Below are 57,671 nucleotides of genomic sequence, written 5' to 3'. Positions count from 1 at the left end.
TAAAGCTTTAGTAGAATCAATTACTACAGATTTACTAGAAAAATATTTACAGTTAAATACCGTCCCTATAATAGCCGGTTTTCAAGGAATTAACAAATCCAATAGATTAACTACTTTGGGCAGAGGAGGATCTGATACTACTGCCGCCTTAATCGCTGCAGCTATGAAAGCCGATAGATGTGATATTTATACCGATGTAGAGGGAATATTTACTGCTGATCCAAGAATTATTCCCAATGCCAAGAAGATAAAAGAAATAGATTTTTTAGAAATGTTAGAACTAGCATCAAGTGGAGCAAAAGTACTACACCCTAGAGCCGGAGAGTTAGTAATGCGGTATAAAATAGATATGCGTGTTCTGTCAACATTTTCACCGGATACAGAAGGTACGTTAATCACTTCAAAGGATAAAAATATGGAGAATGGGATTATTAACAGCATTACTTCTAATAAAAATTTATTTAAAATATCTGTAAAGAGCATTTCTTTAAGTTTTTTGCAAGTTGCAAATATGATTACACAAAATAATAATCATATTGAGTTTATGCAAGAGATAAAAAATAATGAAGAATATAGTTTTATTACAAATTTAACCGATAAAAATAATTTACAAGCTTTACTGACTAATTTAAAAGATGATAAGCAGATACAAGATTTTACTTTTGATACCGAAATTGCTACAATCTCTCTTATTGGTTATGGGATTAAAAATGATTGTAAATTACTTGAAACGATATTATCAAAGTTAACGAACGATAATATAAATGTTCACATGATACAATTATCAGAAGTTAAAATTACCTTATTCATAAATGATCAAGATGCAGAAAAAACAATTTTTAATTTATATAATCTCTTAGATTCTGCATCTGAAATTTAATTTAACATGGCTCCTACTACAGAAAAATTTTATAATTTGTGACAAAAAAAGTTAAAATAGATTAATTTCAATTTCATATATAAGACCTAAATACTTAATTCAATAGCTTAAATTTATTATTTTCATTATAATTATCTTCTATTTACTATCTATTAGTTATATATTAATAAATAAGTCTAAGAGACTATCTATGAAGTTATTTTAACTCTCAATTTTTAGGAGTAAATTTTACAGGAAAAAATAATGAGCGAAGATATAAGGTCAAAAGAAAGATTTAATCAGATTAACGATATATCAGAAACAAATAAAGATGATCCAGAAGAAATTAGAAATAATTTCAAAAAATTTGTACTGAATATATTAGAAACAGACAATATAACCCCGTATAAGTTAAGTGAAAAAACAGGTACTCATGAAACAGCGTGGAAAAATTTTCTAGATGGTCGTACAAAAATGCCTGATATGGGAGCAATTGTTGCTCTTGCAGATTATAAAAATGTTCCACTAGATGAAGTAATAGGCAGAGATATAAATAAAGCAAAAAAGACAACGGTAGAAATAAAACAAACTCCGGAGATATCGGCATCTATAGCTAAACTACCAAAAGATATACTTCAAGAAGCCATGTTGATAGGAGAAAAAACTAGAGGATTTATTCATAAACCAACAAATAAAAAGACAAAATCTTTTGCTGAACAAGTTAAAAGCTCTAATAAACCGAAAGGAAGGTCTATCTAAATAAAAATATGTTTTTCAATATTGAGCCTAATATAAAACTTAAAACCTTACTTGATATTCTAAAATGGAAAATAACTTCAAAACGACCAAAATGGCCGACAGCACTGCCGCTTACTTCCACTGATATTCCACCACAAAAAATAACTAGAAATAAAAATACACAGCTAAATCTCGATCGCTTCAGACAAGATGAATTTAAGGACGAGTCTGCACAGTGTACATTAGTACGTGACTACAGACGAGTTCCACGAAATTCATTAGTATCAAGCAATCGAGATGACGCTGTACGAGTAGCCTACGTAGAGCATGTAACCTTTTGAATTCAAATAGACGGTTTAAATATCTTAACCGATCCGGTATGGTCGGAGCAGGTTAGTCCTTTTACTTTTGCAGGACCAAAGAGAGTGGTAAAACCCGGTATTAATTTTACCGATTTACCTAAAATAGATGTTATATTAATAAGCCATAATCACTATGACCATTTAGACATCAGAACAATTAAAGATTTATGGGTACGAGATAAGCCTAAGATTATTACACCGCTAATGAATGACGTAATAAATCAAAAAACATATTACCGATGCAGAAATTGTTACCTTAGGGTGGGGAGAGTCATATAAAGAACAAGAAATACAGCTAAATTCAAAAAGTTTCCAAGAAGATGAAATTAAAGACGATGTAGAATTTTCTTTAGAACCGACACAGCATTGGTCGGCTAGAGGAATATTTGATAAAAATAAAGCATTATGGGGAACTTTGATCATTAAAACTAAGATAGGAGATATTTGTTTTATAGGTGATGCGGGTTATAACGATACTCTTTTTAAAGAGATCGGAAAAAAACATAATATTTTAACAAGCATTATTCCGATAGGGGCTTATGAACCAAGATGGTTTATGAAACCTGTGCATATGCATCCTGAAGAAGCCATATTTACTCATTTGGACTTATGCGCTAAATATTTTCTATAGCTAGTCATTTTGACGTCTTTCAATTAGCTGATGAAGCATTTAATGCCGCTCCTTTGGAACTCCGACAAGCTATGAAAAAACATAATATTGATGAAAATAAGTTGATTATCCCTGAAATAGGTGAATTTTTCCTATTTGATAAAAACGATTTATAGTTTATGAACTTAAATTAAATGTGTTTTGTCTACCCATACTATATGTTTTACTGGATCCCGTGAATAAATCACGGGATGACAGAGAGGAATAATAAGCCACACCAACCACCCCTGAACGACACAAAATTCAGTTTATAATGGAGATAAAAGCATATTTATTACTGAATGAAAATTGCCAATTTCTGATTTATCACGAGAAGAGAAAATAGAGCTACTAAATGGTTGTGCTTGGGGCATTGCATTAGTCCATAATATTCTACCACTTTTTGCTTCTACTACTCCTATAGACATAAATATATTATCTGCATTACTTACTGAACAACCCAAAGCACTCATTAAAAAGTCACGTGTACGAGCTCCATTAGTCTTTATTATTTGCACATAATTAAGTAATACAAATATATCAGCTCCTGTTTTTTCTCCTAACATTATAACAGGTTCACCTATATTTTGAGTCATTGAGAAAGCTTTTTCTTCAGGCCATATATATAAAGCAGTATAAGTATTATTATAGGAGCTACGGAAACGAGATACTAAATCATCAAGCTTTTGTGTTCTAATATCTTTGTTGTGCAATAGCTTAACTCTTAAACCATTCTTCTGCATTGCTAAAGAAATTTCTTGCTTCAACAATTCTTCCAAATGATCTTCATAGTTATATTTACGTTCTTTACAATTACCAATATCTAACGTATATACTTCCGTTTGCATCGGTAAAACTAATATTTCCTTGTATACATAAGATAATAAAAATTATAGATTTATGAAAAATTTTATGCATAACATTTAAAGTTAAAAAAAATACAAATAAAGATACTTACATTCATTATTTTCGTCAAGATTTATTTTTTACCTATTACGGTTAAATAACATGGTCATAGAATAAGCAAGTACGGCAAACATGCAAAGATATAAAATCGGGAATAGGTTAAAATCAAATGATTTTATTACCTTTGCACAAATATAATTAGCAGTACCGGACATTAACATTGAACCGATATTATGTCCTAAACTTATAACACGATAGCGTTCTTTAACTACAAAAGACTTAATAACTATACTATGAGCAAGAGCATTAAAAGGTGCAACTGATGCAGCTAACATTAAACTAGCTGCAAGCCCTAAATTAGTCATTTGATATTTTACTGCTATCACAAAAAATACACTTGCTGTAATAGTACATATAAATGCGATTTTTAATACTGAATTAACTCCTAAGCGATCAGCAATAAAACCGGCAATCGGCATGCAAACAGCAAAACATATTACTATTAAGACCGAAAAAGCACTCATAATAATACCGACTGAAGGTAATACGATCGGTAAATATTGCTTCATAAAGATGATCGCAATTTGATATGTTACTCCAAAACCTCCGGCTAAAAATATTAACCGTGCAATATTTTTCCATTGCTTTTTAATTATAGAGCTAAGTTTTTCAATAGAATCTTGGCTATAGTGTGCTTTTTTAAACTCCGGTGTTTCATCAAATTTTCGGCGATAATAAAGAGTTATTAATGCAAGTGGTAAACTTAGTAAAAACGGAATACGCCAACCCCACTCCGGCAAAATATGAGAATTAAAGAAATTAGTTGCACCGATTCCGCATAATAAACCTATTACTCCTGTACATCTAGTTATTGCCGAGGCAGTAAATCGGTATTTTGCTCCTAAATGTTCAATAACATAAATCGCTGCACCGTCATATTCCCCTCCAATAAAAATACCTTGCATGAAGCGACATAAAACTAAAATTATTGTACTCCAAACTCCTATCGAGGAATAATCGGGCAATAAACCTATTATTAAGGTAGGGATTACAATACCGATAATCGTAAAACTTAAGGCTTTTTTTCGACCGTATATATCCCCTATACGTCCAAAAATATAAGCACCCATAGGCTTTGATAAATATGCTGCTGCATAAACGGCAAAAACATTTACAAGCTTTGTTAATAGATCAGTATTGGCTGAAAAGAATTTATCAGCGATAATTGCCGCTGAAAAACCATATAAACTATAGTCGTAATATTCAATAATAGTGCCTAAAAAAGCACCGAGAACTTTATTGCGTGATTTTGTTTGTTTCATTTTAAAGGTATACTGTGAGTAAACGAAAAGTAGGTAGACTAATTTGGAAAAAAGCAAGGCGTCTTGAAGCTGATAATAGTACGTGAGGATTATCAGCAAAAGACAACGTAGCCAATTTTTCAAATTAAACGAGTATACATGACCGCTTTGGCCGTTACTTAAAATCCTTCAAAGACCTTTATGTAAAGGTGGACTTCATATATCTAAACTGAATTAGTATTAGACAGGGACGATGTCCTAAAAGTTAGTGGTAGTCCTAAGTTAATATTAAGCTCACGAACCAAGCAGCCAAGAGCTAATATATCACTTTCCCATTTTACGTGCAAGGTTTTCTAGGTAACCTGCTATAGTAGTTAAGGTTTCTGCGAATTTTTCTTCGTCTGGATGATTTTTTTGAAGACCGTTTTTATTAAGTTTTTCTGTTAGACTAGCTATTTCAGCTTGCGCATTAAGTGATGCCATAACTAATAATAGCTCAAAAGAGGCTGTGGGACTACCAAGTTTAATTTCCGCTATTTTATCATTCAATTTATTCGCTAAAGATAGTAATTCTTCCTCATCTCCATTATTACAATATAATTGAAAACTCTTGTTATTTAATGTTACCGTAACAATTGACATAATTATTTTTGCTGTTTTTTTATTTCTTCCAGTTCATTAATATAAATGTTAATTTGATCTAGCATTGTTATATAATTATCTTTTAATACTTTATTTTCGTTTTGTAATTTTTGAACTTCATTTTGATTATTTACAAGCATACTCAACAAATCATCGAGTTTATGTTCTACTTCTTCCATTAATTTCTTTAGACTGCTTACATAACTTGCTTCTAAAGGTAATTTGTACGTCGATCCTGTACTCGCATCCTCACGTACGTCTATGTACACTGCGGTGCCACATTCCGTGTCTCCTTCAAATGCCTCTTTATTAGCTTCGTTCTGTAAGCAGTCTAATATTTCATTATTCATTTTCGTTTAAGCGTTAATTATGAATGGATGACTTACAATAATAATTGATAACATTATAATAGATATAAGTACTAATTGTTTTTTACGTTTATAATTTATTAATACCGTAGCTCTTTTATTATTTAATAATTTTTCGGTTTCGTTCTGTTTAGTAGCTTCTATCTGCTCTGCATTTCTATCTTTTACATTAAGATAATCCAAGTATAATTTTAAGTAACCTCTTACGTATACTTCTCCCGGTAAAACATCAAAATCACCCTCTTCTAAAGCTACTAAATATTTTTTTCTAATTTTTAAATCACTAGATACCTGATTTAAAGTTTTACCTAAATCTAACCTAATTTGCCTAAGCATTGACGACATAATTTACTCAAGTTTTTGTAAGAATATTTCAAATTTCTTGTTTGCTAAAATAATTATATTTAAGTCTATAGTTTCTTGAGCTTTAATTTCTTTAATAAAATCAAGCAAATTTCTAACTAAGTTGTTATTATTATCAATCCATAAATCTAAATCAATAGTTGTTTTAGATTTATTAATTATTTTTATTAATAATCTACGTTGTTTGTCATATAAATCATCTTTTAGCGATTGAATACCTAAGCGACGCCAAAATGAATCGTTCAATTGCCTATCACAAGCTTTACGTAACCAATCAAGACTAAACATATCACTTATAACAAAATAAGCTTTTGCTATCTCTTTATTATTCCCTGAAGTCTGTTTTGTTACATATATAATGTCAAATACTGAAATTAAATTGTCAAATGTAGCGATAGTAGCAGCCAATGATTCCTCTACCCCGCTAGTGGTATAATAATTTAATTTTTCTTCAAATCTTATTTTAGTTTCTCCGACTAATAAAGTATCTACCGTTTTTCTTAAGTTTTGTGCAGGAACTCTAAACTCTTCTATAGTTTCACTAATATTAATAGGATGTTTTAAATTTTTAATAAACCACGAAATACCTCGACGCATTAATTTCGTTATTTCGGTAAACATGTCGATTTTTACATTGTAATCAATATTAGTAGGTAGCTTACTTATCGTTTCCCATATATCATCAAGATCAAAAATTTCACAAATAATGGTATATGACCTTATTATATCACAAAGAGGAGCCCCAATCTCACGCTTTACAATACTAATAAGCGGCCCTCCAAGCTGATTCATTATTTTATTTATAGTAACGGTTTTAATAATCTCATGTTTAAGTGGATGAGATAAAATTTCATTACGAAACTTTTTTTGCATCATTTCAGGAAAATAATCTATAAGATATGCATCAAAATATTTATCATGGGAAAAAGTAGAATTAATTAACTCATGATAAGCAGATCTCTTACTATATGATAGCAATATGCAAAGCTCAGGACGAGTTAATACTTCACCGCTAATAGCTCTGCTATTCAATTCTTCTGCACTAGGCAAGAATTCATTTTCCCGCTCTAATACTTTTTCTTCTTCTAAAATATCTATAAATTGACTAAGTATATTAACAGTTAAAGTAGGAGATAGTTGCATAATTGTTATTGCTTCGGTTTGCTTATAATTATCAAGTAATACTAACTCTTCAACTTGCTTTGTCATATCGTTTAGAAGTTTATTACGTTCTTCTAAAGTAATTTTGCCTGAGGTTATCGCACTACTTAAAGCAATCTTGATATTTACCTCATGATCGGAGCAATCAACACCTGCTGAATTATCAATAAAGTCAGCATTTATGCGCCCGCCTTTTTTAGCATATTCAACTCTACCTCTCTGTGATACCCCAACATTACCGCCTTCTGCTATAACTTTTGCTCTAATTTCTTCACCGTCACATCTAAGATTATCATTTGCTTTATCACCGATTTCTAAATTATTTTCCGTTTTAGCTTTGATATAAGTACCTATTCCGCCATTCCACAATAAATCAACATCTGCTTTTAAAATAGCTTTAATTAATTCTTCCGGTGATAATTCATTATCATTTATATCAAGTAATTTTTTAATTTCCGGCGATAATTTTATTAATTTACTACTGCGTTCAAATACTTTGCCTCCTTTAGAAATAAGTTTAGAATCATAATCAGACCAATTAGAACCCTTTAAATTAAATAAACGCAAACGCTCATTAAAACTTGATAAAGGATCAGGAGTAGGATCAATAAATATATGTTTATGATTAAAGGCAGCAACTAACTTAATAGCCTCTGATCTGAGCATACCGTTACCGAACACATCTCCCGACATATCTCCTATACCTACGACGGTAATAGGGTCTTTTTGGACATCTAACCCTAAAGTTTTAAAGTGATTAGTTACGGAAATCCAAGCTCCTTTGGAAGTAATAGCCATTTTTTTATGATCGTAACCTGCAGAACCACCGGAAGCAAAAGCATCATCAAGCCAGTAATTATATTCTCTTGCCACACTATTAGCATAATCCGAAAATGAGGCTGTACCTTTATCGGCAGCAACCACTAAATAAGGATCTTCTTTATCATAAATAATAACGTCTTTTGGATGTACTACTTTACCGTCAATGATATTATCAGTTATGTCTAATAAACCTCTAAGGAAATTCTTATAGCATTCTACCACTTTTTCCATATATTCATCACGAGTAAGCCCTTCCTCAGTAAAATGAACATAAAAGCCGCCTTTAGAACCGACAGGGACAATAACGGAATTCTTAGTCATTTGTGCTTTCATAAGCCCAAGGACCTCAAGCCTATAATCTTCTGCTCTATCCGACCATCTAAGACCTCCGCGTGATACGGGACCACCTCTTAAATGAACAGCTTCAAAATTTCTAGAATAAACAAATGCTTCGGCAAACGGAACAGGTTTAGGTAAATCCGGTACTTTTGAAGAATCAAACTTAAATGAAAAAATATGTTTATGTGGTTGATAGTAATTTGTTCTAGTAATAGCATTAACTATACCAAGCATATTACGTAGTACTTTATCTTCACTACTCATCTCAACGGTTACTAAGTAATTATTTAGTTTATCTTTAATTACATCACAATTATTATCCGAATGTTTAGGATTAAATTTTATATCAAATAGATTTACCAACATTTTTGTATATTCGGGATGTTTAAGTAACGTTAACTGTACATAGCCTTTACCGTAACTAAATCCCGTTTGATGTAAATATCTTGTTAAAGCTTTGACGAGTTTAACTTGCTTCCAATTAAAACCGGCAAGCACTATTAATTTACTTAAAGAATCATTAGCAAGCATCCCAAGTGCCATTTTGTCTAAAGCTTCTTCAACATTTATTTTTAATTCGGTAATATTATCCTTTACAGATACAATAGAAGTTAAGATAAAATTATATATCCAGCTTTCTTTGATTTCGCGAGCCTCCTTAATTGCAAAAGTTTGTTCATCAATTGCTTTAAAACCTAAATTTTCTATTGGCGGCAATATGTTAGAAAGTGCAAGTTTTACTTTTGGACTATATATTTTTAAGTAAAATTCCGTTTCATTTACAGAAACTAGATTAAACATACATTTTTGTGACTTACTTGCTTCCGTTAGATATTCAATATCTACTAAAGCTATTTCCGGAGAAAATTTTTGCCGATAATCTGCCGAAAAAACATTATCAAAAAGCTTTAAATTAATACCTGCTTGATATTCGCCGAATTTTTTAGAAAACTTAAAATAAAAATCTTCACTCCAACGTGTAGAGATACGATCTAAATCTTGCTGTATTATTTCTGCTTCAAAATTTATTTTATGTTCCCCTTGTGCTTCAAGCGTTACAAAAAGATAAGAAAAATTACCGGCTACTTCGGTGATATAGTTGGATAAAATTTTACTACCGAATTTTTCTGCTAAATAACAATCTATCATATTATGCATTTCAGCCGTTAAACGTTCTCGTGGCAGAAAAATTATGATATTAAGAAAAGAACTAGACCAATCATATTGAATAAATAATTTAAGCTTCTTACTCATCATACTTGAGAGCATATGTAAACACATACAATATAAATCGCCTTGATCAATTTGTATTAAAGCTTCTCTCGGTAACGACTCCATTAAAATTCTTAACTTATCGGCATTATAACCAGATAATGCAAAACCGGCTTTCTCAATTACAAAATTAAATTTTTGTCGTAGGATTGGAATATTACTTATTGAATGGTAATACATATTTGAATTATATATACCGAAAATTATACTTCCCGAAATATATTCACCCGAAGAGTCAAATTTTTTCACTAAGATATAGTCGATTAAATTATCTGAATGGATAAGCGACGCACTATTTATTTTACCGAGTATTATTAATTGATTTTGATATAAAGGATTAGCAGAACATTTTATAATATCATCAATCTCGTCTTTTACTTCTTGCCATATTTTTGCTGCTCCTATTTCATTGCTTAATTTTAAAGATTTTACTTCAAAATCAAGAGTCCCTAATAAAACCAAATTATCGTTTTGTAACCAATTTAAGAATTCTTTAGCCTCTTTAAAATTTAATTTATAATTATCAATTATATTTTTAGATAAATCTTGTAATTTTGTGAGTAATTGCGGTAAATGTCTATAGCTTTGCTCTAACTTTTCTAATCTTTCATTTATAGCCTCGGTTAAAAATGTAGTAGTTTTATCGTCAAAATTTCCTAAAATGGTTAAATGTAGTATTGATTCTGATTTTTCATCCGACACAGAATTTTCTAATATTTTTTCTAATTCTCCTTTACTATTTCGGACACAGTTTATTACCGGATGGAGTAAAAACTTAGTTTGCAAATTCATGTTTTTAAGCAGACATATGATAAAATCAACAATATGCGGCTTATTATCAAGTAATATCAAGACATTTATTACCGGATCATTTTCGATAACTGCCTTTGTTATTGCTATTTTTCTTGCTCTTGCTATCCTGTGCTTAAAAAACTTAAAGGCTTCATCTGCAAAATTTTGGAATAATTTTGCTCTATTCTCAAAATCATAATCTATCGGAATATAATTTAAAAACTTTTGAACAAAATCTATATATATGGCACTTGACTCACGTTCCTTGCTAAGTTCTAGAATTTTAGTTTTATAATTCGGGATTTGACAATTTAAACGGCTAAAGTTTAAAGAGGTTGTTTTTGGGGTCATGATTTTCTTAAGTAATAATAATATGATTATTTCTGTTGTTATTATATTATATAAAATAACTTAAGCAAGAGGCATAGAAAATAAGTGGAAACGATATTTGCACAAAGCTCTGCATTCGGTAAAGCAGGCGTAGCAGTTTTTAGGATTTCTGGTCCTAAAAGTTTAGAAGTTTTACAGCTACTTACCGGTAGAAAGGACTTTAAATCGAGATTAATGTATTATCAACAAATTACAGTCCCTGAAACTAAGGAGCTAATCGATAATGTTATGGTTGTTTATTTTAAGTCACCTGGTAGCTTTACCGGGGAAGACGTAGTTGAAATTCACACGCATGGCAGTAAAGCTATATCTATAATGCTGACAAATGCATTATTAAATATAGCTGGTATTCGTTTGGCAGAAGCAGGAGAGTTTACCAAAAGAGCTTTTTTAAATAACAAATTTGATTTAACAGCAGCAGAGGGGATAGCCGATTTAATTAATGCCGAAACTATAATGCAGCATAAGCAAGCAATTAGACAAGCAAGCGGCAAACTTGAAGCATTATATAATAATTGGCGTAGTCAGCTTTTAAAAATTATCTCTCTGCTTGAAGCTTATATAGATTTCCCGGATGAAGATATACCTGATACCGTCCTTAATGAAGTTACTAATACTCATACAATTCTTGTAAATACAATATCGGAATATCTTAATGATAACAGAAAAGGAGAATTACTACGAAGTGGTCTTAAGCTTGCAATTATCGGTCCGCCAAACGTTGGTAAGTCTAGCTTACTAAACTTCTTAATGCAGAGAGATATAGCGATTGTCTCAAATATTGCAGGAACTACTAGAGATATAATTGAGGGACATTTAGACATTGGCGGCTATCCTATTATTTTACAGGATACAGCAGGTATAAGAGAAGAAAGTAGTGACATTATCGAGCAGGAAGGTATAAAACGAGCTATAAATTCAGCTAAAACAGCAGATATTAAAATTATAATGTTTGATGCCGAAAAATTAGACTCCTCTATAAATGAAGATATTATTAATTTAATTGATGAAAATACTATCACAATAATTAATAAAATCGATTTAATCGAAGCTAGTAAAATCTTTTCTATTGAAAATAAATATAAATGCTTAAGAGTTTCAGTAAAAAATAATATTGCTCTTTCAAGTATATTAAAAAATATTGAAAATATTGCCGAAAACATGGCAGGATTTACCGAAACTCCTTATATAACAAATCAGCGTCACCGTAACTATTTACAACAAGCTCTCTCACATTTAACGGCTTTTAGCTTAGATAATGATTTAGTTCTAGCAACTGAAGATATTAGAATGACAGCACGCTGCATCGGTGCAATTACGGGTGTTATCAACGTAGAAGAAATACTAGGCGAGATCTTTAAAAATTTCTGCATAGGTAAGTAATATTGTATAGCTCGTTCTATGTCATCCCCGCAAGGTATCATTGCATGGACACCAAATCATCATTGCGAGCGACTGTAAGGAGCGTGGCAACCTCATGAAACAGTAGATTTCTTGCATAAACTCCTTCTAAAGATAATTTGTACGTCAATCCGGTACTCGCATCCGTTTCCTGTAAATTCCTTTTATAAGATAGGTTATGCAAGAAGTCTAGTACAAAATGATTGCCACGTCGAGGCTTTATCTCTCCTCACAATGACGAAAAAACGAAACATTACAGCATAACAATCATCTTTCTCAAATCTTTCCATATATTAATTTATTTTAACTTTATCTTGACAAAAACATTAACATACTTTAGAAACCACGTTTTATTAATTAAAGAAGTAACATTATGGTATCTATATTAAATATAAATTTTAAATGCGTTATGCCTATATTTAGCAATGAAATAGTAAGCCGTTTACCGGGTAATGTAAGCCACATCATTCATAAATTAAGCAATACTATATTTTCATCAGTATATAGTACTGTTGAAGGAGCTTTTAAAAAAGGTTATATAGTGGATAATACACAGTGTAATTGGAAAAACATTGAACAATCTTTCAATGAGTCCCCAAATGATTTTTCAATACTACACCAAGAGTGCAACAATGGTTTAAATATTCCAATAAATAATATTTTTATCGATGCTGAAAATAATCCTCATATACTTTTACAACAAGCCGTAACACCTCATCAAAACGGTACGGTTAGTATTCTTAGTCAACTTTATAAAGTAACGAATGATTATATATTCTCTCAAGGCAATATTACCGAAACTAGCGGAGCTGATTTCTTAGGTTTAAATGAATGCACTAAAGAAGAAGCTATGAGTGCTTTACAAAACTATAACGCTTATAAAGAAACTTTAATCCCTCGTGAATCGTTTATAAATACTCTTAAAAATACTCTAAATCACTTAGGTCTCTCTTTAGATAATGTCTCTCCTACAGAAATAGGTAAAGATATTTTAGATCAACTCGGTAAAGCTTACACTGACCCTACTACAGAAAGACCTAACGATGATACAAATGACGGTGGATATAGCGGTGTTTATATAGCTGGAGTAGCATTAGGAACATTAGCTGTAGGTACGATCTTAGGGTATTGCATTAAATATGGATGGGATTGGTATAAGGGAAGAAATATAAAAAATGAAAATTTAGATTTAGTAATGCAGAATAAAGAATTAAAATTTGTAGAACTACTATATGAAAATTTTAAGAAGAATGCAGTTATATTCGATGAAGTTATAAAAATAAATAATTTACATGATATTATAAAACTAGCAAAATCTATTAAGGGATATGAATTCTCAATACTACCACTAACTAATTTAAATAATGAAATTGTAAAATTAAATTCCCCATCCGCTATAGCAATAAACTTAGATTCTTCAAGCGGAATATTGCATGAAATATGTAAGAGTCTTGGCGGTGATGATAGTTTTCAGACTATCAACAACTTTGCACGCTTAATAACAATTATACGAACAGCAAATCCCAAGTCTGAAGAATATAAAGAAAGCATTATAGAAATATTTGAGATATTTAACCATAGTTACACAGATATTGACTATCAAAATTGCGAAATACCGTTATTAGCTGATGTATCATCACCATATAACTCCTTAGGTATAGAAGTATAGAACGTTGTTAGTACCATAACAAACCATAATTGACTTTTTGAAAGTTATATATAAAATGATGCTTAGAGTAGCAAAGTGCTATTTCGGGGTGTCGAAACCTCTGCCAAAAGTGAGAACCTTTCTTACAAAACTGATGCAATCCTCGACTTCACGGTCGGGGTTATAATAGTTATGTCCAAGGTTTAAAGCTTAAGCTTAGAACCTAAAGGCTATTATGGCTATCGTTGATGGTTTTCTTACTCTCCCAACCACCAAGAGTTTATTTCTCTTCAGTGGTTGAAACCTGAGCAGTTTAAGTTTAATCAATCGGGAACAAATATATCTGACCACAATACTAAAACTATCTCAAGACTCATCATAGAATTTATTTTAAATGAAAATAAAAAAATCTAAGAGCCAAGATAGCAGATTTACTAGAAAGACCTATAACAAAAAGCGATATCGAAAGAATAGAACAACGCTTAGCAGAATTAGAAAAAATATTTAGTAATTTATAGCCTTGAAAATATCATCATCTCATTTTATTAACTACCTACTATAAAAATAAGCACTAAGATCATTATTAACCATTATGGTAAATAGTACAAAAATAGCAAAAGACGGTAAGGTTTCTATACCAGTTTCATCATATTAATGTAGAGAGGTAGATGCTTTAAAAGGAAGAAGAACATACATAATCACACCCGCCAATATTAGCATGATTATTCCTAGAATAATACCTACTATATTAAATGCATTTATAAAAGTAATATTAACCTCCTTAATTAATTCGTGAGCACATGAAGGTAGTAGTTGTTGAGCAATAATTATTCCTTCACCGATTGAGTCATGAGCTATTTCTGCCATTGATACAGAAACACCGTGAGGAATTACTAGATTGTTACTATATATAAAAGACGTAATACTCACAATAACAGCTATACCTAATACATTACCTAATTCATATGCTGTTTCTTGTAATGCTGCTGCACCTCCGGATCTCTCTACCGGTACTGCATTCATCATAACTGTTACGGTGTAGAGAGGCATAGACTACTGCCTATACCAAGCAATCCAAGATATATAATATAGTATTCGATAATAAATCTCTATAGTCTAATATACTAGGTAAAATCAATGATATAGTAGTAAAAGCCCACTAAACATTATTACACGTGCGATAAATCGTGTGAGTAAATATGGCATAACTAAAGATGCAATTAAAGCAAAAACTGCTGCAGGCAACATATAAATACCTGCATACAAAGGACTTAACCCTTTGATAAACTGTAACCATAAGGACATAAGATACATTATGGATCCTAAGACATATGTAATCAGCAAATAAACTATTACTCCTATACTAAAATTGCTAATTAAGAATAAACGCATATCTACTAACGGATCATCACTTTTAAGTTGGTGTAAGGTAAATATTATTAGTAACACAATGCCAATTAATAGCATTCCGCCGGATGCTAGATTCATAATACCGTATTTAGCCAACATCTTAATGCCTTGAACTAAAGCTGTCATCCCAAAAAACGATTGAAATACTCCTATCCAATCCCATGGGTTCATTACTAGGATCAGATGATTCAGGAATCCAAACTATACCAAAAGCAATAATTACTAATGCAATAGGTGCATTTATAAAAAATGCAAATTGCCAACTTAAAAGCTCAACCAATACTCCTCCTAGTACTGGTCCTATAGCTGCTCCTACGGTTGCCATTATTCCCCACACGGATATTGCGATCATACGTTCATGTGTATTATAAAGTGGAAGGCATCATCACTGATCCTCCTAACCCAAGTAAAGCACGACATAGTACTAATCCCCATGAGCTATCAAATACATAAACTAACATTGAAGCGATGGAAAAAACTAAAAACCCCAAAGTAATAATCTTTTACGACCAAATCTATCTCCTAATGCACCTGCGGTAATGAGAAGACCTGATAATACTAATGCATATGCATTGATTATCCATAATTGTTGTAAATTAGATGGTTTTAAATCAAGGATTATAGTAGGCATAACAGCATGCAAGACTGTAGCATCCATCGATACCAAAAGTAAGCAAATGCTTAAAATAATTAAAATATGCCATCTAAATTTATAAGATATAGATGATGAATTATCTTTAGCGATATATTCAGTTTGCGGAAATTGTGATACCATATGTGATAAGTTATTTAATAAGGGTTTTACTAAATCTATATTTTTCGAGAACTATGGGACTGTTAACAAGTAATTTAATTAGCTTTAAAATTTATTTTGTTAATAGTCCTAGGTTAATTCAGTTGGTAACATAGTAAGCAAGTCCAAATCAATTAACCATAACACAAGTAAATTTAACATCTAAGCATCACCTAGTATGGAAGTCAAGATTTAATCTTACAAGCACAATAACATAAATAAAATTTGATTTTTCTTTCTCAAGCTTATATTTTAATTGGTAAGTTTATAATATGGAAATTTATGTCAAATACAGATAAGGAAAGAGCCATTGCCGCAGCACTCGCACAAATTGAAAAAAGCTACGGTAAAGGTTCGGTAATGAAACTAGGGCAGCGTCCGCATGTTGATATAGAGGCCGTATCGACCGGCTCACTTGGTCTAGATATAGCTCTTGGAATCGGCGGTGTTCCCAAAGGTAGAATCATCGAGATTTTTGGTCCTGAAAGCTCAGGTAAAACCACTCTAACATTGCATTTAATTGCAGAAGCTCAAAAAAAGGGTGGTACATGTGCTTTTATTGATGCCGAGCATGCATTAGACCCTGCTTATGCTAAAAAATTAGGCGTAAATATTGATGAGCTTATTATTTCACAGCCTGATACAGGTGAACAAGCCCTAGAAATTGCCGATACGTTAATTCGCTCCAGCGGTATTGATATGATAATAATAGATAGTGTTGCGGCTTTAGTACCGAAATCAGAGATTGAGGGCGAAATGGGTGATGCTCAAATGGCTTCTCAAGCAAGGTTAATGAGCCAGGCTTTGCGTAAACTTACTGCATCAATTAATCGCACCAATTGTATTACTGTTTTCATCAATCAAATCAGAATGAAAATAGGTGTGATGTTCGGTAGTCCTGAAACTACGACAGGCGGTAATGCCTTAAAATTCTATGCTTCTGTTAGGATCGATATAAGAAGAATCGGCTCCATTAAAGATAAAGAAGAAGTAATAGGCAGCCAAACCAAAGTAAAAGTAGTCAAAAACAAAGTATCTCCTCCATTTAAAACTGCAGATTTTGATATAATGTACGGTTCAGGTATTTCAAAAGAAGGCGAGATAATCGACCTTGGAGTTAAGCTTGATATTGTTGAGAAATCCGGCTCTTGGTTTTCCTACAAGAACGTACGCATAGGTCAAGGGCGTGAAAACGTCAAACAATATTTAAAAGAACATCCACAAATTTCCAACGAAATTGAGAAAATAATACGTGAAAAATCGTTAAAAATTACTAATATAAATCTTGATCAAACGGAGGAAGAAAATGATTGATTTAACAGGTAAAACTTCCTTAATTACGGGAGCTTCAGGAGGCATAGGCGGAGCTATAGCGAGGTTACTGCACAAACTCGGAAGCCATGTAATTATTAGCGGCAGTAATGAGGAAAAATTAAAATCCCTTGGAAAGGTTGTAAAAGATAATTATACGATAGAAGTATGTAATCTTGCCGATAAGGAAGAATGTAGCAATTTAATATCTAAAGCATCAAAATTAGATATTTTAGTATGTAATGCCGGTATTACTAGCGATACGCTAGCAATTAGAATGAAAGATGAAGATTTTGACAAAGTTATTGATATTAATTTAAAAGCAAATTTTATTTTAAATCGTGAAGCAATAAAAAAAATGATACAAAACAGGTATGGACGTATTATTAACATATCTTCAATAGTAGGAATTTCAGGTAACCCCGGGCAGACTAATTATTGTGCTTCTAAAGCAGGTTTAATAGGTATGACCAAATCACTCTCTTACGAAGTTGCAACCAGAGGAATTACGGTTAACACAGTAGCTCCAGGATTTATTAAATCAGATATGACCGATAAACTAAATGAAAAACAAAGAGAAGCTATAGTACAAAAAATTCCGCTAGGCACTTACGGTATGCCGGAAGACGTGGCAAACGCAGTCGCATTTTTAGCAAGCGATCAGGCATCATATATTACCGGTCAAACTATACATGTAAACGGCGGTATGTTAATGGTATAAAAATTAATAAGATTATTTTGTGCTAGCATAAAATAATTTTTTGTGCTAGAAGTTCTTTTAAAGGTAAAATGCGATGAATATTTTAAATAAATATTCATACAGTTAAAATAAAGTCTAATAGCTGAATAACCGCTATTATACGGCATATAAAATTAAATGATTTATGGAGTTCAAAATTATGAGTACAACGGATAAGATCGAACAGAAAGTTATTGAAATGGTTGCTGAAAAGCTAAATAAAGATAAATCGATAATAACTACGGATTCAAGATTTATAGAAGATTTGAAAGCCGATAGCCTTGATACCGTAGAGTTAATGATGGCAATAGAAGTTGAATACGGTATTGATATCCCTGATGATGAAGCCACTAAAATTAAAACCGTATCCGATGTTATAAAATATATCAAAGAACGCCAATCTTAATCTGTATAAATTAAATCCATAATATATAATTAAAAATGTCGAATCAAAGAGTAAATAAAAGAGTAGTTATTACCGGGCTTGGACTTGTTACTCCTGTTGGGCTTAATGTTAGCTCATCTTGGAAAAATATTGTAGATGGAGTAAGCGGTATAAAAACTATTACAGAATTTGACACTTCTAAACTTGCGTGTAAAATTGCCGGACTTATAGATAACTCTGAGAAAAATGGATTTAAACTTGAAAATTTCACACAAGCAGATGACATTAATAGACTAAGTAAAATGGATAAATTTATCCATTACGGAGTAGCAGCCGCAACCGAAGCAGTTGAAGATAGCGGCTGGTTACCCGACGATGAAAAATCTCGTGATAGAACCGGCTTGATATTAGGTTCAGGAATCGGCGGGCTTAAAATGATCGAAGATACCTCTATCAAACTTTATCAAGAAAATAACGGCAAAGTTAGTCCTTTCTTTATCCCTGCTTCATTAATTAATCTTTTATCCGGTCTTGTTTCTATAAAATACGGTTTTAGCGGTCCAAACCAAGCGGCAGTAACAGCTTGCTCTACAGGGGCACATGCTATAGGCGATGCTATGCGTATGATAAAGCACGGCTATGCCGATGTTATGATCGCAGGCGGTGCGGAAGCTCCAGTTACACCTGTCGGAGTTGCAGGTTTCGTTGCTGCTAGAGCATTATGTACTAAATATAACGATAATCCTAAAAAAGCCTCAAGACCTTGGGATAAAGACCGCAGCGGCTTTGTTATGGGTGAAGGAGCAGGCGTTGTAGTCTTAGAAGAATATGAGCATGCCTTAAATCGAGGGGCTAAAATTTACGGTGAAGTTATAGGATACGGCTCTACAGGTGACACCTATCATATGACAGCTCCACATCCTGAAGGTAGAGGAGCTTATAGAGCGATGAGAGACGCAATGCTAGATGCAACTATCACGCCCGATATGATTGATTATATTAATGCACACGGTACTTCTACTACACTTGGTGATGGAATAGAATTAACAGCCGTACAAAAATTATTTTTAGAAGCGAATCCCAAAGTTTTAATGTCTTCTACTAAATCATCAATAGGACATTTGCTTGGTGCGGCAGGAAGTGTTGAGTTTATCTTTTCAACTCTTGCAATTAGAGACCAGATTGCACCGCCAACCTTAAACTTAGATACCCCTATGGATGAGGTGAATATAGATTTAGTTGCACTTAAAGCTAAGAAAACTAAGATAGATTACGTGCTTTCCAACTCGTTCGGATTCGGTGGTACTAATGCTAGTTTAGTGATTAAGAGTATACTCGTTTAATTTGAAAAATTGGCACAAAGTCCTATAAGCACTGTGGTACTCACGTATTAAGTATACGTTCCGCTCCTCGTCTTATGGACTCCTTGCGCTTTTCCAAATTAAACTTCGTCTACCAACCTTTAACTAATGTCATTCCTGCGAAAGCAGGAATCCAGTAAAACATATAAAAACTTATTTTTATATGTTTATTCTATCAAATATGTAATTTTGTACCAATATTAAGGTTATTTTTCTAGATTCCTGCTTTCGCAGGAATGACATAAAAACTAGCCAATAATCAACTATGACCCCAATTTATTACATTAAAGACGGTAACTTAAGTTTTGCGGATAAAGTAATTTTATCTGATTTAGAGCTTTATTTGTACACAGGCGATAAGATTTGTCTTATAGGACGTAACGGCTGCGGGAAATCAAGCTTAATGAAAGTCATATCAGGTGATTATGAGTTAGATAACGGTGAATTATTTCAAGATCCTTTAGTTACAACCGGTTATTTAAGACAAGATATTTCTATAAAAACTCATCTAACTGTTTATGATTTTGTCTTACAACAAACAGATAGTACAAAAGAAATAGATAAATACCAAATCGATATAATTCTAGAAAAATTACAAATCAACGGAACAGATAATTTATCCACCTATTCAGGCGGTCAACTGAGAAGAGCAAGCCTTGCTAAAGCTTTAATATTAGAGCCAGAAATATTACTACTTGATGAACCGACTAACCATCTAGATATTGCAACAATCGAATGGTTAGAAGAATTTGTTAAATCTTATAACGGTGCTATTATTTGCGTTAGTCATGATAGAACATTCCTCTCAAATGTTACTAATAAAATTTGGTGGCTTGATAGAGGAATTTTACGTAAATCCGATAAAGGATTTAAATTTTTTGATGAATGGCAAACAATTATCATAGACCAAGAAGAAGCCGCTCTTCGGAAATTAAATAAAAAATTATCTCAAGAAAATGAATGGTTAAATGCTGGTGTTACTGCTAGACGTAAACGGAATCAAAAGAGACTTGCGGATTTGAAAGCTTTAAGAGCAATAACACAAGAACAGACTGCAAAACTAGCTAGTGCAACACAAAGAGTTAGGGTAGAGCTTGCCGAAAATATAGCTAAAAGTAAATTCATTATTGAAGCAGATAATATTACTTTTAGTTATAAAAATACTAAAATTATCGATAATTTTAGCTTGCGTGTAAAAAAAGGCGAGAAAATTGGTATAATCGGTGCAAATGGCTCAGGCAAATCTACCTTTATCAAACTACTAACAAAACAGCTTACCCCTGAAAGCGGCAAAATTATATATGGCGGTAATTTAGATATTTCATATTTTGATCAACATAGAGAAAAACTAGAGCCTAATCATACATTACAACAAACTTTATGTCCTACAGGCGGTGATCAAGTATTTTTGCCAAACGGTAAAACCATGCATGTTGCCGGTTATTTAAAACAATTCATGTTTAATCCTAAACTACTTAATGCAAAAACCGCTATTTTATCAGGCGGTGAAGCTAATAGATTATTACTTGCAAAAATTCTAATTAACCCTGGCAATCTGTTAATTTTAGATGAACCGACTAATGACCTCGATATGGATAGTCTGGAAATTTTACTAGATATACTTGCAGATTATTCAGGTACTTTAATAGTCGTGAGCCATGATCGTGACTTTTTAGATAGGTTAGTTACTAGAATTTTAGTTTTCGCTCAAGGTAAAATTCATGATTTAACAGGAGGTTATGAAGATTATAAGCAGTATTTTACTACCTCTCCTATAGCCAAAAAAGCTTCAAAACCACTACCACTAACTTCTCAAAAAGAACCTCTAAATAAAAAGCTATCTTATAAATATCAGCGTTTGCTTGAAACATTGCCCAACTATATTGAAAAGCTAGAAATATCCATCAAACACTTAGAAAAAGAACTTGAAGACGTTAATCTATATTTAGATAATCCTCAAAAATATAACCGCATTACTAGCCAATTAATTAATGATAAAAAGAAACTAGACGAGTTATTAAATCAATGGCTAGAAATACAAGATTAATTTTTATTAAAATTTTCTTGACTTAATTATTAACTTTTGTTAACGTTTCTTAGCGTTAATATTAAAGATGATGAGCATGTATGTCTGGTATAACAGCTACATTAAAATATAAATTCGATAATTTAAAAGAGCATCTTAACAATTCTTATTCTCGCTCTCAAATAGAAATAATTCTAGGAGAATTGAGTATTTTACAAAGCGAAGCAGCTTCATATGGCTTGAGTTTTGACATATCCAATCTAAAAGAGAATGCTGAAACTAAGCTCAAGAACTATGAAGTAGAACAATCTATTGAGAAAGCTAGGGTTCAAGAAGAAGAATTTCTAAAATCACAAAGAGCAATAAAATTTGCCGAAAAAGAAAAAGAAATCGCACAAAGAATTGCTGCACTTAATAATTTGCATAATGAATTTATAAAAAATATTACTAAAGATACTAAAAGAATTGAAGAAAGTAATAAACGTTTAGATAAGATAATAAATAAACTGGAAAAGGAAAACATTATTGATCATGAAGAGTTAAATCGTGAAATATTAACTCATGAAGAAATATTTAAACTAAATCAAGCGTATAAAGTATTACATAAAAACCATAAAAAAATAACTGAAGAACACAAACAAGCACATACAGAATTAAATGAATTAAATAAAACAATAACGAATTTATCACAACAATTACAAGAAAAAGGCTTAGCACCCCAAAAAGTTAAAGAATTAAAAGGAGAATTAGAATTTCACCAAGAAATGTTAAAAATACATAAGGCACATGTAGAGAAGATTGAAAATAGTAAAAAAATATTAGATCAAGAAATTATTAAACATGAAAAAGAACACAACATAAATAAAGATAAAATAAAGAAATTAGGAAGTGATATTAAAGAGCGTTATAAAAAAGAACCAGAAAAATATTTAGATGCATATGAAAAATATGTAGTTCTAAAAAATCAGCATAAAGCAATTAAGACAGACGGCGTTATAAAGGATATAGATCATCATAATAAAGTAATAAATAAAATTAACGTGGATAAAACTAAATCTTTAGCTAATAAAATCAGAGGACAAACACAAGTAAAAGATACTAATACTAGGAGTTTATCTCCTGCTCGTACTCCTAATATTAAAGTTACAAATAATAAAACGAGAGGAATTTAACTAAATTAGTAATTATATGTCTAAATTTAAAAATTTAACTCCTGAACAAAGAAAAGCAGCTTTAGAAGCTGCAAAAGTACAATTTGAAGAGCAACAGCAACAACATAACGCAATATTTAAAGAAGCTGTGCAAGCGAGTAGTCAAATCCACCAATATAATCAAGATTTAGGTAATTGTGTGGATAATGCTTCCAAAGATATCAAACTTGCCGGTAAAACTTCTAAATACGGATGTGAAATAATATAACATTCTAAAAGCTGTAACTATATAGTTGCAGCTTTTGTATCATTTTGAATTAAGCTCGAAAGACCTATTGCCTGTATTTTTTCTGACAATTTAAAGCTAATCTCACCTGGAAATATTACATTAATTTGATCAAGTTTTAAATCTTCTAAAGATATTTGCATTGATTTTGTAATGCTCGGTGTATTTGTATATTTAATTTCAAACCCCAAACGTTTTCCATTTTTAAAAATTAAAAGATCTATTTCCGCTCCATTATGAGATGACCAAAAATAACATTCTTCGGGTTCGGCTTTATAATATCTAATAATTTGTTCTAAGGCAAATCCTTCCCCTGATGCACCTATTTTAGGATGAGTGCTTAAAGCTTCATAATTATTTAAGCCTAATAAAGCGTGATATATTCCACTATCTCTAAAAAAGATTTTTGGAGTCTTAACTTGTCTTTTTTTAAGGTTTTCATACCAAGGCTGCAAAATACGGATCATAAAAGTTCCCTCTAAAATATCTAAATAATGCTTTGCGGTATGATATGAGATAGATAAAGAATTTCCAAATTCTGAAGCATTCAATATATTAGCGTGATAATGGCAAAGCATTAACCAAAACCTACGTAACTGCATATACGGAATTGTAAAACCTAAATTTGGTATATCTCTTTCTAAAAATGTTTTAATGTAATTCTGACGCCATAAAGCACTTAACTCTTCATCATCTGCAAGATATGATAAAGGAAATCCGCCGCGTATCCATAATTGCTGAGTACCTGACACTTCAGATAAGGTAAACGGTGTCATTTCAATATAACCTATTCTACCTGCTAGTGTTTCAGAACCTTGTTTAATTAAGTCTCTTGATGCACTGCCTAGTACTAAAAATTTAATATCAGTTTTATCAACAAGAACTCTTAAAATAGGGAATAGATTCGGTTTATACTGAATTTCATCAATAATAACAAATCCTTTTAGATCAGACAAAGCAAGCATCAGTTCATTTAATCTTGCTAAATCTAAAGGATTTTCAAGATCAAAAATATTGATTTTAGGAATATTATAAGCTTCTACGAATTGTTTAGAAAGTGTAGTTTTTCCGCACTGCCTTGGTCCTAACAAGGCACAAACTTTATGAGTTTTAAAATGTTTTATTATTGATGAAAGGAATTGTTTTCTAAGCATTGAAATTAGTACCATGAAAATTAGAAACATAACTTCTAATTCTCAGTATAGAAAGAAACAACGACAAAGTCAAAACGCTTTGTCTCGTTCTGCAACTATAATCGCATGTATTTTTTTAAGCGTCCGGTCAAAGTCATCGTTAGTCACTACATAATCATACTCTTTAGCATGTGATATTTCGTTTTGTGCCGACTGCATACGTAATTTTATTGCTTCTTCATTATCGGTCGCTCTATTTCTTAAGCGTTGTTCCAATACTTCAATATTAGGAGGCAATACAAATATAGCAACAACATTAGTAGCATTTTTCTTAATACTCCTTGCTCCTTGCCAATCAATATCAAACAAAACATCCAAGCCTTGATTTAATAACATTTCGACATATTCTTTAGGCGTACCGTAATAATTATCGTATATTTTAGCATATTCAAGGAATTTATTCTGCTTAACTAATTCTTCAAACTCTAGACCGGTCTTAAAGTAATAGTTTATGCCCTCTACTTCTCCTAAACGTGGTTTTCTTGTAGTTGCAGAAATAGATAAACGCAAATTATTATCTATTTTCAATAATGCTTTAGCTAAACTCGACTTACCTGTACCTGAAGGGGAAGATAAAATTATAATCAGTCCTTTAGAGTTCCTCGAAAGTTCTACTTCTAGAGGTAATTTAGACGTCGCTGCGGTACTACGTTCCATGTCTCCTTTAAATTCCTCTCTATAAGCGAATTTCTGAAGAACTCTTTTATTTTTTGTTGTCATATTTTATGTTTTATTTCGTAGGTACAGCATATTTCAGAAAGATTTAGACAAGATGAATTTAAATGCGAGCCTGCGAAAGCAGTAGGTAAACTACGTGAGTACAGGCGAGTCATGCAAAATTCGCTTGTATCAAGCTTTATGAATTATTCTGTACTTTTCTTTTTATTACCTCATCCATAGTACAATTAAAATATTTTGCTATTTTTAAAATAGTATCTATTTCAGGGTTGAATTCACGATTAGCTTCCGCTCTCATAATTCTGCTAATAGTCGTATAAGGGATATTAGTGACTTCGGCAAGATATTTACGATCTATCTTTTCTTGTTTTAATTTTTCTTCTAAAAATTCTTTTACTTTAGTAGCAAGTGCCATATTAATAACCTCTGAATAAATAAAGGATAGATATATACAAAGTGTGTCGAGTATTACCAGCCTTGTTACATGGATCGAAAAGCCTACTCAATGTCATTCCCGCGTAGGCAAAAATCTAGTAAAACCATATAAAAACAAGTTTTTATATGGTTATTTTATCAAATATATAACTTCTGTAGCAATATTGAAGTTATTTTGCTGAATTTCCACCTACACGGGAAAGCTTTGTTACTAGTATTTTTTATTGTTGTTTGGCCCCCGTGGTCAAGCCACGGGGTGACACACATGGGATTGTACCGGTCCATGCAACAATGCCTACACGGTAATGACATAGAGTACAAAAAAAACAGAAATATTACTCCTTAGGCAATAATACTTGTACAAATTCCGTTTTAGATAGATCAGCTGCTACGTTTACCATAACATCATGTTCCGTCACTTTAGACACATAGCCCACTAAAATACCTGCAGGATAAATATTACCGTATCCAGAGGTTACTATCTCCTCATCTTTCTGTACTAAATGATTGTTAGGCAAGTATAAAATTTTACTATTATTATTATTACCTGCTAAAATACCTTGTTCTCTTGAAGAATTAGCTTTAATAGGTATTCTAGAATTAACATCGCTAATTAACATTACTTTAGCATAATTATTACTCACTTCTATTACTTTTCCTACTAATTTGCCTGAATTAACAACGATTTGATCAGGTTCAATGCCTTGCTTTTTACCTGCAGAAATCAAAGCAGTTCTAGAAAAGGGATTAAAGGAAACACTCAGTAATTTAGTAGTAATATATTCAAATTCTTCTTCCTCAGCAATCGTTAACAAATCTTTTAATGCAATGTTTTCGGCTCTTACCAATTCTACTTCACTTTGTAAATGTTGTAATCTTGCTATCTCAAGTTTAAGTTCTATATTTTTTCGTTCTAAATCTTGAAAATAAACAAATTTTTGTGTTATTGAATTTATATATTCAAATATATCTTCATACACTGCTAAACCGGTTGATACTATACTACCGGTTACTTCAAGTGATATACTAGATATTTTTTTAGGTGTATTAAAAAATAAATATACAGACAATCCAAGCCCAAATATAACAAAAAAACGCTTAAGAGTATTTGATATTATTCTTATTAATTCTAATGAATTTGAAGAATTTTTTACTCTATTTGCAAGTATTGCCATTTTTAATCCTGTTTAAATAGTACATGTTTTAGCTTTGTAAAATCTTCAAGTACTTTTCCTGTTCCAAGTGCAACACAAGAGAGGGCATCATCTGCAACTATTACTGGCAATTTAGTGGCTTCACTAAGAACACAATCAAGATTTCGTAATAATGAGCCGCCGCCTGTTAAAACAATTCCCTTATCAACTATATCTGAAGATAATTCAGGAGGTGTTGCTTCTAGGGCTACTTTTACCGCTTCAACAATTTGACTTACCGGTTCAATTAGACTATCAGCAATTTGTCTTTCGTTCAATATCATTTCTTTAGGAATACCGTAAATTAAATCACGTCCTTTAATTTCCATCTTTCTCGGCTCAGCATTTTCATCTACATAAGCCGTACCTATTTCTTGCTTTATCTTTTCGGCAGTAGCCTCACCTATCAATAGGTTATAGTGCCTTCTTATATATGAGATAATAGCTTCATCCATCTTATCACCGCCGACTCTTACCGACCTTGCATATACTATGCCCCCTAGTGACAAAACTGCAACTTCGGTAGTGCCTCCTCCAATATCAACAATCATCGAACCGGTTGCTTCCGTTACGGGTAGCCCTGCTCCGATCGCTGCCGCCATAGGTTCTTCAATTAAATAGACATCCCTACCCCCTGCACTTTCTGCTGCTTCTTGGATAGCACGACGCTCAACCGGCGTAGAACCGGAAGGCACACAAATAACAATTGTCGGCCCAAAAAAAGAGCGACGATTATGTACCATTCTAATAAAATACTTTATCATTTCCTCTGCACCCTTAAAATCGGCAATAACACCATCTTTTAAAGGTCTTTTTGCTTCAATATCCGTAGGAGTACGCCCAAGCATCATTTTTGCTTCATGACCATAAGCATAAGGCACAAAAGCACCGTCTTTTTTTATTAACGCAATAACAGAAGGTTCCCTTAGAACAATTCCACAATTTTTTTGATAGACAATAGTATTTGCCGTACCAAGATCTATTGCCATACCGGAAGAAAACCCTTCCAAAAATTTCATTATCATTTTATTTTTTCTCTCTAAATTCTAAAAACACTTCTATAGAACTGTTAACAAAATAAACAGTCCCATAGTAAATAAAATTAATATAGACGAGGTTTAATTTGGAAAAGAGCGAGAAGCCTCGGAATTTTTGACCGCAGCGTAGAATACTACGTGAGGATCAACAATGAGAAGCGACGATGCCAATTTTTCAAATTAAACCTCGTCTATATTAAATTTCTTTATAATGTAACATAATAAAGTTACTAATAAAAAATATCAGCATACTAGGTAATAAAATAGCAGCAATTAAAGACAAATTATTATAAGTAAGTATTTTTAATAATATTTCTGATAACGAATATGCTATAAAACCTGAAAATAAACCTAATAGCAGTATTTTTTCTTGGGAATTATCACGCTGTTTAAGACTAATAAAACAACTTGCTAAAATTACGGTTGCCATCATCATTATAGGCTTAAATAATTGCTTGTAATAATAAATTTGATAATTAATAGCCGGTAAACCTGAATTTAATAATTCATTAATTAATTTAGGTAAAGCCCAAATAGAAACCATTTCAGGACGAATAAATTTATTTACTAAACTATTAATTGATAAATTTGTCTGCATAGTTAAATTATTGTAAGCCTTAGTTTCCTCTTTTGTGAAAACCTTAACTCTATTTAAATGTAACATTTTATTTTCAATAATACCGTATAATGCATCAATTCTCTTTAAAAAAGAATTATTATGATCAACAAATAAAATTGTAATATTATTTAATTTTTTCTCGGCAACATTAATAAATTGTGTTTGGATAATTTGAGTTTCATCATTTAAAGATTCAAAAAATAATAAGCCTGATTTAGATATTATACCCTCACTCAAGGCTTTTTTAGTTAGTTTTGCTTCTAATAACTCATATTTTTGTAAGCCTATAGTACCGATAGGATTCAATATAGTCGTAAAAACTATACCTAACATTAAAGTTACAATACATGGAATAACAAGCACTTGCCAAATATGAATACCGCTAGATAACATAGCCGTTAATTCATTATTTTTTGTTAGATTTCTAAGAAAAAATAACATAGCGGTAAAACTAATTAACGAAGATACTTGACCTAGTAAATAAGGAATCTTATATAAGATAAGTCCCCAAAAAAAACTAAAAGGAACATAAATATTTTTGAATTTTTGTAAAAGATCAAAAACATTTGAGATAATTAATAGCCCGATTAAAAGAAATAATATAATAAAAAAACACTTAGAATATAATTTAGTAAGATACCAAGAAAGTGTTTTTAGATTAATCATTATAAATTCAGTGCTAATGCGAATTTAAATAAGAATTTGTGTGGTGGGGCTGGTAGGACTTGAACCTACGACCACACCGTTATGAGCGGCGTGCTCTAACCAACTGAGCTACAGCCCCTTTTCATTTGAAATTTATATAATTATTATGCAATTAAGTCTAGTAAAATTTTTATATTTTTGAGGTATCGCCTAAAAAACAGGGCAATATGGTTCAGTTTTTTCGTCATTGCGAGGAAATTACAAAGTAATTGACGAAGCAATCTCAGGAGTTTGTTGTGATTTCATGAGATTGCCACGCAGCCTATGGCTTGCAATGAAGATTTGGTATCCACACATCAACGCTTTCGCAATAATAACATCAAATAAAAAAAGGCCGAGTAGTAAACTCGACCTTTTAGGATACTATAATTAGTAAATTCGGCAATTTTAGTGGTGTACAACTGTTACAGCTCTACGATTATAAGCAAAAGCTTCTTCAGTATTACCCATCATAGCAGGTCTATCTTTACCATAAGAGATTGTATTTAATCTGTTATGATCGATTCCTTTATGAGCTAAGAATTTTTTCGCTGCTGCTGCTCTTCTTTCACCTAAACCTAAGTTATATTCTTTGGTACCTCTTTCATCGCAATGTCCTTCAACAGTAACTTTTACTTCAGGATGCTTTGATAACCAGCAAGCTTGTCTCTCTAGTTCTTCTTTAGCCTTTGGTGATAAAGCAGAGCTATCAAAAGCAAACCATACTGCATTTCCTGCATGCTTCTCGAAATCTTTCATTAATGAAGTTTCTTCACCTTGGTTCATATTACCGTCAAATTGTGGTGCTCTTTTTGTTGTACTACACCCTGCAAGCACACATAATGCAAGAAAAGCTAATGTAATTTTTGTTTTCATAATTAAACTCCTTGAGATTATAATTTATTAATATTGAATTCATTTTAGCTAGTCATAAAACTAAACTAACCAAAAGCTATGTGAGTTAGTATATATCATTATTTTATTAGTTTAAAGGCTAAAATATTATAAAATGCAATTACTCATGTATAAATGTGGTAAAAATATCATTTTTACAATACAAGTATATACTTTGGATAAATAGATAGATGCAGTTTAATGGGGAAAGAGGAATCGATTTTGAAGCTTACAACCGCAGCGTATATATAATATGTGAGGATTATAGGCAAATAAGTAGCGTTGCCAATTTTTCAAATAGACATCTTCAGAAACTCGCTTATAGAGAGGAATTTGAAGGAGATACGGCACGCAGAACCGCAGCGTACATAGAGGTACGTGAGGATTCGAGTACAGGATCAACGTACAAATTACCTCTAGCAGTAGAGTTTCCGAAGATGTCTAATAAAACTAGTATATTCACCATCTAATGAATGCACTGCCCCAAGTAAGACCTGCACCGATAGCTGAAAATAGTAGAATATCACCTTTTTTTATTTTGCCTGATGCTTTGAGAGTACTCAAAGCAAGCGGAATAGAAGCAGCAGAGCAGTTAGCATGTTTGTCTACGATTTTCACTACTTTATGCTCTTCTATATTTAATAGTTCAGCGAGTTTATTTATAATACGGATATTTGCTTGATGAGGTATAAAATAATCAATATCGCTTACACTGAATTGATGAGCATGCAGTAAATCTTTTATAGATTGTTGCATTTTTTCTATTGCATGACGAAATAATTTTTGCCCCTGCATAACTATTTTGCCACTAATACCGTTCATACTTACACCACCGTTTGTGTATAATATTTCATAATCAGCCCCGCTTGAGAAGATATTACTATCTATTAAACCGGAATCATCACTACTACGCTGTAATATTACGCTACCGGCCCCATCACCGAATAAAACGCAAGTAGTCCTATCATTCCAATCTAATAACGACGTCATTTTCTCGGCTCCTATAAGCAAAATAGTTTTATATTTATCTGATGAGATAAGAGAATTTGCTACTTGTAAACCATAAACAAAGCCGGCACATACTGCTTGTAAATCAAAAGACGGTATATTAGTTAAACCAAGATAACCTTGAAGCTTAGAGGCAACCGAAGGGAAGCTATTATCGGGAGTAGTAGTACATGTAATAATTAAATCAATATCATTTACCGATATCCCTGCATCTGCTATAGCTTTTTCAGCTGATTTTAAAGCAAGGTGGGAAGTATATTCTGTATCACCTGCTATATGACGCTGTGTAATACCTGTTCTTGTTCTAATCCATTCATCGTTAGTATCTACGAATTTTGCAAGCTCGTCATTACTAACTATTTTTGAAGGAAGATACCCGCCGCAACCAATAATTTTACAGGTCATAAATCTTTTAGGCTACTTCTTCTTCAGTTTTAATTTTCTTTGTTACTACTGGACGATTATTATAAGTACCGTCGACTAAAGAAACGTGATGAGGAAGCTTATATTCACCGGTTTGCGAATCAACTATTACGTTAACTTTGCCAAGTGCTAAGTGTGAACGTCTCATGTTACGTCTTGATTTTGATGTTTTTTTCTTTGGAACTGCCATTATTAGCCTCTCTAAATATAAATTAAAAAGTATTTGTCAAATTAGTGAAGCAGTATATTATAATCTTGTAATAAAATCTAGATAAAATTAAACTTATGAAAATTTTTATAACATACATTTTTAGTATATTAGCCTTTTTTTCCTTAAGCGGCTGCAAAACTATCGAAAATAGAGGGCAATCCATAGATGATTCGGCACTTGTAAAATTAGAGTCTAAAAAACTAAATAAAACAGAAGTCGTAGGGTTAATAGGTACGCCTACTATAGTACCGGAATATTCCCAAAATACCTGGTATTATGTTGAAAGAGTTATGTCTCAAAGAGCTTGGCTCAATCCAAAAGTTGAAAAGCAGAAGATAGTAAAAATTACGTTTGATGCTAATAATTTTATGCAGGAAGTAGTAGTAATAGATGATTCTCATAGACAAGATATAGAAATAGTCCATGAATATACTAGGACATATGGAACGGAACTTAACGGACTACAAAAATTTGTTAAAAATTTAGGTAGATTCAATAAAACCACTGACGGAAATAAAAACAAAAGCAAAAATAAGAAAAAGAGATAAGTACCTTAATCATAATTGCAAGATGGCTTATCTGTGTAGATACCTAATCGTCATTGCGAGCCATAGGCTGCGTGGCAATCTCATGCAATAACAACAAACTCCTGAGATTGCTTCGTCAATTACTTACGTAATTTCCTTGCAATGACGATTTGATACTCACGCAGGCGTAACACCAACACCCATAAAACAAAAAACTATCTAATATGATTTCGATATTTAGTAAATTAAAACAAAGTTTATCTAAAACTTCTAATAAAATATCGGAAGGTATCGACAAAATATTTTACAAGAAAAAATTAGATGCAGAAACTCTAGAAGAGCTAGAAGAGCTACTTATCTCAAGTGATATGAGTGTTTTGGTAGTAACTAATATTATTGAAGAGTTTAAAAAGGTAAAATTTGAAAAAGAAATAGATAGTGATACAGTAAAAGAAGCCCTTGCTAAATTAATAGAGCAGCAGCTATCAAAATCAGAAATTCCTTTTACTTTAAGCGAAAATAAATTAAACGTAATTTTAGTTTGCGGTGTTAACGGAGCAGGTAAAACCACGACTATAGGTAAGCTTGCTGCAATGTACTCGGCACAAGGGAAAAAAGTAGCAGTTGCAGCCTGCGATACTTTTAGAGCAGCTGCCGTAAATCAGCTAAGTACTTGGGCAGATAGAGCAAATGCACTACTTATTACCGGTGAAGAATCGGCTGACCCTGCGAGTGTTGCTTATCGCGGGATGGAAGAATCGATAAAACAAAATATCGATATACTTTTTATTGATACAGCAGGTAGGCTTCATAATAAGAAAAATTTGATGGATGAACTGTCTAAGATTGTAAAAGTTATAAAAAAACTAGACGAGAATGCCCCCACTCATAGCGTTTTAGTCATTGATGCTATTACTGGACAAAATACTTATAACCAAGTAGAACATTTTAATGATGCTACTAATTTGACGGGGCTTATCGTGACTAAACTAGACGGCAGTGCTAAAGCGGGCGTCATTGTCGGAGTAGTACAAAAATTTAATTTACCCTTATACTTTATCGGTATAGGCGAGAAGATAGAGGACTTAAAAATATTCAACCAACATGATTTTGCTAGAAATCTATTGGGGTTGTGAGGTTTTGCTACGTCATTGCCCGCACGAATATTGAGTCGTCATTGCGAGCAGCCGTAGGCTGCACGGCAATCTCATGAAGTAATAATAAACTCCTGAGATTGCTTAGTCAATTGCTATGCAATTTCCTCGCAATGACGATCTAATTAAAAATAAAATCATAAAATGACTCAAAAAAATACCTTATTGCTCATAGACGGATACGGATTTGTTTTTAGAGCCTATTATGCACAACAGCCTTTAACTTCACCAAAAGGCGAGCCTGTCGGTGCTCTTTACGGTTTTACTTCAATGCTGCTAAAATTACTGAGCGACTTTAAGCCTAAACATATCGCTGTAGTATTTGATAGCGGCGGGAAAAATTTTCGCCATCAGATTTATCCCGACTATAAAGCTAACCGCCCTCCACCCCCTGAAGATTTAATTGTACAATTACCTTTAGTTCGTGATGTTGCAAGTAACTTAAATTTTCCTATTCTAGAGAAGAACGGTTATGAAGCCGATGACATTATCGCAACCTTTGCTACTAAAACTGCTGCACTTGGCGAACATGTAGTCATTATCTCTTCCGATAAAGATTTATTACAGTTAATGACTGAAAACATCAAGATATATGATCCGTTAAAAGGGAAATATATTACGGAGGATGATGTGGTTAAAAAATTTGGCACTACTTCTGATAAATTACGTGAAGTAATGGCTTTAATCGGCGATAGATCGGATAATATTCCGGGTGTGCCATCTATTGGACCAAAAACTGCAAGTAGTCTTATAACGCAATTTGGTTCTGTAGAAAATATATTTAACTCTTTAGACCAAGTCTCAAGCGTAAAACAACGTGAAACTTTACAAAATTCAAGAGAAGCGGCGTTAATTTCATGGCAGTTAATAGGGCTTAATTCTAATGTTGATTTAGATTTTCAGCTAAATAATTTAGAATGGTCACCTCCAAATAGCGATAAATTAACAGGATTTTTACAGGAATACGGTTTTAGATCTTTATATAAAAGAGTAGAAAATTTATTGGATATTAAAATTAATGATCACAAAGAGATAGCAGATAATAAAGTAACGGAAATAAAAGAAATTAATAATGCTAATGAGTTAGCAGACTTTGCTAAAGAAGCCACGAAAATAGGAATATTCGGGATATATTTATTACAGCATAAAGGAGCTAATCTTGCTTTTATTTTATCACTGCAAAACCAAAGCTATATTATTAAAATTTCAAACACTTCTCATGATCTATTTTCTTATAATACTAAAACTAATAACAACTGGTTTTCGGATATAATATTCAATTTACTAACCGATAAATCCATAAAAAAAATTACTTACTCTCTTAAACCTCTACTTAAATTTTATGCAAACCAATCTCATGACATTACGGCTATAGAAGATTTAGAATTAATGCAGTATGCGTTATCTGCCGGTTTATCACAGAAAAATTTATTTAAAGAAGTTTTGAAAGAAACTTGTATAGAAAATATAATTATCGAATCAGCAAAAATAGTAATAAACTTTATCGCACTTTATAAGCAAACTATATTGGAGCTTAAAGACAACAAAACCTTTAGACTTTATAGCAACATTGATTTACCTATTTGTTTTATTTTAGATAAAATGGAGAAAGTGGGTATTACAGTAGATGCTAATTACCTAAAACAATTATCCGCTGAATTTGGAACAGAAATTCTAAAACTTGAAGAAGAAATTTTTGCTCTTAGCGGAACTAAATTTAATATTGGTTCGCCAAAACAATTAGGAGAAATCTTGTTCGAAAAAATGCAATTACCTTTCGGTAAAGCTTCAGCTAAAGCAAGCTCTTACTCAACGGGAGCGGAAATACTAGAAAAACTTAGTGAGCATGGATATAATATTGCAGATTTGTTATTAAGATGGCGGCAACTGACAAAATTAAAGAATACCTACACCGATAGTTTGCCGAAACAGATAGATAATATAACACATAGGGTACACACGACATTTTTACAAACTTCTACCACTACAGGAAGACTTAGCTCACAGGAACCTAATCTACAAAATGTACCTATTCGCTCTAGTGAGGGAAATCAAATCAGACAAGCTTTTATTGCTGCAGAAGGTTATAAATTAATATCTGCCGATTATTCTCAAATTGAGCTTAGAATATTAAGCCATATCGCAAATATAGATGCACTAAAACAAGCATTTATCAATAAAGACGATATCCATACTCAAACTGCTTGTCAGATCTTTAACTTACAAAAACACAAACTAACTAGCGAACATAGGCGTAAAGCAAAAGCTATAAACTTTGGTATCATTTACGGTATAAGTGCTTTTGGGCTTGCTAAGCAATTAAACATTACTAACGGCGAAGCATCCGAATATATCAAGAAATATTTTGCTGAATATAAAGGAGTGCAAGAATATATGGAACAAACAAAAGTTTTTGCAAGTAGCAACGGCTATGTCACAAATTGCTTTGGCAGAAAATGTTTTGTACCTCTAATTCATGATAAAAAGCTTAAACAATTCGCAGAACGTGCGGCTATTAATGCTCCGATTCAAGGAACTAATGCCGATATAATTAAAATTGCTATGATCAATCTAGATCAAGAAATAGAAAAACGTAAACTTAAAACAAGATTAGTACTGCAAATTCATGATGAATTACTATTTGAAGCACCGATTGATGAAGTAGAAATTATAATACCTATTATTAAAAAAATCATGGAAAATTCTACTAATATGGATGTACCGATTATAACCGAAATTAGAGCAGGTAATAACTGGATGGAAATTCATTGAAGGTGTATCATTCCTAGCTAAAGGCAGCGTTATTGCATGACTTGCTGTCATTTCCGCAAAAGCTGGAATCCAGAAAAATAACTTCAACATATAATACAGCATACATATTTGATAAAATAAGCATATAAAAAATCATATATTAATATAACATTTGAAGAATTTTAAAAGGAGCGTAATGTATGAAAAATTTTATATTCACGTCTGAGTCAGTTTCTGAAGGGCATCCGGACAAAATTGCCGATCAAATTTCAGATACGGTACTTGATGAGATTCTAAAACAAGCCCCTAACGGTCGTGTTGCCTGTGAAACATTTGTAACAACCGGTCTAGTTCTAGTGAGCGGCCTAGTACCTATGTGGATATTGAGCAAATAGTACGTAGCAAGATACAAGAAATCGGCTATAATAATCCAAATTATGGATTTGACGGTAGCTGTTGTGCAGTAATTTCAGCTATCATTAAACAATCACCCGATATAGCTATGGGTGTTGACAATGCAAATGACGATGAAATAGGTGCAGGAGACCAAGGTATGGTTTTCGGTTATGCCTGTAATGAAACGGATAGTTTCATGCCCGCACCGATTTACTACGCTCATTTATTAATGAAAAGGCAAGCATATTTACGTAAACAAAATGTCTTGGCTTAGACCCGATGCAAAATCTCAAGTCACGTTACGATATGAAAATAACAAACCAATTGCCATTGATACAGTAGTTTTATCAACTCAGCATCATCCGGAAATACAACAAAAAGACCTGATTGAAGCAGTAATGGAAGAAATTATTAAACAGGCATTACCAAGCAATTTACTTCATAGATAAAGAAATAAAAGATAATATATTTTCTATATTATCTATAAATGAAATAGAAGCAATAAAAGCTCATAATAACGAAATCAACAGATTCAAATCGGGACAATTTATTAATCCAACAGCTGATTCAAGAAGAACAGTTACCGGACAAACTTTAGGGAATTGTAGTAGCAGGTCAATAAGAGAAGCTTTAAGAGACAATGTACCGGATTCAGAATTTCATGAAATATATGATTTTATTACACAAAATCAAGTATCACAAATAATATCAAACTTAGAAAGTGAACAAAAAAATTTAGCAAATATCTTAAATATACCTTTAATAAAAGAACAAAGTATCTCAAATACAACTTATCAAAATTAATTTCAAAAAGATATTGCCAATTCAGCTACTAATTATTTTGATACTTTTTTTTATAATGAAGGGCATACACCAAGCACAAAAGAAAAGTGATTTAATAAAGTTGCTGAAGAATCTAATTTAAAGTATATCAAGATTGATCTAGTAGATTTTTTATCTACTGTATTTCCCTATAAGGACACTGATTTACCTATTACCGAGAATCTTTTTAAGCCTGTTATAAACCATATCCAAACTTGTTTTGAAGATCATGAAATCGCTCCCTCAAAAAAAGTTTTAGAAAATTATAGATTATATAAATCTAATAAAGAACAAATCATTAAAGAGCTATCAGCAAAATGCTTAAATGATAAAAATGTAAATATACTTATCAAAGCACAAATACAAGCGAAAATAGCAAACCGCCCGGCATAGATATTTTCCAACAAATGAAACAAAGTAATACTAACCCTAAACCGCTAGAGCTATCGGAAGAACATAAGAAATTGGATGATGTCATAAAAGATATGGCACAAAAATACAAAATGACTATACCGGAAGCAAAAGCATCCGAAGAAATCACTCAAATGGTCAAAGATTTATAGTAAAAATAAATTTAATGAAGAAATAACACCTATAAAAGCTCAAAAATTAGTAGATGAATTTACACAACAAACTCTAGATATTTTTGGATAGAATAAATTAAGAGACTCACCTATAATTGAAACAAAAAACGCGCATATTAATATACCGCTCCCGAACTTAGAAAAACAAGAAACTACTAACCTTAACTTGGATACAATATACTCAAAAAATTCGCCTGTATCAAGCTTTTTGAATGACGCTGTACTTAAAGAAGAAAAACAAAATTTAGTAAATGCACTAATAACTGAAGTTAATAAAAATCTACCTAATAATACAGGAGTATTAGAAGATAAAAAATAAGAAGTTAAAACCGATAATACATGCAATAAAAATTCAGAACCTAAAAAACAAACTATCAAAAATAAATTTTATAAGTATTTAAGTAAATTAACGAGAAAATTGGGATTAAAATCCATAAGTAATTATTTTAAAGAATTAATTAAAGACCCAAATCTTGAGCAAAATATCAATTTAGAAAAAGAAGCAAAGTTAATAGCAGACAAACATCAACTAACAAAATATATGGAACTTAGCGATAATAAAAATAATAATGCAGTATTTAGCGGTAAAAAAACATCAAAGAATATTACTCAATTATAGATTCATTTTACCGTCAATTCAGGTATTGCCTATAAAAAGTTGACTCAAGGTTTCGATGTCATTCCTGCGAGGCATTGTTGCATGGCTCGCGGGAATGACAGCGGAAAACCGAACCACGCAACAACTACGCTATTTACTATATCCTTTTAAAATCTCAAAATCTTGCCCTTGGAGCAAAAATTTTTCAGGTAATATAATTTTTGCTACAAAATTCTTTACATCTGCGCTTTGTAAATAGATTGTAGCTTTAGCATTACTCTGATCTTCGTTATTTATACGAGCTGCAAGCAAGGTTACTATCTGCCGTAATTCTTCATGATTTTGTGGATAAAACTGTAGTTCAAATTGTTTATTATTAATTGCATCCTCAATTGATGAAAAGCTTTTTGCCGTTAGTTTTATTCCTCCCTCATCTTTAACTATGTCACAATTAACAACTACCAAACTTTTAACATCAAGTAAATGTACATAATCTTTTAAAACTTCCTCACTAAAAATACTAAGTTCAAAGATATTCTCAGGATCGGAAAGCACGAGCGTCACAAACCTACCTCTTGCCGACATACGAGAATCCTTTTTTTGTATTACACCGGCAAGATTTACTCGGTTAGTACCATAAGGTAAGTTATTATGCAAATCCGCAGTATTTAAAATATTTAAACGACTAAATATTTCTTGATATTCCGTAAGAGGATGATTAGAGATAAATAAACCCATAGCCTCAAATTCATAAAAGGCTAAAGTATTTTTATCGGCATAATCGCTTGATACTAAAATAGTTGGACTTAAACTAGAAACTTTAATTAAGCTAAATTGATTAGATTCCTGCTCTTCGTGATATGCAGTTGAATAAGAAAGCAATTTTGGAATGCTTGACAATAATTGCAATCGATTATCATGCAGCTCATCAAAACAGCCTGACTTGATTAAATTTTCCAATAATTTACTATTAATAGATTTGGGGGGTAATCTTTCAATAAAATCAGTAATTGATTTAAACGCCCCTCTTGCTTTTCGCTCATCCGTTACTAACTTACCGAAATTCGGCGTAACTCCCTTAATAGCACCTAAGGCAAAGATTATTGCACCCGCGATGTCATACCGTGGCTTGACCACGGTATCTTTTGAAATTTCCTGGATACCGCGATCAAGTTGCGGTATGACAGGCTTTACGCTATGCGGGATGACAGTGTCCGAAAACTTTACACTAAAATACCCTTCAGAAATATTAATATTAGGTGCAATAATTTTTATGCCGTTATCTTTTGCTTCTTGTAAAAATAAATTAATTTTATCGTGATTATTCAATTCAAGATTTAAGCATGCTACTAAAAATTCAGCAGGATAATTAGCTTTAAGATATGCAGTTTGGTATGAAATAACACCGTAAGACGCAGCATGTGCCTTATTAAAACCGTATCCGGCAAATTTAGCCACGGTCGCAAAAATGGATTTAGCTTGAGATTCCGAAATATTATTAGCAATTGCTCCTTTAACAAAAATTTCTTCCTGCTCCTCCATTTCTTTTTTTATCTTCTTACCCATTGCTCTACGAAGTAAATCGGCAGCTCCTAGCGTATAACCTGCAAGAACCTGAGCAATTCTTTGTACCTGCTCCTGATATATCACCACTCCGTAAGTTTCTTCTAAGATTGGCTTCAATAGCTCATGTAAATAATCAGGCTGTTGTAATTTATGCTTACAAGCTATATAGGTAGGAATATTTTCCATAGGACCAGGACGGTATAACGCACCAAGAGCTATCAAATCATGTATAGAATCAGGTTTAAGGCGTCTAAGTGCATCTTTCATCCCGATACTTTCAAATTGGAAAACGCCGACTCCTTTACCTTTACACAACATTTGATAAGTCTTATTATCATCAAACGTCATATTGTTAAAATCTACTTCTATCCCTTGCTCTTTAAGCAGTTTCTTACAATCGGTAATAACCGTTAGGGTTTGTAGCCCTAAAAAATCAAATTTAATTAAACCGGCAATCTCGGAATATTTCATAGAATAACCGACTACCAGCATATCGGAGTTAGCATCTTTATATACCGGTACTATATCGACTAAATCAGTACCTGCTATTACGATTCCTGCAGCATGAGTTGAGGAATGCCTATGCAGCCCCTCAAGAATTAACGAAGTATCAAGCACTAGCTTAATTAACTCCGCTTCACCGTCTAAATTATACAGCCCATTACCTTTAGCGGCATTTGCAAGCTCCGGAACTTCACGCATTGCCTGTTCTAAGCTAACTGGATTAACTGCACTAAAAGGGACAAGCTCCGTTAGATAATCAGCGAATTTATAAGGTAAGCTAAGAACACGAGCGACATCCTTAATTACAGCCTTTGCCTGCATCTTACCGAAAGTTATAATCTGTCCTACTCTATTATTACCGTATTTGGAACGTACGTAATTAATTACTTCCTCACGCCTTTCCTGACAAAAATCAATATCAAAATCAGGCATTGAAATACGTTCAGGATTTAAAAATCTTTCAAATAATAAGCCAAATTTAATCGGATCGAGATCAGTAATAAGCAAGCTCCAAGCAACAACCGAGCCTGCTCCCGATCCTCTACCCGGTCCGACTAAAATACCCTCTTTTTTACTCCATTTAATAAAATCAGATACAATCAAAAAATAACCGGCAAAATTCATATTACAGATAATATCCAGCTCATAATTAAGACGAGCAAAATATTCGGTTTTCAATTCTTCTTGATTCTCTAACGAAATATTTTCAGATTTAAACTTTGTAGCAAGCCTTGCAAGCAACCCTTCTTTTGCATCTTTTTTAATTAAATCCGTTTCACTAATATCTTTGGTGGCAAAATTAGGCAGCATCGGCGGGTTTGTATGTGCGGCAAAATAACAACGCTCTCTTAAATTCACGGTATTTTGGATGGCACTAGGTAAATCGGAAAAAAGCTCTATCATCTCATGCGGTGATCTAAAATAACAATTTTCGCTAACTGTTTTTCGATCCAAATATTCTTTAGTAACACCGGCTGATATACATAACAATACATCATGTGCATCATGCATGCTTTTCTCACTAAACAAAACTTTATTAGTAGCAACAAGCGGAATAGCAAGCTCGGCAGCAATTCTAATATAACTATCCTCAATAAACTGTTCTTCCGGTATCTCATGTCTCATAATCTCAAAGTAAAAACGATCTCCTAAAATTTCCTGTAATTTACGTGCAAACAGCATCGCTTGCTCCTCGTTGCGAGCTAGCAAGCATTTTCCGACAATACCGTCGGTATAACAGCATAATCCTATTAATCCTTCTTGATATTCGATTAAATCTTCAAAATCAATGTGATCGCATATCTTACGATCATTTTTAATAAAAGTAAGACTTGATAGTTTGAGTAAATTTTTATAACCAGTTTCATCTTTAGCTATAAGCAAAATTTGAGCAAAAATATCTATATCGTATTTTATATTTAGAATAACTCCGTGTATCGGCTGCAGTCCTTTTTTTACTGCACATAATGCAAACTCTAATGAGCCGAATAAATTTCCCTTATCTGCCAAACAAATAGCAGACATTTTATTCGATGAAGCAAGTTCTACTACCTTCTCAATCGTTAATGCACTTTCTAGAAAAGAATAAGAGCTTTGAGTTCTTAAATGAATAAATCCAGGTCGCATTTTAAATTAATGTTAAAGTTTATTGTCTTACTGTATGACTCCTTATGTCATTCCCGTAGACTTTTTATGTTATTTCCGCGTAGGCGGGAATCCCCAGGGTAAAGCGAGATAAATCGAGCTTTTAAAAAGTTTTAAAGTACTGGATTCACGCCTACGCGGAAATAACATCGGAAGCCTTAACGACAAGACTAAATTTTACTTCCGACTGCATAATATCTAAAACCGATTTTTTTCATTGCTTCATTATCTAGTATATTTCTAAGATCAATGATTATCGGCGATTTTACTAAATCATAAATTTCTTGCCAATTAAGTTCTTTAAATTCTGACCATTCAGTTGCAATAACTATAATATCTACTGATTTACAGGCGTCAACTGCTGAATCTAAATATAGCAAATTTTTATGTTCCAAATTCTTTTTAGCATTTTCAAGACCGATAGGATCAAATGCTTTAACATATACATCTTTATTTAATAAGATCTTTACAATTGCGATGGCAGGGCTTGCTCTTACATCATCTGTTCCTGCTTTATATGTTAAGCCTAAAATTGCTATATTTTTACCTTTTAAATCTCCGTCTAACAAAGTAGCTATTTTATCTACCATATTACTTGGACGCTGCTTATTACTTTTAATTACTGCCTTAAGAATCCTACAATCTATATAATGATTTTCTACAAGATTATTTAATGCTAGAATATCTTTTGGAAAGCACGAACCGCCAAAACCAGGTCCTACATTTAAAAAATTTTGACCGATTCTTTGGTCAAGTCCTACACCTTTAGATAAATCTTTAATATTACCGCCGATTTTTTCACATAAATCAGCCATCTCATTAATAAAAGCAATTTTGGTAGCTAAGAAACTATTTGAAGCATATTTAATAAGCTCGCTCGTCACTAAATCGGTAACCACAAACTTTGCACCTTGTAAAGGTGCATAAATTTTTCGCAATATTTCCTCTGATTCTTTATTATTTACACCGATAACTATACGATCAGGATATAAAAAATCTTCTACCGCACTACCCTCTCTTAAAAACTCAGGATTAGAAGCAACATTAAATGAAAAGCCTCTTGATTTTAAATAAGCTATAATATTACTGCAACTACCGGGCGGAACGGTAGATTTTATGACTATTAAACAATCTTTATTTATATGCTCGAAAACTTTATCAATAGCATCATAAACATATTTTAAATCCGCTTCTCCCAAGCATTTTGAAGGTGTACCGACCGTAATAAATATTGCATCAGCATTTTGAAGTTCATTATTATAAATATTTGTAAATTTTAACCTATCAGATTCTAAAGCTTGCTTAAGATACTCATCAAGTTTAGCTTCATAAATCGGTAATATTTGCTTATTTAATTTGGATATTTTAACCTCATCATTATCAAGACAAGTAACATTATGACCTAAATAGCCCATAATAATACCTGAGACTAATCCCACATATCCGCTACCAATAAATGTAATATTCATAATTTTTTGTGATTTTTATATTAAATTTTTAAATTATACGTTATATTCCAAGTGTATACCTCAAATAAATGAAGAGTAGTATAGACGAAGCTCAATTTCAAAAAGTGCAAGGAGTCCACAAGACGAGGAACAGAGCGTATACTTAATACGTGAGTACCGGAGTACTTGTAGGATGACATAGCCAATTTTTGCAGTTCTATCCGAGTATATAAAGCTTTTATCATATTTCAATAGATTTACAAGCTCAAATGAATTTTATTAAAAAAACCTTTATTAGTATTTTTATAATTCTGATTTCATTATCTTTGGCTATAACTCTAACTGTTTATAGTGCAAATAAAGGACACTTAAATGAACCTTTGAAAAAAATAATTGAATTTTATTTAAGTAAAAATGATATAAAGGCTGTACTACATAATTTAGAATTTAAAGAAAACCGATTATCCATAGATAAAATTTCCTTAAGTCTTATAGATAATGCTAGAGGAGAAATTAACGATTTTAATCTTTTCTTTAATTTCAAAAATTTCTTCTCTAATTCGTTAATAGAGGCTAATTTTAATATCGATAAAATTTCCGTAATTTCAAATAACGATGAAGAGATTATAAATACTTCAACGACCGGTGATTATTCGTTAAATATAATTAAAAAAGATTCCCTAACCGACATACGACTAACTTCAATAAAAAGTGATATCTTAACTGATGAGCAAGGAGCAGACTTACCTCTAGGAAATGCTTTATGCTCATATAAAACCACCTATTCTAAAAATAATCCAAAGACCGTTAATTGCAAACTCACCTTTGGGGACAAAGCTTTTTTATCACTAAGCGGTATAATAACCGATAAAAATATCGATGCAAGTGCAGCTGCCGCAAATATGCCTTTAATAATTTATCAAACAGTCGAAAAAATTATTCCGGATAATCCTATAATCTCATATTTTCGAGAACATATAAAACAAGGTTACATCCAAAACGGAGAATTAAATATTAAATTAGATAAAAAATTTTTAAAAAAAAATATTTTAGTAGAAGATAATTTAAAAGCAAATTTACATATCTCGAATTTTGAATATAAATATCATACAGATTTACCGCCTTTGACTAAAGTTGATACTAATATAATCATTTCAGGACCGGAAATAAAATTTCTAATTAATGAAGCATATAGCGGTAAAAGTGTCGTTTCAGACGGTATTATGACTTTCAAATGGGAAGGACTGGATAAATCACAATTTGTTTTTAATGCTACTGCTAAAGGTGAAATTAATGACTTAATTGCCTTTGTTCCAAATGATGCATATCAAAATATTAAAGCTCAAAATATTGATCTTAAAACAATCAAAGGAACGGCAAATTCAATAATAGAGCTAATAATTCCTATTAGCCCCAATATCCCTAATAGCTATAATGTTTTGTCGACATTAACAAATATCTCTTTTAACACATTAGACAATAATATCCTATTACAAAACGGTGAAGCTAAAGGTAGTTTTAAAGATAATAAACTAAATATTAGCGGTAAAGTTAACATTAATAATTATGCAAGCAGCTTTACTTATGATCATGATATATCGGATAAAAATAATGAGTGTTTACTTAAAATAAAAAGCAATATTGCGGCAAATAATCAAAGATTTGGAGTATTTAAATTAATTTCAGGCAGCACCGTTTTAAATTTTGAGTATAAAAAACAGCATAATAATGAGAGTTTTATTACCGTTAATTCTAATCTTAATAATTTAGAATTTTATATAGATAAAGTATCTATTCATAAAAAATTATATAAAAAAGCCAATTTATATTTATATACTAAATTAAATGATAAAAATTTCGATAGAAATATTGAATTTAACCTTTCAGGGCAGGATAATCTAAAAATTAACGGTAATGCCTTAATTAAGAAAAATATTTATAATATTAATCTAGCCTCTGTTAAACATAATCATACGGATTTAAAAGGAAAAATAATCATAGATAACCATAATCTTAATACGGCACTTTATGGAAGCAGATTAGATTTATCAAATGCTAATATGATGCAGTTTTTAGAAAAAGCGGGAGATTCTACACGTAATATTAATTTAAAAACTAATATATCAAAAATACTTTTAAAGAATAATATAATTCTAGGTAATCTTGATTTAGCAATTAAATGTGATAAAGTGCGGTGTTTCTCCGGCTTTCTAAATGCTAATATTGATAATAAAAAAGTTAAGATGTCGCTTACCGCTAAGGAAACTTTTGAACAATGGTTCATTGAATCCGATAATGCCGGAGCATTGCTTAAGGGACTCGGAATGTATAACACTATGCAAAACGGTCAAATTAACATCAACTTAAATACAAAAAGATATGAAGTAAAAAAAGGTGAAATAGTGCCAATATTAGACGGCAAATTTTCTATAAAACATTTTACGGTAGTCGATACTCCTTTTTTAACACGGCTTGTTTCCTTTGTTTCGTTGCCGGGTTTTCTTAGTTCAATAACTAATAATAAAAATATTTTATTTGAAGATATGAGAGGTAAATTTAATTATAGAGGAAATATAATTACAATTTTTGATACGGAAGCACATGGACCGTTCTTTGATTTTACTATGACAGGTAATATTGATACCAAGCAGCAATTAATTATGGTTAAAGGAAATGTTATTCCTTCCTTTTTCTTAATCAGCACTATTGTAACTAAAATACCGGTAGTCGGTAAAATATTTTCCAAAGTCGCTCCTTACTCCCTAAAAATGAAATATTAAGTAACTATTTAAAGCTATTAGATTTCGTGTACAAAATTTTTAATCATTCCTTTATGTCATTCCTGCGAGGCATTATTGCGTGTGTACCTAATCGTCATTACGAGCGACTGAAAGCGTTGTTGCATTGCTCAAAAAACGTATTCGGTGTTATACCGTGGCTTGACCACAGTATCCAAAAAACAACTAAAAATACTAACGATATTAGTATTTTTAACTGGGTCCTGCTACAAACTTGCGGGATGACAGAGGTGGAAGTAAGACATGCAACAAAGCCACAACTGCAAGGAGCGTGGTGGCAATTCAGAAATAATAATAGAATATTCTGTAAATCAGAATTTTTTACTGGATTGCTTCGTCGAAACTTACAGTTTTTTCTCACAATGACGTTGAAGATCAATTCATGCAAGAATGACATAAATAACCATACATATTTAATCGGTATTTTACTTTTAGGCTTAATTTCCGGTCTTACGTTCAATTTAATTTTTTTTACAGTTCCATATCAATTATCCGAAGCAAAATACACCACTGATATAATAGGTTCGATATCACTAGCTGCCTTTCCGTATTGCTTAAAGGTCATATGGTCACCTTTTATAGATAAATACTCTATACCTTTTTTATGTTCTAAATTCGGTCACAGGCGTGGCTGGGCATTGGTATCACAAATATTTTTAATCCTAGCGATGACGGGGTTCTTAAACATAAGCCCTTGTAATAACTTATATATTACTGCAATTATCTTATTTATTATTTCATTCTGCAGTTCTACACAAGATATTGTACTTGATGCATATAGAATTGAGAGACCTACATCTAAAGAAGAGCTTTCAATGGCTTTTACCTTTAGTAGCATAGGGTTTCGTTTAGGTATGTTACTTGGCAGCGTCGGTACTTTATATTCATCAATTATTTTCGGCTGGAATACAGTATATAAATTTGCTCTATTCATTACTCTAATTGGACCTATAGTAATTTTATGTATCAAAGAACCACCATCAAAAGAAATATACCATACAACTACTAATTTAATAGGATTACAACAATATTTTGAAGTTATTAAAAAAAGTATTATCTCCTTAAAAAATGAACAGCAATATTTACTGCTAATTATATTGTTTATCTTTTTATATAAGGCTGCGGATTCTATACCTATGGCGATGAGTTCGCCTTTATTGCTCGATTTAAGTTTTACTACTCATGAAATTGCCGTTATTTACAAAGCTTACGGGTTACTAATCATGATCGTCGGAGGAGCTTTAAGCGGCGTTTTAGCTGCAAAAATGGGTATATTTCATAGTGTCTTAATTGGTGGAGTTACTCAATTATTGTCACCTCTTATGTTTATGATTCTTGCTACTATCGGCTATGATATAAAGACATTTATAATAACTGTTACAGTACAAAATTTTTGTGCAGGCTTTGCAGGAACTATTATCTCTATCTATTTTGCTAGCCTTTGCAATAGTGAATTTGTTGCCACACAATATTCTATTATTGCATCTTTTAGCTCGCTTAGCCGTATTATTCTAGCTAGCCTTGGCGGTATTTGTGCAAAATATCTTACTTGGCCTGTATTCTTTTTAGGTAATACTCTGTTTAGCATGTTATTTATCCCGATATTTTATAAAATATATAGAAAGAAACTAGGCTTTGTGAATATTTCTAAAAAGATATGACAATTATTAAAAAAAGTTTATAATATTGATATATATATATTTCTGCGAAATGAAGAGTCAGAATTTTTATGAAACTATATAGTTTTCAAGAACATTTATTAGAATTAAAAATAAGGCTTCTTAGAATATTTACTGCTTTTATAATTATATTTGCTATTTGCTATTATTTTAGCGACAATATTTATAGTGTTTTATTAAAACCGCTTGCTAAGCTAAGCGGTGATACGGTACGAAATATAATTTATACAGGGCTTACAGAAGCATTTTTTACCTATATTAAACTTGCAGCTTTTACTGCTTTTACTATTATTATACCTATAATTGCTTTGGAGTGTTATTTATTTATCAGTCCCGGGTTACACCACCATGAAAAAAAAATTATCGCTTTTATTCTTTTTATGTCGCCTATTTTATTTTGGTGCGGTAGTATTTTTGTTTTTTACTTTGTAATGCCGAAAGCTTGGAATTTTTTTCTTAGTTTTGAAAAACGTGATATGATAGTACCGATAGTTTTGGAAGCAAGAATTAGCGAGTATCTAAATTTAGTTATTCATTTAATTATTGCTTTTGGAGTTGCCTTTCAACTGCCAGTTGTGATAATGATATTAAATATACTAAAAATAGTTAAGGTACAAACACTTAAGCAAAAAAGATGCATTGCCGTGGTAATTAACTTTATTATTGCAGGAATATTAACGCCTCCTGACATTTTAAGCCAGTTTGCTCTTGCAATACCGCTACTTTTATTATATGAAACTTCAATAATGATATGTAATTTTATAGAAAAACTGAGGACACTAAATGTTAAATATCAAATGGATTAGAGAAAATAAAGAATTGTTCGATGAAAAGCTTAGCCAAAGATTTATTGAACCTATGTCTAGTAAAATTGCTATGCTCGACGAAGAGAAAAGAAAAATTACGAGTTTAATTCAAGAATTTCAGCATGCACGTAAGGTAAAATCAAAGATTTTAGGTAATATGGCCTCTAAAAGCGGCGAAGAGTTTGAAGGGTTACAAAGAGATGTCAAACATATAAATGAGAAGTTGGAAGCACTTGAACAGGATCTAAATAATAATAACGAATTAAATGAACTATTAAATATGTTTCCTAATATTCCGGACGAAGAAGTACCTTACGGAATGGATGAAAGTATGAATAAATTAGTTCGTACTTACGGAGAGACAAATCCAAATGCTTTGAATAAACAGCATTTTGAACTAGGTATAAAATTAAATTTAATGGATTTTGAACAAACTGCTAAAATTTCTGGAACTAGATTTGTAACGTTAAAAGGTGATTTAGCAAAGCTAGAACGTGCTTTAATTAATTTTATGGTTGATGTTCATACTAAAGAGTGGGATTTCTTTGAGATATCACCTCCGGTATTAGTGCGAGATAATGCTATGTATAATGCAGGACAACTACCTAAATTTGCCGAAGAGTCTTTTGTAACAACCAATGGTTACAGACTAATTCCAACCGCAGAAGTATCTTTAGTAAATATAGTCGCCGATACTATTATACCAAGAGAAAAATTACCGATGCGTTATGTTGCTTACACCCCGTGCTTTAGATCAGAAGCAGGTAGTAGCGGTAGAGATACAAGAGGTATGATTAGATTACATCAGTTCGGTAAAGTTGAGCTAGTATCTATTACTACCCCTGAAGAATCAAAAAATGAGCATGAATATATAACTAATGCATCAGAGACTATTTTACAAAAACTGAATCTTCCTTATCGTGTTATGTTACTTTGCACCGGAGATATGGGATTTGCGGCAAAAAAAACCTATGATATAGAAGTATGGCTTCCGGGACAAAAGCAATATCGCGAAATTGCTAGCTGTTCTAATTGTGGAGATTTTCAAGCACGTAGAATGAAAGCAAGATATAAAGAATTCGGCAGTAACGAAACTACCTTAGTTCATACTTTAAATGCTTCAGGATTACCTATCGGAAGAACTATGGTTGCAATACTTGAAAATTATCAGAATGAAGATGGATCAATAACTATACCGGATGTCTTGATAAATTACATGGGAGGATTACAAAAAATCACTGCCTATAGTGAATAATTGTTTATTAAAGATAAATAATAAGGTAAAGTTTCTAGTTGTTGTTAAATTGGCTTTGTTGCATGGCTCTTATGTAATTGGCTTTGTTGCATGGCTCTTATGTCATTCCCGCGAAAGCGGGAATGACATCGAGTAGAGGCCTACGGCTGCTCGCAATGACGACTCTAGCATCCACGCAGGCAAAGTTCATTAGTATATACTCCTGTGAAATGAAGAGTTGTTATACTCGTTCAACTTGAAAAATTGGCTACGTCGTCTTTGTAAGTCCTCGGATGCTCACGTATTAAGTATACGCTCCGCCCCTCGGCTTACAGACTCCTTGCTCTTTTCCAAGTTGAACGAGTATACAAAACGATAATTTAAATTCAGGTTATTTGTGTTTAGTGGTTTACGAAAATTTGACAAAGATATATATAATTATAATGCTCCTAATTTTATACCTATAGCATGTCATTATAATGAAAATACTTTACTTACCAAAGACGGTAAATTACTACAAATTATCAAAATACACGGCATTACCTCAGAAAAAATAAGCGATAACATACAAAATTTACGTGAAATGGTTAGAGTTTCTATAAAAAAGAATATAACCGATTATGATTTTGCTTTTTGGCTACATACAATACGAGAAAAACAAAACTTAGACGATTCAACTCCTTACAAAAAATTATTACCGGCAAATATTCATACCCTATGGCAAAGAAAAAACCATTGGAATGATAAATTCGTTAATACTTTATATATATCTATAGTACATGATTCTGCTAAAGTTAACATCACAAATTTTAACTCTTTAATAAATTCTTTATCTAATAAATTAATTACTGATTTTGAAAATAACTACTTAGATGCAGCGTTTCAAAAATTAGACAATATCACTAATAATATTTTAAATGATTTAAACGAATTCAGTGCTGAAAAACTCGGTATAATATTTGAAAATGATAATGTTTTTTCTAATCCTTTATTTTTATATAATCGAATAGCTAACCTTAATAATAATGATTGTTTGGTACCTATAATAGATTTATCCGATGCACTAGGTAGAAGTATTTATACAATTAGAAGCGATAAAGTGGTAGTTACGGATCATGAGAAAAATAATAAATTCGCTTCTTTACTATCTATAAAAGAATATCATGAAACTCCTTCTAATACACTGGATAAATTTTTACAGTTACCGATTGAATTAATAATAACTGAAATATTTTACTTTGTTAGCAAAAAACAAGTAATATCCAAATTGCGTGGTCAAGATTATATTCTAAAAATTACTAACGACTCAACTTTACTTAATCACAAAGGGATTAATAAGCTTGATGCAGCTAATTTAGATTTTCAATTTTGTAATCAGCAAATTTCAATTGCCGTTATAGAAGAAGATGAAAATAAACTAGATGCAGCCGTAGCTAAAGCATCAACCGAACTTTTTAAACTTGGTATTATTCATGTAAAAGAAGATATTAATATTGAGCAAATATTTTGGTCGCAATTACCTGCTAACTTTGCCTTTATACGTAAAATGTCGCCATTATCCGTAGAGCATATTGCTTCTCTTACCGCTCTTCATAATACTACACTCGGTAATCAATATAATCCTTGGGGTAAGGCTATAACTTTACTGCGAACCGAGAAAGGTACTCCATATTTCATGAATTTTCATGATAAAACGAATAAAGGTAATACTTGCATCTTTGGTACGGGGAAAACCGGCAAAACCGTATTATTGAACTTTTTAATATCAGAATCGACTAAATACGATCCAACAATAATTTATATCTCTAATAATAATGATTCTAAAATTTTTATCGAGGCAATAGAAGGCAAATGGTTAGAACCGGACAAACAAATTATCAATCCATTTTTAGTAGATGATACAGAAAAATCACAAGCATTCATTTTAGAATTTTTAAAATTAATCAGTGGTCATTATATTTCACCTCTTAGCGAAATAGAGATATCCTTTCTAGAGAAATTAAAAAATAAAATTTTATCAATTGAAAAAGAAAAACGTATTTTTTCCGATATTTTAAAATTAGAAGATTTTAAGGAGGAAGGAGGAATACAAATACTTGATAAACTTAAAGTTTTTACCGAAGAACAATTATATTCCGGATTATTTGACGGATCGTCTCTTAACATTGAAGAAGGGCAAGTTATAGGGTTTAATTTATATAAACTTTCTGATGAGCCGTTTTCTAAACAATTTTACCCGACGGAGAGAAAATTTTTAGAACAATTTAATAATAATTTAAAGAAACACCAAAGTATTAGTGCAGCAGCAATTTATGCTCTTACTTATCATTTAAGTCTAGTTGGCACAAAACCTAAAATATTTGCTGCCGATAATTTTGATAAACTTTACAGACCTGAGATTTATTATGATAATATAAATTTAATCTATAATAATTTGTCTCAAAATAACGGTATTTTCGTCAGTAATTTCAATTTTATTTATCTTAAGTCATATCCAAAATATACTATAAAACCTTGGCTTGATTTAATTAATACTAAAATTATTCTACCGTCTGACGTTAAAATAGAAGATTTAGATAAAATTTTAGGTTTAAGCGAGCCGGAAATAAAAAAATTATCACAGCTAATACTTTCTGCAAGAATGTTCTTAATTAGTAAGGATAATGAATCGATAGCTTCTGAATTAAGTATTGCCGCTTTAATAGGAGTTGTCCGTATTTTATCAAGCAGACAGGAGGAAATGGATATTTATAAAAAAATACTTGAACAACACCAAGGTCCTCCGGATAATTGGGTTAATTACCTATATAATGAGTTAAATACGGACTAATATTTCACTCTGTCATCCCATGATTTATTATGGGATCCAAAAAAATTAAAAAGGACTGGATCCCGCTACAAGCTCGTGGGATGACAATAATTTATTATGAACTATAAAAACAACGAGCATAAAGAATACTCAAAGTGTTAAAAAAATATTTACTATTTTTCTTATTTTCATTTTTCTCATTTAATGTATATGCATCTATTTGGGATGATATAGTCACTTGTCTTAGCGATCCATGTAATTGCGGTCAAAGTGAGAGAACGGAAATTTGGAATAAGGATGGAGGCATCAATGCAAAACTAAGAGGGCCTTTTAAACCAGGCACATTATGTCCTCCTTGGAATAAAAGCGACGGCCGTGATAATGATACTTGTTTATTAAAATTTGATTACCCAGGTACATTTATCGGTTTTTTACTCAATAGATGTGCGGAAGAAGCCCCTGATAGTAGTTACTTTACTCCAAAAATTCGTATTAGAGTTCAAAGCTGTAATGCCATAGCTTGTTGGCACCAAAACTCTACTTTAAATTGGGATGGAGAATGTGTATTATGGCCTACAGGTTACGGTATACCTCTAACTAGAGTCTGTGCTAGAGTTGCCGTACCGGATATGCCTCCACCTCCCGGGATAAATGCCCCACCTTCCCCTGCAGATCCAGGTTATACCGATGGAGTACATCTCAATAAAGTCGGTTATACAGAAACTGATAATAAGATAATCGGTGTAGACGGAAAAATAGTTACTTTAAAACCTCCTAAACTTTGTGCTTATAGCGATCCTGGACTTGTTAACCTTGTGTCAGATTCCGGTGTACATCTTGATCCGGTGGACTGGAATCCTAATCGTCAACCTCTTCATCACACTAACGAACTTAGCCCTATTGCAAAAGTATTAAAATTTTTAGTTGAAACGATAAAAGGAGTAAGTTTACCAAGTTTATTAGGGCAGCTTCTTGGTATGATAGATCAAAATTCAGAATTTATAAAAGTACTTCAATCAATACTTAATGCAATAGGAGAGATTTTTAATTTTTTTCCTACTTTAATAATAAAAATTATTGAAGCACTTGGGTCATTAAACGGTTCTGTAGATAGCTATTCTTTTGGTTGTGTACAATTACCTTTAGGGCCTTTTCCACCACCATATTGTCCAAATTTAGATTATATTAGCATTAATGCGAGTGCTCATAATGTATGTAGCATAAAAGATGCAAGCGGCCAGTTTGACCAATCTTCTACTAGTCCAGCTTGTGTAGTGCCATCTAATATTAATGTTAAAAACAATATTGTTAATAATACCATACGTGTTAGCTTTAGCAATCTTGTTCCGCTTTGCACGAGTTCTCGCTCTGACCTCAAAACTTGTGTAGAACCACGTAATATAGATTTTTCTTCAGCAAAAATTACTCATACTAATACGGCTTTTAAAGATTTAATTAAATCGTGTAAGAATACTTCAGGCGACACTCCATGTATTAATACAGAAATTTCTACGCCATGTAGTGTTACGGCTAACGGTTGTAATGAGGGATTTAGAATAGTATATTCGCAGAAAATTGGAAATGTAGAAACACCCAGCGATTACTACATAAGCGATATACCGGACTGTCCAAGTTCTAATTCAACTACCTGTCAAAAAGTGTGGGGAGTTAATATCGGCGAATTTAAGGATGTAAGCGTAAAATTTCCTGAGGTACAAAAGCAAGATACAACTAGCTTAATGCCTATAAAGACAGATGTCATCTTAAAAGACAATAACGGTAAAGATAGAAAGCTTTATGTCTCTATTAGTAATACCGAAGATGATAAGCAAAATCCTAATAATATTTGCTTATTTGAGTCCGGTAATTTAATAGATTGCGTACCGAGAGTAAATCATTCTTACAGCTTAGCTGCTTATGAATGTGCAAAGCAATATGCCGGAATTACCTGTACTAATAATAGCAATCCCAACGATGCTTATTATAAACCGCAATTCATTGCGTCAGTACAAGTAAGAGAAGGCGACAATATCATAGATGAAACAAGCACTCTTGTAACGCCGTTAGCATACGCCGGACCTCCACCTCCCAACCCCACTGACACCGAAAGCATAGTAATGCTTGCCGGTTATAAGTATAGTTCTTCCGTTGCGTTTATACCTAAAGATCCAAAGGAAGATAAATATATTGCTATGCCGTTTTCAGGAGAGAATGCTCTAAATCAGTTGACTATTCACGGTAAATATAAAGACGATAAAGCACCTTATGATAGTAATGGAAATCCTGACTCAAGTGCGGTATATTTAAAATATTTAGAATATATAAACGGTAAATATATCCAAGGTGGAACGCATGCCTGCTTGATGCCGAAAAATTTCCAACATTGTAACCCTATGCCGCGTCCTACTTTACCTGATGGATCACCTATGCCCGGTTACAATAATGACTCAACAAATTGTGTACTTGCTAAACTCAACAACAACGATACTATAAATTGTAAAGATTTTAAAAATAAATATAACGTTAAATATCCAAATCTTGGCTTATGTAAAAAAGATACAGATCTAACGCGCTGTACTCTAGAAGAAACAGTGTCAGGTCCAGGAAGAGGTATTACAATTTATACTTGCAATATAAATAAGATTCCGAGTAAATGCTATACCAATAACGATAAGGCTAATACTCCAATATGTGTTTTAAGTAGGGATTATACAGATAGAATCGAGCCGAAACCTAACATAGGACCAATATTAGTACCGGTAGATCCTTCAAAATATTATACAGTGACATATACAAAAGGAGATAACAATACTCCTCCTGAGCCGACATATAAAGCTGAGACTGAGGATGTAAGAGATAAAACTTGGCAAGAGCTAAATCTTTGTGCTCCTATATTAGTACCTACTTGTGCTAAAATTCCTAGCACAGAGAAAGCTCCTTCCGGTAACAATCACGGTAATGCAGAATGGCCTGAAAGCGATATAGGAGAACTTGCAAAAGGAAAATGCCCGACGAATTGGATACCTATTGATCCTAATAAACCTTTAGAACGCCATTGTTTATCATATTTTGATAGAAAGGTTGTCGAGTTTGAACCTTTAGGCCACAATGTCGGCTGTAGAGAATTTAAAGGATTACCTATAAAAGTTGGTTATAACGACTTTCCATCAGACCAATTACTTGAGATCCCTTATAATCCGGTAACTAAAATAGGTGACTATATCTTCAACAAAAAACCGGTACCACATGGGAGCATTATGGCATTTCCAAAGGATGGAGCAAGTATAGCTGCAGCAAATAAACCGGACAATACAATATTGCATACTGTAGAATTCAAAGTAACTTTAGATGCAATAATGGACGATATTGAGTATTTTGAAGTAAAAGATTTATGGTATGATGATTGCACATTAATATATGTCAACGGCACAAAGTTACTTAGCCTCCCTACTAACGTTGATTCTCTAGATGAGAAAAGGTACTGTAACAATGGAAATGACCAAGGTCAAGCATTACAAGCTAAAAATTTACCGATTGATATAAAGCGTTATTTAAAACAAGGAGAAAATACTATAAGATTCCAGCTAAGAGTTATGTTTGATGGAGGACTATATTTTCACATGCAATATAAAATGAAGAGATAAATAAATGAGTTGGATTATTTTTTATACGGTAATCGCTGCTTTACTGATTCTCGATTTGGGAATAATACACAAAAAAAATACCATAATGAGTTTTAAAGAAAGCGTACTTTTTAGTCTTTTCTATCTTGTAATAGCTTGTTTATTCGGTATCTATGTTTACTATAATACGGGGGCAGATCATGCTCGTGAATATTATACTTGCTTTCTCATTGAGAAAGCTATGTCACTTGATAATATTTTTGTTATCTCTATTATGTTCCAATTTTTTAAAATTCCCGGGCAATATCAACATCGTGTTTTATTTTTCGGTATAATAGGCGTAATAATATTCAGAGCCGTAATGATTTACGGCGGTATTATTCTTATAAATAAATTTGCCTGGTTATTATATATTTTTGCCGTAATACTTATTACTACAGGTATAAAAACTTTCTATGTATCACATAAAACTTTTGATATACAGAATTCTTATATTTACAAGTCAATAATAAAAAATCTAAATATTACCCCTAACCTTGAAGGGGATAAATTTGTTGTTAAACGTAATAACAAACTATATTGCACCCCCCTTTTTATATCTCTAGTACTGATAGAAGCAATAGATTTAGTCTTTGCTATAGATAGTATACCGGCAATATTCGCAATTACTAATGATGTTTATATAATTTATACTTCAAATATTTTTGCTATTTTAGGGCTTAGAGCGTTATTCTTTTGTTTAGCAGAAATTGTAGAACGTTTCAGTTATATAAAATATTCTTTGGCTTTAATTTTAATATTTATCAGCTTTAAAATATTTATTCATCATTATATAGCGATTCCGGCATATGTTGCGTTAACTGTAACTATTACTTTAT

At 32.0% G+C, this 57,671-nt stretch carries 46 protein-coding genes, 1 tRNA gene, 1 other RNA gene and 5 pseudogenes (2 of these 53 cut by a window edge); 30 read left to right on the top strand and 23 right to left on the bottom strand.

The features are described from left to right. From C4Q30_RS06350 to C4Q30_RS10290, 5 genes and pseudogenes are all read left to right on the top strand, one after another. A protein-coding gene (locus C4Q30_RS06350) for an aspartate kinase (RefSeq protein ID WP_103897530.1) crosses the window boundary here: on the top strand, positions 1-880 show its 3' portion. It extends 335 nt beyond the left edge of the window; 880 of the gene's 1,215 nt are visible here — the last part of the coding sequence; the start codon falls outside the window, past its left edge; it ends in the stop codon at positions 878-880. Between the two features lie 243 nt (positions 881-1,123). Continuing rightward, positions 1,124-1,618, top strand: coding sequence for a transcriptional regulator (locus C4Q30_RS06345; RefSeq protein WP_103897529.1), 495 nt, complete (start codon positions 1,124-1,126; stop codon positions 1,616-1,618). Positions 1,619-1,626: 8 nt separating this feature from the next. Further along, the gene (locus C4Q30_RS06340; RefSeq protein ID WP_103897528.1) at positions 1,627-1,938 is read left to right on the top strand and encodes a palindromic element RPE3 domain-containing protein; all 312 of its coding nucleotides are present in this window, start codon (positions 1,627-1,629) and stop codon (positions 1,936-1,938) included. Next, a pseudogene (locus C4Q30_RS10295) lies at positions 1,939-2,272 on the top strand (MBL fold metallo-hydrolase); the annotation flags it as partial. Continuing rightward, the gene (locus C4Q30_RS10290) at positions 2,249-2,590 is read left to right on the top strand and encodes an MBL fold metallo-hydrolase (protein WP_342447546.1); all 342 of its coding nucleotides are present in this window, start codon (positions 2,249-2,251) and stop codon (positions 2,588-2,590) included. The pseudogene C4Q30_RS10295 and the gene C4Q30_RS10290, both read left to right, overlap by 24 nt. Positions 2,591-2,877: 287 nt before the next feature. On the opposite strand, the gene C4Q30_RS06325 is transcribed toward C4Q30_RS10290, so the two are convergent. The 7 genes from C4Q30_RS06325 to C4Q30_RS06295 form a co-directional block, all read right to left on the bottom strand. Then, positions 2,878-3,456, bottom strand: coding sequence for a hypothetical protein (locus C4Q30_RS06325; protein WP_103897525.1), 579 nt, complete (start codon positions 3,454-3,456; stop codon positions 2,878-2,880). Between the two features lie 138 nt (positions 3,457-3,594). Then, positions 3,595-4,836, bottom strand: coding sequence for an MFS transporter (locus tag C4Q30_RS06320; protein WP_103897524.1), 1,242 nt, complete (start codon positions 4,834-4,836; stop codon positions 3,595-3,597). Between the two features lie 135 nt (positions 4,837-4,971). Beyond that, positions 4,972-5,130, bottom strand: a non-coding RNA gene (gene ssrS / locus C4Q30_RS06315) — 6S RNA. Between the two features lie 9 nt (positions 5,131-5,139). Then, entirely contained in the window at positions 5,140-5,457 is a 318-nt protein-coding gene (locus C4Q30_RS06310) for a cell division protein ZapA (protein ID WP_004997454.1), read from the bottom strand. 2 nt (positions 5,458-5,459) lie between these two features. Next, positions 5,460-5,807 (bottom strand): palindromic element RPE1 domain-containing protein, encoded by a 348-nt coding sequence (locus tag C4Q30_RS06305; RefSeq protein WP_103897523.1) that lies wholly within the window; start codon positions 5,805-5,807, stop codon positions 5,460-5,462. Positions 5,808-5,813: 6 nt separating this feature from the next. Further along, positions 5,814-6,170: a helix-turn-helix domain-containing protein gene (locus C4Q30_RS06300; RefSeq protein WP_103897522.1), complete on the bottom strand. Its 357-nt coding sequence runs from the start codon at positions 6,168-6,170 to the stop codon at positions 5,814-5,816. 3 nt (positions 6,171-6,173) lie between these two features. Then, complete coding sequence (locus C4Q30_RS06295; RefSeq protein WP_103897521.1) at positions 6,174-10,925, bottom strand: NAD-glutamate dehydrogenase; 4,752 nt, start codon at positions 10,923-10,925, stop codon at positions 6,174-6,176. A gap of 84 nt (positions 10,926-11,009) precedes the next feature. On the opposite strand from C4Q30_RS06295, the gene mnmE reads away from it, so the two are divergent. Then, positions 11,010-12,347, top strand: a complete 1,338-nt coding sequence (gene mnmE / locus C4Q30_RS06290) for a tRNA uridine-5-carboxymethylaminomethyl(34) synthesis GTPase MnmE (RefSeq protein WP_014014769.1) — start codon at positions 11,010-11,012, stop codon at positions 12,345-12,347. 391 nt (positions 12,348-12,738) lie between these two features. After that, a complete protein-coding gene (locus C4Q30_RS06285) occupies positions 12,739-14,034 on the top strand; it encodes a DUF5460 family protein (RefSeq protein WP_103897520.1) in 1,296 nt (431 codons plus the stop codon). 630 nt (positions 14,035-14,664) lie between these two features. Here C4Q30_RS06285 and C4Q30_RS09900 read toward each other — a convergent pair. The 3 genes and pseudogenes from C4Q30_RS09900 to C4Q30_RS09890 form a co-directional block, all read right to left on the bottom strand. Beyond that, on the bottom strand, positions 14,665-15,063 hold the full coding sequence (locus C4Q30_RS09900) for an MFS transporter (RefSeq protein WP_245207517.1): 399 nt from the start codon (positions 15,061-15,063) through the stop codon (positions 14,665-14,667). An 84-nt stretch (positions 15,064-15,147) separates the two neighbouring features. Next, positions 15,148-15,594 carry a hypothetical protein gene (locus C4Q30_RS09895; RefSeq protein ID WP_245207516.1) on the bottom strand — a complete coding sequence of 149 codons (447 nt, stop codon included), beginning with the start codon at positions 15,592-15,594 and terminating at the stop codon, positions 15,148-15,150. Continuing rightward, positions 15,524-16,054 (bottom strand): annotated as a pseudogene (locus C4Q30_RS09890) (MFS transporter). The gene C4Q30_RS09895 and the pseudogene C4Q30_RS09890 overlap by 71 nt, the downstream one beginning before the upstream one ends. Before the next feature lie 444 nt (positions 16,055-16,498). Between C4Q30_RS09890 and recA the strand changes: the two are divergent. From recA to C4Q30_RS06225, 7 genes are all read left to right on the top strand, one after another. Beyond that, entirely contained in the window at positions 16,499-17,530 is a 1,032-nt protein-coding gene (gene recA, locus C4Q30_RS06260) for a recombinase RecA (RefSeq protein ID WP_024704365.1), read from the top strand. Beyond that, positions 17,523-18,248 (top strand): 3-oxoacyl-ACP reductase FabG, encoded by a 726-nt coding sequence (fabG, locus tag C4Q30_RS06255; protein ID WP_014014776.1) that lies wholly within the window; start codon positions 17,523-17,525, stop codon positions 18,246-18,248. Before recA ends, fabG begins: the two co-directional genes overlap by 8 nt. 163 nt (positions 18,249-18,411) lie before the next feature. After that, positions 18,412-18,672, top strand: a complete 261-nt coding sequence (gene acpP / locus C4Q30_RS06245; protein WP_008579292.1) for an acyl carrier protein — start codon at positions 18,412-18,414, stop codon at positions 18,670-18,672. Between the two features lie 35 nt (positions 18,673-18,707). Then, a complete protein-coding gene (gene fabF, locus C4Q30_RS06240) occupies positions 18,708-19,994 on the top strand; it encodes a beta-ketoacyl-ACP synthase II (protein WP_103897519.1) in 1,287 nt (428 codons plus the stop codon). Positions 19,995-20,277: 283 nt separating this feature from the next. After that, the gene (locus C4Q30_RS06235) at positions 20,278-22,059 is read left to right on the top strand and encodes an ABC-F family ATP-binding cassette domain-containing protein (RefSeq protein ID WP_103897518.1); all 1,782 of its coding nucleotides are present in this window, start codon (positions 20,278-20,280) and stop codon (positions 22,057-22,059) included. Between the two features lie 80 nt (positions 22,060-22,139). Next, on the top strand, positions 22,140-23,210 hold the full coding sequence (gene roaM, locus C4Q30_RS06230) for an actin-based motility regulator RoaM (RefSeq protein WP_103897517.1): 1,071 nt from the start codon (positions 22,140-22,142) through the stop codon (positions 23,208-23,210). 16 nt (positions 23,211-23,226) lie between these two features. Then, positions 23,227-23,457 carry a hypothetical protein gene (locus tag C4Q30_RS06225; RefSeq protein ID WP_103897516.1) on the top strand — a complete coding sequence of 77 codons (231 nt, stop codon included), beginning with the start codon at positions 23,227-23,229 and terminating at the stop codon, positions 23,455-23,457. 17 nt (positions 23,458-23,474) lie between these two features. On the opposite strand, the gene C4Q30_RS06220 is transcribed toward C4Q30_RS06225, so the two are convergent. Continuing rightward, complete coding sequence (locus tag C4Q30_RS06220; RefSeq protein ID WP_103897753.1) at positions 23,475-24,629, bottom strand: ATP-binding protein; 1,155 nt, start codon at positions 24,627-24,629, stop codon at positions 23,475-23,477. Positions 24,630-24,698: 69 nt separating this feature from the next. Continuing rightward, on the bottom strand, positions 24,699-25,388 hold the full coding sequence (gmk, locus tag C4Q30_RS06215; protein WP_103897515.1) for a guanylate kinase: 690 nt from the start codon (positions 25,386-25,388) through the stop codon (positions 24,699-24,701). A 30-nt stretch (positions 25,389-25,418) separates the two neighbouring features. Between gmk and C4Q30_RS06210 the strand changes: the two are divergent. Continuing rightward, a pseudogene (locus C4Q30_RS06210) lies at positions 25,419-25,541 on the top strand (palindromic element RPE3 domain-containing protein); the annotation flags it as partial. On the opposite strand, the gene C4Q30_RS06205 reads toward C4Q30_RS06210, so the two are convergent. The 6 genes from C4Q30_RS06205 to pal form a co-directional block, all read right to left on the bottom strand. Next, positions 25,525-25,761 (bottom strand): helix-turn-helix domain-containing protein, encoded by a 237-nt coding sequence (locus tag C4Q30_RS06205; protein WP_014014782.1) that lies wholly within the window; start codon positions 25,759-25,761, stop codon positions 25,525-25,527. The pseudogene C4Q30_RS06210 and the gene C4Q30_RS06205 overlap by 17 nt on opposite strands. 355 nt (positions 25,762-26,116) lie before the next feature. After that, on the bottom strand, positions 26,117-26,956 hold the full coding sequence (gene mreC / locus C4Q30_RS06200; protein WP_014121088.1) for a rod shape-determining protein MreC: 840 nt from the start codon (positions 26,954-26,956) through the stop codon (positions 26,117-26,119). Between the two features lie 2 nt (positions 26,957-26,958). Continuing rightward, on the bottom strand, positions 26,959-27,999 hold the full coding sequence (locus C4Q30_RS06195) for a rod shape-determining protein (RefSeq protein WP_103897514.1): 1,041 nt from the start codon (positions 27,997-27,999) through the stop codon (positions 26,959-26,961). A 208-nt stretch (positions 28,000-28,207) separates the two neighbouring features. Further along, complete coding sequence (locus C4Q30_RS06190) at positions 28,208-29,296, bottom strand: LptF/LptG family permease (RefSeq protein ID WP_103897513.1); 1,089 nt, start codon at positions 29,294-29,296, stop codon at positions 28,208-28,210. 41 nt (positions 29,297-29,337) lie between these two features. Further along, positions 29,338-29,414, bottom strand: a tRNA-Ile gene (locus tag C4Q30_RS06185). A 308-nt stretch (positions 29,415-29,722) separates the two neighbouring features. Beyond that, positions 29,723-30,190 carry a peptidoglycan-associated lipoprotein Pal gene (gene pal, locus C4Q30_RS06175; RefSeq protein WP_103897511.1) on the bottom strand — a complete coding sequence of 156 codons (468 nt, stop codon included), beginning with the start codon at positions 30,188-30,190 and terminating at the stop codon, positions 29,723-29,725. A gap of 209 nt (positions 30,191-30,399) precedes the next feature. On the opposite strand from pal, the gene C4Q30_RS06170 reads away from it, so the two are divergent. After that, on the top strand, positions 30,400-30,678 hold the full coding sequence (locus tag C4Q30_RS06170) for a palindromic element RPE1 domain-containing protein (protein WP_103897510.1): 279 nt from the start codon (positions 30,400-30,402) through the stop codon (positions 30,676-30,678). Here the strand turns inward: C4Q30_RS06170 and C4Q30_RS06165 are convergent. Both C4Q30_RS06165 and rpmF read right to left on the bottom strand, forming a co-directional pair. Further along, entirely contained in the window at positions 30,668-31,621 is a 954-nt protein-coding gene (locus tag C4Q30_RS06165) for a beta-ketoacyl-ACP synthase III (RefSeq protein WP_103897509.1), read from the bottom strand. The two genes, C4Q30_RS06170 and C4Q30_RS06165, sit on opposite strands and share 11 nt — an antisense overlap. 7 nt (positions 31,622-31,628) lie before the next feature. After that, entirely contained in the window at positions 31,629-31,829 is a 201-nt protein-coding gene (gene rpmF, locus C4Q30_RS06160) for a 50S ribosomal protein L32 (RefSeq protein ID WP_014014787.1), read from the bottom strand. A gap of 95 nt (positions 31,830-31,924) precedes the next feature. Between rpmF and C4Q30_RS06155 the strand changes: the two genes are divergently transcribed. The 7 genes and pseudogenes from C4Q30_RS06155 (at position 31,925) to C4Q30_RS06120 (ending at position 38,703) form a co-directional block, all read left to right on the top strand. Continuing rightward, complete coding sequence (locus tag C4Q30_RS06155) at positions 31,925-32,398, top strand: outer membrane protein assembly factor BamE (RefSeq protein WP_103897508.1); 474 nt, start codon at positions 31,925-31,927, stop codon at positions 32,396-32,398. A 203-nt stretch (positions 32,399-32,601) separates the two neighbouring features. Next, a complete protein-coding gene (gene ftsY / locus C4Q30_RS06145) occupies positions 32,602-33,513 on the top strand; it encodes a signal recognition particle-docking protein FtsY (protein WP_103897507.1) in 912 nt (303 codons plus the stop codon). A 162-nt stretch (positions 33,514-33,675) separates the two neighbouring features. Then, the gene (polA, locus tag C4Q30_RS06140; protein ID WP_103897506.1) at positions 33,676-36,303 is read left to right on the top strand and encodes a DNA polymerase I; all 2,628 of its coding nucleotides are present in this window, start codon (positions 33,676-33,678) and stop codon (positions 36,301-36,303) included. Positions 36,304-36,482: 179 nt separating this feature from the next. After that, positions 36,483-37,124, top strand: a pseudogene (locus C4Q30_RS06135) (S-adenosylmethionine synthetase N-terminal domain-containing protein); the annotation flags it as partial. 783 nt (positions 37,125-37,907) lie between these two features. Then, positions 37,908-38,063 carry a hypothetical protein gene (locus C4Q30_RS08865; RefSeq protein ID WP_014014793.1) on the top strand — a complete coding sequence of 52 codons (156 nt, stop codon included), beginning with the start codon at positions 37,908-37,910 and terminating at the stop codon, positions 38,061-38,063. 187 nt (positions 38,064-38,250) lie between these two features. Beyond that, the gene (locus C4Q30_RS08860; RefSeq protein ID WP_014014794.1) at positions 38,251-38,403 is read left to right on the top strand and encodes a hypothetical protein; all 153 of its coding nucleotides are present in this window, start codon (positions 38,251-38,253) and stop codon (positions 38,401-38,403) included. 99 nt (positions 38,404-38,502) lie between these two features. Further along, a complete protein-coding gene (locus C4Q30_RS06120) occupies positions 38,503-38,703 on the top strand; it encodes a hypothetical protein (RefSeq protein WP_103897505.1) in 201 nt (66 codons plus the stop codon). 129 nt (positions 38,704-38,832) lie between these two features. Here C4Q30_RS06120 and dnaE read toward each other — a convergent pair whose 3' ends face one another. Continuing rightward, entirely contained in the window at positions 38,833-42,378 is a 3,546-nt protein-coding gene (gene dnaE / locus C4Q30_RS06115) for a DNA polymerase III subunit alpha (RefSeq protein ID WP_103897504.1), read from the bottom strand. A 188-nt stretch (positions 42,379-42,566) separates the two neighbouring features. Then, complete coding sequence (locus tag C4Q30_RS06110; protein ID WP_103897503.1) at positions 42,567-43,865, bottom strand: UDP-glucose dehydrogenase family protein; 1,299 nt, start codon at positions 43,863-43,865, stop codon at positions 42,567-42,569. Positions 43,866-44,113: 248 nt separating this feature from the next. Between C4Q30_RS06110 and C4Q30_RS06100 the strand changes: the two genes are divergently transcribed. The 4 genes from C4Q30_RS06100 to serS all read left to right on the top strand — a co-directional run bounded on the left by C4Q30_RS06100 (position 44,114) and on the right by serS (position 50,382). Beyond that, positions 44,114-46,624: a YhdP family protein gene (locus tag C4Q30_RS06100; protein ID WP_103897502.1), complete on the top strand. Its 2,511-nt coding sequence runs from the start codon at positions 44,114-44,116 to the stop codon at positions 46,622-46,624. Between the two features lie 26 nt (positions 46,625-46,650). After that, positions 46,651-48,303: an MFS transporter gene (locus C4Q30_RS06095; RefSeq protein WP_245207515.1), complete on the top strand. Its 1,653-nt coding sequence runs from the start codon at positions 46,651-46,653 to the stop codon at positions 48,301-48,303. Positions 48,304-48,371: 68 nt separating this feature from the next. Continuing rightward, entirely contained in the window at positions 48,372-49,127 is a 756-nt protein-coding gene (tatC, locus tag C4Q30_RS06090; RefSeq protein ID WP_103897501.1) for a twin-arginine translocase subunit TatC, read from the top strand. After that, positions 49,105-50,382 carry a serine--tRNA ligase gene (gene serS / locus C4Q30_RS06085; RefSeq protein WP_103897500.1) on the top strand — a complete coding sequence of 426 codons (1,278 nt, stop codon included), beginning with the start codon at positions 49,105-49,107 and terminating at the stop codon, positions 50,380-50,382. The genes tatC and serS overlap by 23 nt, the downstream gene beginning before the upstream one ends. 230 nt (positions 50,383-50,612) lie before the next feature. On the opposite strand, the pseudogene C4Q30_RS10530 reads toward serS, so the two are convergent. After that, positions 50,613-50,715, bottom strand: a pseudogene (locus tag C4Q30_RS10530) (palindromic element RPE5 domain-containing protein). A 43-nt stretch (positions 50,716-50,758) separates the two neighbouring features. On the opposite strand from C4Q30_RS10530, the gene C4Q30_RS06075 reads away from it, so the two are divergent. From C4Q30_RS06075 to C4Q30_RS06065, 3 genes are all read left to right on the top strand, one after another. Next, positions 50,759-53,191 (top strand): VirB4 family type IV secretion/conjugal transfer ATPase, encoded by a 2,433-nt coding sequence (locus C4Q30_RS06075; RefSeq protein ID WP_103897499.1) that lies wholly within the window; start codon positions 50,759-50,761, stop codon positions 53,189-53,191. Positions 53,192-53,325: 134 nt separating this feature from the next. Then, positions 53,326-56,814 carry a hypothetical protein gene (locus C4Q30_RS06070; protein WP_103897498.1) on the top strand — a complete coding sequence of 1,163 codons (3,489 nt, stop codon included), beginning with the start codon at positions 53,326-53,328 and terminating at the stop codon, positions 56,812-56,814. Between the two features lie 4 nt (positions 56,815-56,818). Then, positions 56,819-57,671: the 5' portion of a TerC/Alx family metal homeostasis membrane protein gene (locus C4Q30_RS06065; RefSeq protein ID WP_103897497.1), read on the top strand. The gene runs 53 nt beyond the window's last position; only the first 853 of its 906 coding nucleotides appear in the window; it begins with the start codon at positions 56,819-56,821; its stop codon lies off the right edge, out of view.

This window comes from Rickettsia fournieri (assembly GCF_900243065.1).
In the GTDB taxonomy this organism is placed as follows: domain Bacteria; phylum Pseudomonadota; class Alphaproteobacteria; order Rickettsiales; family Rickettsiaceae; genus Rickettsia; species Rickettsia rickettsii.
Note: the sequence above shows the minus strand (reverse complement) of the source record. Positions and strands in the feature narration are given on the sequence as shown.

Bases quoted from the DNA above. Each gene is read 5' to 3' on its own strand.
- C4Q30_RS06205 (WP_014014782.1), bottom strand. From the start codon at position 25,761: ATGGCACTTGCTACTAAAGTAAAAGAATTTTTAGAAGAAAAATTAAAA.
- dnaE (WP_103897504.1), bottom strand. From the start codon at position 42,378: ATGCGACCTGGATTTATTCATTTAAGAACTCAAAGCTCTTATTCTTTT.
- C4Q30_RS06170 (WP_103897510.1), top strand. From the start codon at position 30,400: ATGCAGTTTAATGGGGAAAGAGGAATCGATTTTGAAGCTTACAACCGC.
- C4Q30_RS06110 (WP_103897503.1), bottom strand. From the start codon at position 43,865: ATGAATATTACATTTATTGGTAGCGGATATGTGGGATTAGTCTCAGGT.
- C4Q30_RS09895 (WP_245207516.1), bottom strand. From the start codon at position 15,594: ATGAACCCATGGGATTGGATAGGAGTATTTCAATCGTTTTTTGGGATG.
- C4Q30_RS06285 (WP_103897520.1), top strand. From the start codon at position 12,739: ATGGTATCTATATTAAATATAAATTTTAAATGCGTTATGCCTATATTT.
- C4Q30_RS06295 (WP_103897521.1), bottom strand. From the start codon at position 10,925: ATGACCCCAAAAACAACCTCTTTAAACTTTAGCCGTTTAAATTGTCAA.
- C4Q30_RS06345 (WP_103897529.1), top strand. From the start codon at position 1,124: ATGAGCGAAGATATAAGGTCAAAAGAAAGATTTAATCAGATTAACGAT.
- fabF (WP_103897519.1), top strand. From the start codon at position 18,708: ATGTCGAATCAAAGAGTAAATAAAAGAGTAGTTATTACCGGGCTTGGA.
- C4Q30_RS06190 (WP_103897513.1), bottom strand. From the start codon at position 29,296: ATGATTAATCTAAAAACACTTTCTTGGTATCTTACTAAATTATATTCT.
- serS (WP_103897500.1), top strand. From the start codon at position 49,105: ATGTTAAATATCAAATGGATTAGAGAAAATAAAGAATTGTTCGATGAA.
- rpmF (WP_014014787.1), bottom strand. From the start codon at position 31,829: ATGGCAGTTCCAAAGAAAAAAACATCAAAATCAAGACGTAACATGAGA.
- C4Q30_RS06220 (WP_103897753.1), bottom strand. From the start codon at position 24,629: ATGCTTAGAAAACAATTCCTTTCATCAATAATAAAACATTTTAAAACT.
- fabG (WP_014014776.1), top strand. From the start codon at position 17,523: ATGATTGATTTAACAGGTAAAACTTCCTTAATTACGGGAGCTTCAGGA.
- C4Q30_RS06165 (WP_103897509.1), bottom strand. From the start codon at position 31,621: ATGACCTGTAAAATTATTGGTTGCGGCGGGTATCTTCCTTCAAAAATA.
- C4Q30_RS06310 (WP_004997454.1), bottom strand. From the start codon at position 5,457: ATGTCAATTGTTACGGTAACATTAAATAACAAGAGTTTTCAATTATAT.
- mreC (WP_014121088.1), bottom strand. From the start codon at position 26,956: ATGGCAATACTTGCAAATAGAGTAAAAAATTCTTCAAATTCATTAGAA.
- C4Q30_RS06100 (WP_103897502.1), top strand. From the start codon at position 44,114: ATGAATTTTATTAAAAAAACCTTTATTAGTATTTTTATAATTCTGATT.
- C4Q30_RS06155 (WP_103897508.1), top strand. From the start codon at position 31,925: ATGAAAATTTTTATAACATACATTTTTAGTATATTAGCCTTTTTTTCC.
- C4Q30_RS08865 (WP_014014793.1), top strand. From the start codon at position 37,908: ATGAAACAAAGTAATACTAACCCTAAACCGCTAGAGCTATCGGAAGAA.
- acpP (WP_008579292.1), top strand. From the start codon at position 18,412: ATGGAGTTCAAAATTATGAGTACAACGGATAAGATCGAACAGAAAGTT.
- C4Q30_RS06195 (WP_103897514.1), bottom strand. From the start codon at position 27,999: ATGATAATGAAATTTTTGGAAGGGTTTTCTTCCGGTATGGCAATAGAT.
- ftsY (WP_103897507.1), top strand. From the start codon at position 32,602: ATGATTTCGATATTTAGTAAATTAAAACAAAGTTTATCTAAAACTTCT.
- recA (WP_024704365.1), top strand. From the start codon at position 16,499: ATGTCAAATACAGATAAGGAAAGAGCCATTGCCGCAGCACTCGCACAA.
- C4Q30_RS06320 (WP_103897524.1), bottom strand. From the start codon at position 4,836: ATGAAACAAACAAAATCACGCAATAAAGTTCTCGGTGCTTTTTTAGGC.
- pal (WP_103897511.1), bottom strand. From the start codon at position 30,190: ATGAAAACAAAAATTACATTAGCTTTTCTTGCATTATGTGTGCTTGCA.
- roaM (WP_103897517.1), top strand. From the start codon at position 22,140: ATGTCTGGTATAACAGCTACATTAAAATATAAATTCGATAATTTAAAA.
- tatC (WP_103897501.1), top strand. From the start codon at position 48,372: ATGAAACTATATAGTTTTCAAGAACATTTATTAGAATTAAAAATAAGG.
- C4Q30_RS06340 (WP_103897528.1), top strand. From the start codon at position 1,627: ATGTTTTTCAATATTGAGCCTAATATAAAACTTAAAACCTTACTTGAT.
- gmk (WP_103897515.1), bottom strand. From the start codon at position 25,388: ATGACAACAAAAAATAAAAGAGTTCTTCAGAAATTCGCTTATAGAGAG.
- C4Q30_RS06225 (WP_103897516.1), top strand. From the start codon at position 23,227: ATGTCTAAATTTAAAAATTTAACTCCTGAACAAAGAAAAGCAGCTTTA.
- C4Q30_RS09900 (WP_245207517.1), bottom strand. From the start codon at position 15,063: ATGCCTCTCTACACCGTAACAGTTATGATGAATGCAGTACCGGTAGAG.
- C4Q30_RS06300 (WP_103897522.1), bottom strand. From the start codon at position 6,170: ATGTCGTCAATGCTTAGGCAAATTAGGTTAGATTTAGGTAAAACTTTA.
- C4Q30_RS06325 (WP_103897525.1), bottom strand. From the start codon at position 3,456: ATGCAAACGGAAGTATATACGTTAGATATTGGTAATTGTAAAGAACGT.
- C4Q30_RS06305 (WP_103897523.1), bottom strand. From the start codon at position 5,807: ATGAATAATGAAATATTAGACTGCTTACAGAACGAAGCTAATAAAGAG.
- polA (WP_103897506.1), top strand. From the start codon at position 33,676: ATGACTCAAAAAAATACCTTATTGCTCATAGACGGATACGGATTTGTT.
- C4Q30_RS06235 (WP_103897518.1), top strand. From the start codon at position 20,278: ATGACCCCAATTTATTACATTAAAGACGGTAACTTAAGTTTTGCGGAT.